We start from the raw sequence: 44,111 nt of genomic DNA on the forward strand, positions 1-44,111 counted from the left end.
CCTTCACCCCCCGGTGCCAGGCACGAAAGACCAGCCGTTTGCGACGGTTTTCGAGATCGATATCGGCGGTTGGCAGATTTTCAGACATGGGGATCTCATCAAGAAAAGAAGGGGCCAAGGGCGAAGCGTCAGGGTCAAAGACGCGGCGGACTATAAAAGCGCGAAGGCCGCCGGTCCAGCGCCAAGGAGGCAATATGCTCTTGCGGCTTGCCAAGACGGGCATGGCGTTTCAGGATAGCCGCCAATTGCGGTACAGGCCGTTTGATCATTTGATGGGATAGGACACGCCATGACCACCCAAACGCCAACACTTGAAAAAAATGCCCGGCTGCTTTTACGGCCTCTGGATGACTGCGACATAGACGCTTTGGTGGCGGCCCGCACCGGGGTTGAGGCCAATCGCTATACCGGCTGGGAGAACCCCGATACCGAAGGGTGGGCGCGGGATGTGGTTTTGGAAATGAAAACGAAAAAACCCGGCGAACAAGGGCCGTCAGGCGGCTGGTATCAATATGCCATCGTCGATCGCCCCACAGGAAAAACGGCGGGAGACATAGGCGTGGGCTTTGGTGTTCCCGGCCCCCATCAAGCGGAAATCGGCTATCGGCTTTTGGATGAATTCCAAGGCCGTGGAATGGCGGGCGAAGCGGTGGGGATCATGGTGGATCATTTGTTCGGCGATCATGGCCTGCACCGCCTTGTGGCCACCATTGCCGCTCCCAACCGGGCATCGAGCCGACTTGTGGAAGCTTTGGGCTTTCGCCGCGAAGGCATCTTCAGAAAAAGTTTTCTATGCTATGGCGAATGGCTCGACGATCATTATTATGCGCTTCTTGAAGAAGAATGGCGTAATCGGCCGGGTCGTCGCTAAGCCACTATAGTCTTTGGATCGACCGCTCATGCGCCCCACCATCCTGTTTCCCTTGTTTGCCGATGTCACAACGCTGCCGGGCGTTGGCCCGCGCAATAAAGCTTTGTTCGAGCGCCTGACCGGCGGGCGGGTGGTGGATTTGTTGTGGCATTTGCCCACCGGCCTTGTGGACCGCCGCGCCCGGCCAAAAGTGGCGCAAGTGAAAGAAGGCGAGGTGGTCACATTATCGCTGGTGGTGGATCATCATCAGCCGCCCACACGGCACCGCGGGCCATATCGGGTCATCATGCGCGATGACAGCGGCTTTTTAACGCTGGTATTCTTTCATGCCCGCGCCGATTGGCTTGTCCGCACCTTGCCCGAAGGCAGCACCCGGTTGATTTCGGGGCGGGTGGAACTGTTTCAGGATCGCCCGCAGATCACCCATCCCGATTATATCGTCAAACCCGAAGAAGAAGACAGCCTCCCTGCTTTGGAGCCGCTTTATCCGCTCACGCAAGGATTGGGGCAAAAGCCGGTGCGTCGGGCGGTGGAAGGGGCGCTTTCTTTGGCACCGGATCTGCCGGAATGGTCGGACCCGGATCTGGTGGCACGGGAAGGTTTCTCTAACTGGAAACACGCTCTTGATGCCGTCCATGCGCCGCAATCACAAGCAGACCTTGAAGCAGTTACCGCCGCCCGCCGGCGCTTGGCCTATGATGAATTGCTGGCCAATCAATTGGCATTGGCGCTGGTGCGGCATCGGGCCCGTAAAAGCCGGGGGCGGTCTTTGCGGCCTTCGGGCAGATTGAAACGCGCTATTCTTGATGCCTTGCCATGGCAGCTGACCAATGATCAGGTCCATGTCATGGCAGAGATCGAAGCGGATATGGCCGATCCCTCTGCCATGTTGCGCTTGGTGCAAGGCGATGTGGGATCGGGCAAAACCATCCTTGCCTTGCTGGCGATGGCGGGGGCGGTAGAGGCAGGCGGGCAGGCGGCCTTTTTGGCTCCCACGGAAATTCTCGCCCGCCAGCATTTCGACACATTGAAATCCATGGCCGAGAAGGCGGGCCTGCGGATGGAGATTCTGACAGGGCGCATCAAGGGCCGGGCGCGCGCCGATATTCTGAGCCGCTTGGCAGGTGGCGAAATTGATATTTTGGTGGGCACCCATGCGCTGCTGACGGGGGATGTAGATTTTGCCGATCTGGCCTTTGTCGTGGTGGATGAACAGCACCGGTTCGGAGTGTTTCAAAGGCTGGCTTTGGCGGAAAAATCAAAGCGTGGGGCCGATGTTCTGGTGATGACGGCCACCCCCATTCCGCGCACCCTGACCATGACTATTTATGGCGATATGGATGTAAGCCGGATCATGGAAAAGCCGCCCGGCAGAAAGCCGATCGATACGCGGGTGGTGTCTTTGGACCGGTTGCCAGAGGTGGTCGAGGGCATTGTCCGCGCGGTGGGGTCCGGTGCGCAGATATACTGGGTGTGCCCTTTGGTGGAACTGACGGAAAAAAGCGATCTGGCCGCCGCTGAAGATCGCTTTGCCCATTTACAACAGCTTTTGGGGGCAAAAGTCGGGCTGGTGCATGGCCGCATGAAAAGCGCCGAAAAAGATGCCGTGATGGCGGCGTTCAAGGCGGGGGATTTGTCCGTTCTGGTGGCCACAACGGTGATCGAGGTGGGGGTGGATGTGCCCAATGCCACCATCATGGTGATCGAACATGCCGAGCGCTTCGGCCTTGCCCAATTGCATCAATTGCGGGGCCGGGTGGGGCGCGGGGCGGGATCGTCCACATGTATGCTGTTGCGCGCGGCAGATGCGGGGGACGTGGCGCGGTCACGGCTTAATATCATGCGCGAAACCGAAGATGGCTTTCTTATTGCGGAAGAAGATTTGCGGCTGCGCGGGGCGGGGGAAATGCTGGGGACCCGACAATCGGGGATGCCGGAATTCCGGCTGGCGGATCTGGAAGCTCATAGCGATCTGATGGAATTCGCCCGCGATGAAGCGCGTCTTGTGATTGCCCGCGATCCTGATCTGAAAGGCCCCCGCGCCGATGCTTTGCGGGTCTTGCTTTATTTATTCGAACGCGATGCGGCGGTGAAATATCTCAAAAGCGGCTGACGCTTTCCCGAAGGCACCTCAGCCGCTTTTCCTCGCTGCTATTCGTTTTCCTTATTCGATGCGCAGCACCTGATATCCTTTTTTCGCAAGCATTTTGGGCAGGGCATCTTTCCCCACCAGATGGCCAATTCCCACGGCGACAAGGGGCGTCCCTTGCTGGTTTTTCATGACGGCGTCGATCTGGTTGGCCCAATCCCTATTCCGCTGTACCACCATGGCCTGATATACTGCTTCATCGGACCACACACCGTTTTCGCCGTGAAGGTAGTCCGCCAAGGTTTCCATATCGCCTTTGGACCAAAGGTCGATGATCCTGTCATTTTGGAACTCGGTTTTGCGGATTTCTTCCACGCTGCGCATCAGCATGCCGATTTGAAGCGGCTCGGACAGATCCGCCAGAACATGTAATTGATCGCTAGCCTGTTCCAGAAATATCAGGGGTGTGTCAGCTTTTCCCGCCGCTTCCACGAGTGTTTCTGCCACGCCTTGTCGAGACATGTAACCGCGCTTCATTGCTGCCATGGAGCCAAGCTGGATGGAGGCCAGCCAGGGTTTCAATGGGTTCATGGCGGGCAAGGGAATAGAAAGCTCTGTGGCCAAGTCATAAACAGCCGCCGCCTGCTCTTCGCTCAACAGGTCAGTCAGGGTACGGCCATCCCTCAGCACGCCCAATTGGGGGATCAATTTTTGGAGGTCGCTACGGGCTTCTGGCCTTGGATCGCTTTCCAGAATCAGGCTGTCAGCAGTGCTTAGCGCATCATCAAAGGTGGCAGAGCGCCAGCTTAGATCTGGCGGCAAAAGCTGAACCGTACCTACCAGATAAAGCATTGTGTCGGCGTTTTTTACCGTCCAGATCGGGGGTGTTCCAGTACTTTGAGCCTCCTCGGCCTGGGCAGGCGCTGGATTGATAAAACCATAAACCAGAACAATGGCGCTCAAGATAAAAAGAGACATGAGGGCAAGAACAGCTGAGCCGTGCGGTGTAGACATAGTTCGGGCGTTGGGTGCCTTAAGCATGAGATTTATCCTTCTATGTCAAAGAGATCAGGCGCTTTGCAGCCGCGCTTTGCGCCATAGATGATAGGAATTGAGATAGACCACCAGCTTCAATCCAATGACCGTTCCTAAATGGACAAAGATCACCGTTTTTGGATCCATGAAGGCCAGTAAAACAAGGGCCAGAAAGGACATGACCACCAGCCCACGGCCCAAAATCCGGTGAGATTTCACCCAGACCTGCTCGCTTTTCATGGTCCATGGCGAGCGAAAGCCGATGCGGCTTTGCCATGTCACCGTGGTCATATAATTTCCCATGAACAAAAAGAACAGCACATCAAGGATGGCAAGGCCCATCATCATGCCATTTTTATCAATCAGATCAAATTGCTGAAGTCCTGAATAGGTTTGCAGCAATAAGGCGAGCAGCGGCCCGAACAATAAGCCCATCACCATAGGCATACGGGATTTGCTGACCCCGCGGGACAAGCCATCACCTTGTGGCCAACCAAGTTTCGACAGGCTGACAAGCAGCAGATAAAGGCCCCCGAACACCGGGAAAATATAAGGCCCGAAAGCAGGGGGAAGGCCCAACTTGGCGGCGCTTTTGGCTGCAATGCTGTCACCTGTGCCGGTGCTTAGCCACAGCCCTAGAATTAAGGCAACAACAACGATGGTCGCAGCAAGGCCTATGATGCGTTTCATATCTCATTCTCCGTTTCTTCGGGGGCAGGGGGCTGCTCTTGCACTGAAGGCATATGTTGGGTTCCGAACAAACCCATCAGCATGCCAATGGCTTCTTCAGCCACAGTGGCGTTCAGGCGATAATGGATCGTCACGCCGTCGCGCTCCGCCGTGATCAACCCAGCCTCTTTCAGGGCGGCGAAATGGGTCGACATGGTGGGTTTAGAGACATCGAATTTTTCGGCCAATGCACCCGCTGTCATGGAACCATTGCGCAGATAAGCAATGATAGCTCTGCGGATTGGGTGCGATAGGGCTTTGAGGACGTGGTTTATTTTCATATCTATCTAATTAGATAATCAGCTAATTAGAGTCAAGGCTAAATTAAAAAATGAAATATTATGGATTTTGAGTGCGAACTAATCACACATAAAAATCGTAGATATGGTGTGGAAACAGGATAAGGACTTTAAAATGACCTATACCGAGATGGTGCGCCGCTTTGGGATGCTTGCCGTTTTGACGGTGCTGGGTGGGCTGAGTGTAGCCGCATGCAACACTATCGAGGGTGCGGGGGAGGATATTGAATCCGTTGGTGAGGAAATCGAGGACGACGCAAGTTAAGTCATTTTACCCAAGAGTTTATTTTAAAGCTCTTGGGTCACCCTATCAGAAAGGAACCAAGATATGTTCGGCTGGGCTATTTTCTTTCTTCTTATTGCGTTGGTGGCCGCATTTTTCGGTTTTGGCGGCATCGCCGATCTTTCCGCAGACTTTGCGGTGATTATTTTGATCGTCGCGCTTGTGCTGGCGGTTGTGACAGGTGTTCTTGGCTGGCGTGGACGCGGACGCATGTAGCCTCGCCACTCCCATAAGGTGCGAGGCAGCCTGAAGCGTTTAACGCAGCGCGTATTCAAGAAGATGGGGAGTTGGCGACCCCGGCAGGACTCGAACCTGCAACAACCTGCTTAGAAGGCAGGTGCTCTATCCAATTGAGCTACGGGGCCTGTGGGGCGTGACCAAAGCGCGGCTTATTTGAAATTATCCGCATAGGGCTTGATGATACGCATTCTGCTGTGCTCGGGCAGAATTTCGGCAGCAATACCATATTTTTTGGCATAGGCCAGTGCCTCTTCCTTGGTGGGGAAGCGCAGCTTGATCTGCTTTTTGGTATCTTTGGTGCCTGTCCAACCCATCAGGGGGTCAATGACCTGTGGTGTCGTGGAGACGAATTCCAAAACCCATTTGTGGGTGTTGCGTTTGCCTGATGTCATGGCTGATTTTGAAGGGCGATAAATTCGGGCATGTTGCATAGTCATTCGTCTCCGCCAAAATCCGATCCACTGTCACGCACAGAGATGCGGTGTTCCTGCCGGTTCTATAACCGCCTAGGGCCCCTTCATGCAATCCCCCACAGATATGGGGCGGCACAAATAAAGCAGAAAGGCGAGGGGCCATGCACAGTCTCTATCCATTGTCCGGACGATGAGATGCACGGTGAGAGAGGCTTTTTGCAGGTTTATTTGTGTAGATAAAGTCAGTCTTGCGGCAATTGGTAATTGATCATCCAGTTGATGCCGAATTGGTCGGTCCACATGCCGAAATAAGCGCCCCAGAAGGTTTCATCGAGCGGCATTTTCACCTCACCACCCTTAGACAGCTTTGCAAATAGCGTGTCGCAATGGTCTTTGCTTTTGCCGGTGATGGAAATGGCGAAATCATTGCCTTTAACGAGAGCCGGACCACAGCCGGGAACATGGTCGCTGGCCATCAGGGTGCTGTCGCCAATGGCCAAAGACACATGCATCACCCGATTTTTATAGCTGTCCGGGACATTCATATCGGCGGGTGCCTCTTCAAAGGTGGCAAATTCGGAAAAGTCCCCCCGAAAACGGATTTGTAAAAGTCGAAGGCTGCTTTCGCATTGCCATCGAAGGTGAGATAGATGTTGAGCATGCCTGCCCTCCCAAGCTGTTGATAAGATAGAATATTCATTGAATGTTCGAATAATAATCTATGCGGCTTTGTCTGTCAGATTTTATGGCGGCAAATATATTATACAGAAAAAAATAGCGAAATAAGTGGTAATGCGATAAATTTATTGGGTTTTTCGATGATTGTCACAGGCAATGGGAGAGGGTCATGAGCGCGGGAAAACGTGGCTTGAAGCGGGTGGAGGATACAAAAAAAGAACTGGAGCGCATCAAGAAAAAAATCGAGATCGCTCAGGAGTTGAATCCCGATATCGATCTGGGGCAGGTGGATGATCGAATCGCGCGGCTTGATGATTTGATTGCCGAAGGAGCAAAAGAAGAGGCACGGCGCGAGGCGATCAATCTGGAGAAGGAAGCGCGTCGGCTTCGGGATGGTAAGAAAAAGCCCGGCGGTAATCATCCCGGCAATGATTGCGACGAGCCCGATGATAAGGACGATGACGACGACGATGATGATGGTGGCGGAAATGGCAATGGCGGAAATGGCAATGGGGGCGGCGGATCTTCAAAATGGTGCTGCTGTTGTTCCTCTGCGCCCGCCGCACCGGCCAGCGGATCAGGAGTGCCGGATGCCACCTGCGTTTATCTGCAAACCCGTACCACTGTTGCCGCATGGAACAGGGGCGGGCAGCGCTGGGAAGTGTTTGATGCCAAATCGGAAATCATCAAGGTAACCTTCATCACCGGCGGTATTCTGGCCATCGGCAAGGATAAGGGGGCACTTTTTGATTGCAAGCTGGGTACGTGGCTCAAAGCTTTCGATCCTGTCGAAAATCTCGTGGATGGCGATGGGCAGTAGTTGGTTGCATCTGTTTGGAGTGCGCGCATTGTCGCAATGGGCGGAGGGTGTTGACCAAAGCCTGCGCGGGCGTTACAGCCAAGGCTTCACCATTGGATATAGTGAGAATCAGATAAGGAACCGCCATGACGGATGCGGGCGATGGCGCCTATGTTTATGATGAAGCAACGGGGGAATGGCTTAGCCCTGAAGAGGCTGCTGAAAAAGCCGCCAAGGCCCGTGAAGTGCGCGATGCCGTGGGCAATGTGCTGGCCGATGGCGATAGCGTCACCCTGATCAAGGATCTGAAGGTAAAAGGCGCTGGCCAAACCTTAAAGCGCGGAACGGTGATCAAATCCATCCGCCTGACCGATGACAATCAGGAAATCGATTGCCGCCATGAAGGCATCAAGGGCCTCGTTCTGCGCGCCGAGTTTGTGCAAAAGCGATAAGCACAAAATTCGGCGATAGTGAAAGAAAAAACGGCAGGAAGCGCGATGCTCCCTGCCGTTTTTCGTTTTCTCCGTTTTATGCTGCGCTGAAATCAACCCTTGGTTTCAAGGTAAATTTCAGAGCCTTTCTTTTTGAATTCGGCCGACATTTCCTGCATTCCGGCCTGGGCATCTTTGATGCTTTCGCCGCTATCATTTTGCAGCTTGGCGAAATCGCGGATTTCTTGCGAAATGGCCATGGAACAGAATTTCGGCCCGCACATCGAACAGAAATGCGCTGTTTTATGCGCTTCTTTGGGCAGGGTCTGATCGTGGAATTCTCGCGCCCGTTCGGGATCAAGGCTGAGATTGAACTGATCTTCCCATCTGAATTCAAAGCGTGCCCGGCTTAGGGCATCGTCGCGGGCTTTGGCCGTGGGATGGCCTTTTGCCAGATCGGCAGCATGGGCGGCGATCTTATAGGTGATCACGCCTTCTTTCACATCATTGCGGTTTGGCAAGCCCAGATGCTCTTTCGGGGTCACATAACACAGCATGGCGGTGCCGAACCAACCGATCATCGCCGCCCCGATACCGGAGGTGATATGATCATAGCCCGGTGCAATATCTGTCGTGAGCGGCCCAAGCGTATAGAAAGGTGCGCCGTGGCAAGCCTCCAATTGCTTGTCCATATTTTCTTTGATTTTGTGCATCGGCACATGGCCGGGGCCTTCCACCATCACCTGACAGCCGTGTTTCCATGCCACTTCCGTCAGCTCGCCCAGTGTTTTCAGTTCGGCGAATTGGGCAGCATCATTTGCATCGGCAATGGAGCCGGGGCGCAGACCATCTCCCAATGAGAAAGAGACATCATAAGCCGCCATGATCTCGCAAATCTCTTCGAAATGCTCGTAAAGGAAGCTTTCCTTATGATGGGCCAGGCACCATTTGGCCATGATCGAGCCACCGCGCGATACAATACCGGTGACACGCTTTGCCGTGAGCGGAATATAGGGCAGCCGCACGCCCGCATGGATGGTAAAATAATCGACGCCCTGTTCGGCTTGTTCGATCAGGGTGTCGCGGAAGATTTCCCATGTCAGGTCCTCTGCCACGCCGCCGACTTTTTCCAAAGCCTGATAGATGGGCACCGTTCCCACCGGCACCGGCGAATTGCGGATAATCCATTCGCGGGTATTGTGGATATTGCGGCCCGTGGACAGATCCATGATGGTATCGGCACCCCAGCGGATGGCCCATACCATTTTGTCCACTTCCTCGGCGATAGAGGACGACACGGCGGAATTGCCGATATTGGCGTTGATTTTCACCAGAAAATTGCGGCCGATGATCATCGGCTCGGCTTCTGGATGGTTGATATTGGCGGGAATGATGGCACGGCCTGCCGCCACTTCCGAACGCACAAATTCCGGCGTGATAAAATCGGGAATATGGGCACCGAAGCCTTCGCCATTATCACGGTCGCCCGCTGGCATGGTTTCGGAACGGCCCAGATTTTCACGGATGGCGATATATTCCATTTCTTCCGTGATGATGCCCGCGCGGGCATATTCAAGCTGGGTCGGGCGCTTGCCGGAAAGCGCGCGCAAGGGGCTGTGTTTTTTAGGAAATTCCCGCGCCAGATGGCGTTCGGATACATTGCCATTGTCTTCGGGTTTTACTTCGCGTCCGGGATAATCTTCCACATCTTTGCGGGCGCGAATCCATGGCTCGCGGATGCGCGGTACGCCCGCTTCAATGTCGATGGATTGGTCGGGGTCGGTAAATGGGCCAGAGGTGTCATACACCATGACCGGCGGTTCTTTGGCGGTGGGGTGCAACGTGATTTCACGCATAGGCACGCGCACACCGTTTAGGGTGCCGTCCACATACACACGGCGCGAGGCTGGCAAAGGGCCAGTGGTTACCGTAATCGGGGCTTGGCTATCGGGCATCGCTCAGTCTCCAGGTCACAAGGCGCAGCATCGCTGCTTGGTTCGACGAGGGGACCAGGCGCTCAGGGAAGCATATGCGGGCAGTATTGGCCAAAACCTATGCTTGAAGCATATTGTTTCGGCCCCGTAACCGTCCGTTCCCTTCGCAGGTTTGAACCTGGTCAGGTTCGAAGGGTCGCCGTGCGGCCGCAAAATTTGCGGCTATCGGCCTCTCAGCTTCTAACGTGAAGCTCCCCCAGGAACGTGGGACGGAGTGTGGCCATTTGGCGCAGGTTTTTCAAGGGAAAGCGGCACACCGATGCGAATATTTCAAGAAATCGGCGGGAAGATCCGGTGGAAGTGGTGTTGAAGGGCGTTATCTACATCTTCCATGCTGGCTTTTACCCCCAGCGCGTGCAGGGATGTAACCCCGTGTTCCGTGATGCCGCAGGGCACGATACCGGAAAAATGCGTGAGATCAGGCGACACATTCAGCGAGATTCCGTGAAAGCTGACCCAGCGTCGCACGCGCACCCCGATGGCGGCGATTTTTTCTTCCCGCCCGTCGGGGCGGGTAACCCACACGCCAACACGGCCTTCGCGCACATCGCCCTGAACGCCAAATTCCGCCAGACTGTCAATGATCCAGTGTTCCAGATCTTTTATATAGCGCCGCAGATCGGCCCCGCGTTGTTTCAGGTCCAGCATCACATAGGCAATGCGTTGCCCCGGTCCGTGATAGGTATATTGTCCACCGCGCCCCGCTTGATAAACAGGGAAGCGTTTGGGGGCCAAAAGATCGCTCTCCCGTGCGCTGGTGCCTGCCGTATAAAGCGGTGGATGCTCTAGCAGCCACACCTGTTCCGGGGCGCTGCCCGCCCGAATGGCGGCCACGCGGTCTTCCATGGCGGCCAAGGCATCCGGATAGGGCACAAGGCCTGTATCGGTGCGCCACTCGATTTTGGTGGAAGCCATCGATTGGGGGCTTTTCACTTTGGTCTGTTCCATGGCATTTCGATACGCCTGAATGGGGGCGGGATGCAAGCCTTGGCGGCGCTCTTAACGGAATAGAAACCATGACCTGCAAATGTGGGGAAAACAAATGGAGCCAAGCACAAAGATGAGTGCCGTCAAACGCGTACAAGTGGATATATCGGTGGTTTTGGGTCGGGCGGAAATGCCGATCCGGCAATTGCTGAAAATGGGCCGCGGGGCGGTGATTGATCTGGATGCCAAGCATGAAGATGAATGCTGGATCTATGCCAATGGCGAGCTTGTGGCGCGGGGCGAGATCATGATGGTGGGTGAAAAAATCGGCGTCTCCATCACCCGTATGACCTCTGAAGCAGAGCTTTAATTGCCAGCGATCAGGCGCTTATATCACGCCTTTTTAAACGGGCTGTGCTCCCCCAGATAAGCGACGGTTTCCTCCACATCCATGCGTTCCGTTTCAAGATAACGCGCCACGGCCTGGCGGAATCCGGGGTCGGATATCCAATGGGCCGACCATGTTTTGACGGGGGTATAGCCCCGTGCCAGCTTATGCGGGCCTTGGGCGCCGGCTTCCACAAATTGCAAGCCATGGGCGATGGCATAGTCGATGGCCTGATAATAACAGGTTTCAAAATGCAAAAAGGGGTGATCTTCCAGACAGCCCCAATAACGGCCATAAAGCCGCTCCGGCCCTAGAAAATTCAGCGCACCGGCAATGATATTGCCCGCCTTATGGCAAAAAAACAGCACAATCTGTTCAGGCATCTTTTGGCCAATGGCAGAGAAAAACGCCCGATCAAGATAGGGCGTGCCCCATTTGCGGCTGCCGGTATCCATATAAAAGCGGTAAAAGACATCCCAATGGCTTTCGGTGATATCTTTGCCCTCTACCATCTGGATGCGGATGCCGCCCGCCAGCGCTTCGCGGCGTTCTTTGCGGATCTGCTTGCGCTTTCTTGAGGACAGATCCTTCAAAAAGTCTTCAAAGCTGTCATAGCCATTATTGGTCCAGTGGAACTGCTGGTCCGTGCGCAGCAAATAGCCCTGCGCTTCTGCCTTTTGTGCCTGTTCCTGCGGCAGAAAGGTCAGATGGGCGCTGGAAAACCCTTGTTGATCGGTAAGGGCGGCCAAGCCATCCAATAAATGTGCCTGAATGTTTTCAACCGGCTGTCCGGCTGCCACAAGCAATTTGGGCGCGGTGACTGGGGTGAAGGGAATGGAGACTTGATATTTAGGATAATAGTGCCCGCCAGCCCGTTGCCATGCATCGGCCCAAGCATGGTCAAACACATATTCGCCATATGAATGTCCCTTTATATAACAGGGCATGGCCCCCAAAAGCGTTGCGCCGCTTTCGTCATAAAGGCCCAGATGGCGGGGCAGCCAACCGGTTTCGGCGCGGACACATCCCGTCTCTTCGAGGGACGCTAAAAAAGCATGACGCAAAAAGGGATGACCATCCGTCATGCCATCCCAAAGGGCCGCATCAAAGTCCGTGATACGGCTATGCAGTTTAAGAGATGTGCCCGACATGCTCATCGCTTGATGGTCAGTCGATTTCTACCAAGGCGTCAATTTCCACAGGCACATTCAAGGGGAGAGCATTCACCCCCACAGCCGAGCGGGAATGGCGGCCTTTATCGCCAAACACTTCAACCATCAGATTCGAGGCACCATTGACGATTTGTGGCTGTTGATCGAAGCCGTCGGTGCAATTGACGAATCCGCCCAGCTTCACAATGCGTTTGACGCGCTCAAGATCGCCCCCGCAGGCGGCTTTCAGTTGGGCGATGATATTGATGGCGCACAGCCGTGCGGCCTGTTCGGCTTCTTCAACATCCAGATCGACGCCCACTTTTCCTTTTTTTGGTCCGTCGTTTGTCATGGGCAATTGGCCGGAAATGCTGACCAGATTGCCGCTCACCACGAAAGGCACATAATTGGCAACTGCCTTTGCGGGGGTAGGCAGGTCAATGCCCAGTTCCAAAAGCCGTTTTTCTATCGTCATCACAGCACTCCCTTTTAATCCGGAAAGAAGGTTCAGAGCAGTGATTAACAGGCAAAAGGCTGGTGAGCCAGAGTCTTCCTGTTTATGTGATAACGGCTTCAGGCTCGGCGGAGCAAATGCTTCAAACAGCTTGGCACAGGCTTTTGTTTGCCAGTTGTTTACGCATGCGCTTGTTTTGATACATGGCCCGGTCTGCTTGGAAAATCAGATCACGCAGGGTGCTTTTATGGTCAAAGACATGAAGACCAAGGCTGGCACCAACTGTCAGGCTGTGCCCGTTATAGGGGATGGATTGCTGTTCGATGGCATGTTGCAGCCTTTGTAAGGCGCGGGTGCCGCCCAATGGCTTGCATGGGCTTAAGAGAATCGCAAATTCATCGCCCCCGAGCCGCGCCGCGCAATCAATGGAGCGCACGCTGCTGGCCAGCAAATTGGCGATGGTTTTCAACACCAGATCACCGGCTTCATGGCCGTGCTGATCGTTTATTTCCTTGAAACCATCCAGATCAAACAGCGCAATGATGCCGTGTTGATCGAAGCGCTTGGCATGGCCAAGGGCCTGCTCCAGCGCGATTTCAAAGGCGCGGCGATTGGCCAGCTTTGTCAGTTCATCAGTGTGGGACAGGGCTTCCAGATAGGCGATGCGTTCTTCCTGTTCGGCCAGTTTTTGTTCGGTGGCCGCCGCATAGGTCAGGAATTCGGCAATCAAATCCACATTCTGGCTTTTCGCTTTCCTGTCAACTTTCGGCTGCGCTTTGCCCAATACCCGCTTTTGAAACAGGTTGGAGGCAAGGGGAGATGAGGCAATCTGACCCGCCAGATGATCTGTGATCGGGGCCGGGTTTTTGTCGATTTGTACATTTGCCATAAGTGCGTGGCTCATAATCGAATATCCTCAATCGGCAGTCTGTCCATCTTGTTTGGTTTACAAAGCAGCTTTCATGCCAATTCAATATTTCTGCACTTTCCATGGCCAAAATATTGAAAGACTGCCAAAAATTAACCGTGCTTTGGAAAGTTTTGCCGGGCGCAAGGCCAAGCTTGCCGAGGCAACCTGTGGGCTAGGGCTTTAAACGGAGCGGCCTTTTTTGACCATTTGGGTGCCAAAGCGCGCATTGATCTGGTCCATGGTTCGTTCGGCTTTGGCGTGGCGATCTTTTTCCGGCTGCAAAAAATCGGGGGTATCCCCCATTTGGGCCGGGGTAAAATTGGTGCCCGTTATGCCCAATAGGCGATAGGGGATCTGGTCTCGACATTCCGGCTTTAACAGGGCCTGACCCATTTCAAACAAGCGGTCGGCCAATTGACTGGGGCTGAACAGTGCACGCGACCGGGTGATTTGCCGGTGCTGCGCGGTTTTCAGTTTCAAGGTGACGGTGCCTGCGGCCAGATCCTTTTTCTTCAAGGCTTTGGACAAGCGTTCACATTGCTTCCAAAGGTGGATTTCCAATGTTTCATAGTCGGCTATATCATGCTCGAAAGTGGTTTCCGCAGAGACGCTTTTCGGGGCGGTTCCGGTAACGATCTGGCGGTCATCTATGCCCCGTGCCAGCCGCCAAAGCTTTCCGCCAAAGCTGCTATAGCGCCGCAACAAATCGGCTTCTTCCATCTGTTGTAATTGGCCGATATGGGTGATGCCATCATTGTGCAGCCGGTCGCACATGGCTTTGCCCACTCCCCAAATCAACGACACCTTCTGGCGGGCCAGAAAGTCCAGCGTTTCGGCCTTTCCAATGATGGAAAAGCCGCGCGGTTTTTTAAGATCGGAGGCGATTTTAGCGAGAAATTTATTGTGGCTAAGGCCTACGGATAAGGAAATCCCTATGGTTTTTTCAACATCGCTGGCAAGGCGCGCCAGTTGTTCGGCAGGGCTCAGGCCGTGCAGGGCTTCGGTTCCGGTCAGGTCCAGAAAGGCTTCATCCAGTGATAAAGGCTCCACCAAAGGGGTCAGCGCATCCATCAAATTACGCACGGCGCGGCTGGCAATGCGGTAGCGCTCCATATCCGGTTTCAAGATCACCGCATGGGGGCAGAGTTTACGTGCCTGAACCATCGGCATGGCGGAATGAACGCCATAGGTACGCGCAATATAGCAGGCGGTGGAAACCACACCGCGATCGCTGTTACCGCCAATGATCAGCGGTTTGTCTGCAAGGCTTGGATTGTCGCGTTTTTCCACAGCCGCATAAAACGCATCACAATCCACATGGGCAATCCCAAGACTGTCGATTTCTGGATGGTGGATATGCCGGGGGCTGCCGCAATCGGGGCACCGCCTTGCCGCGATAAACCGGTGATGGCAATCGCGGCATAGAGCCTTGTTTATGACTCCACCCATAGCCATGCCGCACCCCGCACCCCGGAGCTATCGCCGTGAACATTGGGTTTCAATTGGGTTTCCACATGATCGGAAAATACCCAATCCCCCCAATATTTCGGGACATTATCATATAACCGTTCGATATTGGAAAGCCCACCACCCAAGACAATCACCTGCGGGTCCACCAGATTGATCACCGAGGCCAAAGCCTTTGCCATGCGCTGTTCATAGCGCACCATCGTCTGTTCTTTCTGGGGAGTGTCGGCGGCAGCGATTTCCGGCGCTGTCAGCGTTTCGCCAAACACCCTTTTATAATCATGCACCAATCCGGCACCGCACAAAAACGCTTCGATGGTGCCTTCGCCGCCATCATAATGGGAAAAGCCCGCGCGCTCGCTGTCATCGGGGGCGGGCAGGGGATTGTGGCCCCATTCTCCGGCGATGGAATTGACCCCTTCCAGAACATGGCGATTGACCACAAGGCCGCCTCCGCAACCGGTTCCGACAATCACGCCAAAGACCACATCCGCATCCTTGCCCGCGCCATCAATGGCTTCGGAAAGCGCAAAGCAATTGCCGTCATTGGCCAGCTTGATGGGACGGCCCAGCATGGCTTCTATATCGGCTTTGAACGGGCGGTCATTGAGCGCTGTTGCATAGGCGTTTTTCATCAATCCCGTACGGCGTGAAACGGTTCCGGGCGTTCCGATGCCTACAGTGCCGGGGCGTTCCAGTTTTTGCTGCACTTCCCCTACCAGATCGGCAATGGTGCGCACCGTCTGGTCATAATCCCGCGACGGGGCAGGCTTGCGCATACGCAGCAGCTCTGTGCCATCAGGGGAAAGTGCGGCGATTTCGATTTTGGTTCCGCCAAGGTCGATACCAATATGCATGGTCATAGAATTTTACTGTCCGCTAAAAGTGAGATGGGTTTCGATATAATCAACACAGGCATCCCAACGGTCAATGCGGTGATGGCTGTCGAGTGCGGGGTCGATTATGCGGGCCAAACGCATATCGGCAACGAAATGGATGCGATGGGCGTGATTGGCGTATTTCGCCACCGAGCTGTGGTGGCCGGGCATATCATCAAGAAACAACACCGGGGCTTTGTGATCGTGGATCAGCTTGGCAACCATGGGGCCTTTTTCACCGACATTGGACAAGACGGGAAGGTCGATCCCGGCGGCTTTCATAGCCAGTTGCCGGCGATGGCGCAAATGATGGGGAATGTTGGTCAAAACCACCATAGAACAGGATTCCCGCAGGCGCCGGACCGCTGATGTTGCTCCCATTGTGGGCTTGGCACGATCCACCACATGGTCAAGAAAATCATCGACCAATATGCGAACCTCTTCTTTGGAAAGAGGGCTTTTGTCGTCAATGCGGCGGATATTGCCTTCAAGGGCAAAACTTTTCAGCTCCAGATAAAGCCCGCGGCCACGCAGCCAGATTTCAAGCGGTTTGGCAAATTCCAAAAGCACCTCGTCCGCATCGCAGATAATCAAAGGCTTATGGGGATCGTGCGCAAGGCGTTCGATCGGGCTTGGTTTGTTTGGGTTTTGCGAGGCGTGTGTGGTCATTTGATCGCTTTTGGGGCCGGAGTCATAAAAGACAGGTTTGCAACAGGCAGAAATGGGGCTCAAGCCTAATCCATCGATGGTGGCGATTAAAGCGCGATGCGTGCGTTTTTTTACTCACCGCCCATTAAAATATGGCGGGCATGGACCGCGGATTCCGGTGGCAGATTTTGCCCCTGTGCGAAGGCCAAAAGGTCTGGCTCGTGCCCCATCAGGAAATCAAGAACCGCACCCAAAAACCGTGGGTCCGCTATGCGGTCGCGCACATCACCGCCTTCAAGTCCGGTCAGATCCAGAAAGCGGAGACGCAAAGAGTCTTCGGACAAGATAAATGTTAAAGCATTCAAGGCGATAACAGACGCCTCCTCCTTATTGGCAGGTCGGGCGGTCTTGTAATGTTTCGGAATGGAAATTATGGGATAAACCTTTCTTTAGGATTGCACCACTAGTATAGAATATTGTCGTCCGGGGTCGGAATTATAATAGAATAATATGGGGGCGACGATATTTATGGTGCATATCATTGTAGCTTGATGGGATATTGATCGGAACGTAATGTCGAAAAAAATTCTCGTGGTCGAGGATAATGAGCTGAATATGAAGCTCTTTTGCGACCTGTTGGAAGCTCACAATTATGAGACGATCCAGACCCGCGATGGTATGGCGGCGCTTGAGCTTGCGAGGGAGCATGCGCCGGATCTGATTTTGATGGATATCCAGCTTCCTGAAGTATCCGGATTGGAAGTGACCAAGTGGATCAAGGAAGATGAAGATCTGCGCGGAATTCCTGTGGTCGCTGTAACGGCTTTTGCAATGAAGGGTGACGAGGAAAAGATCCGTGAAGGCGGATGCGAAGCCTATATTGCAAAACCCATTTCCGTTGAACAGTTTTTAGAGACGATCAAGCAGTTTACGGGTGGAAGTGAATGACAGCACGTGTGCTGGTTGTGGATGATGTTCTTCCGAATGTGAAACTTCTGGAAGCCAAGCTCACCAGTGAATATTTTGATGTCCTAAGTGCCACCTCCGGGCTTGAAGCTCTGGAGATCGTTCAGCGTGAGCAGCCGGATATCGTTTTGCTTGATGTGATGATGCCCGGCATGAACGGGTTCGAGGTGTGCCGGAAAATCAAGGAAGACCCTGTTACCAACCATATTCCGGTGATCATGGTCACAGCCCTGGATCAGATGAGCGATAAAATCGCCGGTTTGGAGGCGGGGGCCGAAGATTTTTTAACCAAGCCCATTGATGACATTTCCCTATTTGCCCGCGTGAAGTCGCTTGTCCGTTTGAAAGTGATGATGGATGAGCTGAAAAACCGTGAAAATACAGGGGCGATGCTGGGATGGAACAAATCCGAGGATGTGCCTGAGACATTTGTGCCGTCCAACACCTCGATCCTGTTGGTGGACGACAATGAAAAAGTCGCCAAGCGGGTGGGGCAGATGCTCTCTGAAATCGCCACTATCACCCATTCGACCGGCGGTGAAAATGTGGCGGAACGGGCGCGGGAGAAAAATTACGATCTGGTTATCGTGTCTTTATCCATGCGGGAAACCGACGGCTTGTGGATTTGCTCGAAATTGCGGTCCTTTGAAGAAACCCGCCATGTTCCCATTCTGGTGGTGGTGGATGATTGCGAGCGCGGTTCAAAGCAGCTTGTCCGGGCGCTTGAAATGGGCGTGAACGATTATCTGATCCCGCCTGTAGAGCGGTTGGAACTGACCGCCCGTGCCCGCACACAGGTGCGTCGAAAGCGCTATTCTGACCGTTTGTGGGAAAATTTCCATTTGTCCATGCAGCTTGCCACCACCGATGCGGTGACCGGGCTTTATAACCGCCATTATATGAACAGCCATCTGGAAACGCTGCTGCGCCATGCCCGGCAGGCATCAAAGCCGCTGTCTTTGGCGATGCTGGATATCGACCATTTCAAGCCCGTGAACGATACCTATGGCCATGCGGCGGGGGATGAAATCCTGCATGAATTTGCAAAAAGGATCGCGCGGAATGTGCGCGGCGTCGATTTGGCGGCGCGTTATGGCGGGGAAGAATTTGTGGTGGTGATGCCCGATACGGTGGAGTCGGACGCGGAGATGATTGCAGAGCGGTTGCGTCAAACAATCAGCAACACGCCCTTCACCCTTGCTGACGGGACGAACATCAATATCACCGTGAGTCTGGGGCTTGCCTGCATTACCGATGGTATTCTCACCACGGCAGATTTGCTGGAACGGGCCGATTCCGCCCTGTACCAAGCCAAGCATGACGGGCGCAACCGCGTGGTGATTGCCAACGCGGCCTGAGCGCTTTTGGCGCTTTTTTCCAGATATAAAAAAAGCCGGAACCCATTTAGGCTCCGGCTTTTTTTGCAGGATAAAGAAGACCTTATTTGATTTTGGCTTCTTTGAAATCCACATGCTTGCGGACGACTGGATCGTATTTCCGCAGAGTCAATTTTTCCGTCATTGTGCGTGGATTTTTCTTGGTCACATAAAAATAACCGGTTCCCGCACTGCTCAGAAGTTTGATTTTAATGCCATTTGGCTTGGCCATCGGGCGAACTCCAACGTCTTGTCAAAGGTGACGCCGGAGGGCCAAATCCCACCGGCAGAATCGAAGGCGCAAACATAGAGCCAGACAGCGAATTGTCAAGCACTGTGACGCATATCCTTGACGATGTTTCGTTAGAGTTTTTTTGACCCTTTGCTTCTATTCTCGGCTTTGGTTTCGTGACCGGCTTTGTACAGGAGTTAGATGACCTTATGACTTTGGACCTTCCCAGCCTTGAAGAGGCGGCGCAAGAAGCGCTGGATGCCATCGAGGATCGCTGCACACAAATGACATCCCTTATAAAGGATGTGCAGCACAAACGGCTTGAAGAGGCAACGGTACGTGCGGTGCTGCGCCAGCATGCCCATTCCATCAAGGGATTGGCGGCCAGCATTGGTGTGAACATGATCAAGGTTCTTGCCCACCGTTTTGAAGATTATCTGGAAAGTGCCAATCATCTGGAAGGTCGGGTTCTGGATGAATGTCAGGTGTTCATTGACCGGATCAGTGAGGCTTTGGAAGGCAATCTCAATGCCACGCCGCAGCAGATTGCGGCGTTCTGTCGCCGTTTGCCTGCGAAAGGATCGTTCGAGGTCGAGGATGTGGAAGTCCGTGATGTCGAACTGATGCTGGTGATGACCGAAGGGGCGGCGACACATTTTGTAACCAGAGAGCTGGCGGAATGTGGCTATCGGATCGTCAATGTGCGCTCCACGGTGGATGCGCTGGCATTGGCGGCGCAAATGCGGCCCGATCTGGTGATCGTCTCCAATTATATGCCAGAGCTTACGGGGATTGATTTTGCCTGTGCGCTTAGCGTTATGCCATCGACAAAAGGGATTCCCGTGGCGCTTTTGACCAGTGAAAAGCGCGGCCATCCCAAGCTGGATGGCTTGCCCGATACGGTTCCCATCGTGTCAAAATCCGCCCGTTTTGCCGATGATGTGGCGGATGTCTTTTCAAGCCTTGGTATTCTTTGATCGAGTACCGGAAGCCATGAAATATGTGCCTGCTCGAAGAGTTATCTTGGGGCGGGCACTTTGCTGTCTGGCAAGCCTCTCATCGGGGCGCCTTTTGTTTACAGGCCTTCTTCCTGCATCTCACCCTTTCCAAGATCATCACAAGCGTGCATTTAATGGGGCCTGACTCTGGATGCGTCACATGGGGGGGCGAAATCCGGGATGGATCAGGGCTGGTGTGACAGCAATGAGGCCCATGGATGAAAGGATGTCCGATGGAGCAAGAGGCTGAAAAGGAAGACGCTGTAGAGCCGCTGCAGAATCTGGAGGCCTGGTTGCGCAGCTGGTATTATGGGGAAACAGAGGCCGCCCAGCGCTTTCGCTTCACGCTATTGGGCTTTGATATCCTGACCATCGGTTTTTTTCTGGCCACCTCCATGATGCAGCCACAGCCCTGGATGCGCTTGATTGGCTATGGTGTCGCCGTTGTTTTGAGCCTTGATTATATTGCCCGGCTGATTATTGCCAATCGTGCATGGCGAGCGGCTTTGCGCATTGTATCCATGGCCGATCTGATTGTGATCGTGTCTTTGGTCGCGCCGATCATTATCGAGAATTTGGCTTTCATGCGGGTTCTCAGAATGTTGCGATTGCTGCGTTCTTATCATTTGCTGAAAGAACTGCGAAAGGAAGCCTTGTGGTTTCGCCGCAATGAAGATCTGATCGAATCGGCCATCAACTTGTTTGTCTTTTTGTTTGTGACCGCCGCCGTTGTTTATGTGGTGGAGGTGGGCCGCAATGAGGGAATCCGCACCTATATCGATGCGCTTTATTTTACCGTGGCAACGCTGACCACCACAGGATTTGGCGATATCACTCTGGAGGGGGCGTGGGGGCGGTTTTTATCCGTGTTGATCATGGTGTTTGGCGTGGCGTTGTTTTTGCGCTTGGTGCAAACCATTTTCCGGCCCGGCAAGGTCAATTATCCCTGCCCGAATTGCGGGCTGAGCAAGCATGATCCCGATGCGGTGCATTGCAAGCATTGCGGGGAGGTGCTGAAGATCCCGACCTTGGGTTATGTGGATTGAAGGGGGCGGGGCTGCCGCCCTCTTCACATTATTCCGGTTATTTTAAAGAATCGGCGCATGATCGGGGCAAGAGGCCGATAGGCGCAGGCCATAAAGATCAGGGCCGCTTTCTGTGCGCAAACGCCGCCAGCTATGTGCGGAAACAATCACACATTGCCGATCGCGCAATGACTGCATCATCCGATCCATTTCCGCCGCTGCTGCTCCGCGTGTGGGGGCGGGCTGTTCGATGGTGATGCGGGTTTCCCCCATTTCGATTCCGTTGCTGCTCTCTTTGTAGGCCATATGGCGCTCATAGCCGTTTTCATCCACCGAAATGGAACAGGCCGATAGGGCAAACGCAGAAAGGATAAGGGCAAGAACAGGGGCAGCTTTTGTCACGGTCGTCTCCATTTGGCATATTCTGAATATATGAAATAGCAATATATACTTATTCGATATGTATCAAGATGATATTTTTGCCGACGATCATTTGATGCCGGCCTTTGCTCCAAAGGCGCTAAGGGCGCAAAAATCAGCCCGCTGGATCATCTGTCCGGCGGGCTGATGGGGATAGTCGTGCTTGATAGAACAGGATTTTAAGGGGGGCTGGGGCCGTTTCCCTTTGATCGAAGGGTCAGGCTTTGGCGGTGATGCCTTTTTCTTCCAGCAATTCGCTCAATTCGCCATTTTCGAACATCTCACGGATGATGTCACAGCCGCCGACAAATTCACCCTTCACATAAAGCTGGGGAATGGTCGGCCAATCGGAAAATTCCTTGATCCCCTGACGCAATTCCTGATCGGAGAGCACGTCATAGGATTTGAACGGAACCCCTATATGCGACAGAATCTGGACCACGACAGAGGAAAATCCGCATTGCGGGAAAACCGGTGTGCCTTTCATGAACAGCACAACATCGTCGGCTTTCACATCATTGGCAATGCGGTCATGGGTGGTTTCGGTCATTATCGGACTCCATTCATAGGGTGGCATTGCACCGGATATGTGAAGCTGGACCGTTTTTGTCCAGTCTTGATTTTTCGATTGTCTTGCTCGTTATTCTTTCGGGGCCGATGTTTGTAACGCCAAAGCATGAAGAACACCGCCCATACGGCCTTGCAAGGCGTTATAGACCATCTGGTGCTGTTTGACGCGCGGCAATCCTCTAAAGCCTTCATAAACCACATGGGCTGCATAATGATCGCCATCGCCGCGCAAATCCTGAATGTCAACGCTGGCGCCGGGCAGGGCGTCTTTGATCATTGTTTCGATCTCGTTTGCGCTCATGGCCATGGGGAGATTTCCTCTTATTATAAAAACAGTCCACTCCCTCTATCTAATGAGAGTGGCACTATGTCTCAAGCGCTTTAGGGATATGGCCCGATGCGTGCGGTCTTTTAAAGGTCGGCACGGGCCATGAATTGGGGCATCCAGCCTTCATGGGCCTTACGCAAATCATCAAGAGGCACATCCAGAACATCCGCAATGTGAATGGACGATCCGCCCGTTTCCCCCAAATCCACCGCATCAATCCCGGCTTTTTCGGCCAAGGCCAGAATTTCTGCGAGGTTGTCCTTTGAGACGGCCAGCAAATACCGCGCCTGATCCTCGCCAAACAGGGCGGCATGGGCGGGCAAGGAAAGCGGGGCGAGATCGATGCGTGCTCCCATATTTCCGGCCAGCGCCATTTCGCAAAGGGAGGCGGCCAAACCGCCGCTGGACAGATCATGCACCGCATCCAGAAGGCCGGCTTCGATCTGGGATCGCACGAAATCGCCATTTTTACGTTCGGCAACCAGATCCACCGGCGGCGGCGTGCCATCTTCGCGGCCCAGACAGTCCATCATATATAGCGAACTGCCCAGATGGCCTTTTGTCTCGCCAATCAGGATCAGGCGGTCGCCTGTGCGGCGAAAGGCCAATCCTGCCATGCGCTGGGCGTTTTTCAACAGCCCCACACCACCGATGGCGGGCGTTGGCAAGATACCGGTGCCGTTGGTTTCATTATATAAAGACACATTGCCCGATACCACGGGATAGTCCAAAGCGTGGCAGGCTTCGGCCATGCCCTCGATGGCGCCAACGAACTGCCCCATGATCTGCGGCCGTTCGGGATTGCCGAAATTCAGACAATCGGTGATGGCAAGGGGGGTGGCGCCCACAGCGGTTAGATTGCGCCAGGTTTCTGCTACGGCCTGCTTGCCCCCTTCTTTCGGGTCGGCGGCCACATAGCGGGGGGTGCAGTCGGTGGAAATAGCCAGTGCCTTTTGGGTGCCATGCACCCGCACCACAGCGGCATCGCCGCCGGGCCGCTGGATGGTATCGGCCATGACCATATGGTCATATTGTTCCCATATCCACCGGCGCGACGATAGATTGGGCCCGCCCATCAATTGCAGCAAAGCCGCGCCATAATCATCGGGTCGGGCCACTTGATCGGGGCTAAGGGGGGCACGCCGGCTGGGCTGGACATGTGGGCGGTCATAAATGGGCGCATCATCGGTCAGGCTGGGCACGGGGATATCGGCAACGAGGTCCCCTTCGAATGTCAGGCTGAGATTGCCGCTGTCGGTGATCTGGCCGATCACCGCAAAATCCAGTTCCCATTTGCGGAAGATGGCCTGCGCCTCGGCCTCATGCCCCGGCTTTAGAACCATCAACATGCGTTCCTGGCTTTCCGACAGCATCATTTCATAGGGCTGCATGCCGTCTTCACGGCAGGGGACCTTCGACAGGTCCAGCGCAAAGCCCACGCCGCCTTTCGAGGCCATTTCCACAGAAGACGAGGTAAGCCCTGCGGCCCCCATATCCTGAATGGCGATGATGGCATCGGTGCTCATCAATTCAAGGCAGGCTTCGATCAGCCGTTTTTCCGTGAACGGATCGCCCACCTGCACCGTGGGGCGTTTTTCTTCCGTATCTTCGCTGAATTCCGTTGAGGCCATGGTGGCGCCGTGAATACCGTCGCGCCCGGTTCTGGACCCCACATAGACCACCGAATTTCCGATGCCTGCCGCCGCAGAATAGAAGATTTTGTCAATTTCGGCGACACCCACCGTCATGGCATTGACCAGAATATTGCCATTATAGCTGGGGTGGAAATCGGTTTCACCGCCCACAGTGGGCACACCCACGCAATTACCATAGCCGCCAATACCCGCCACCACGCCCGATAATAAATGCCGGGTTTTAAGATGTTCGGGCGCACCAAAGCGCAGGGCATTCATATTGGCCACCGGGCGCGCGCCCATGGTGAACACATCGCGCAATATGCCGCCAACACCGGTGGCAGCCCCCTGATAAGGTTCGATGAAGCTGGGGTGATTGTGACTTTCCATTTTGAAAATGGCGGCCTGCCCATCGCCGATATCCACGACGCCGGCATTTTCTCCCGGTCCGCAGATCACCCAAGGGGCTTTGGTCGGCAGTTTTTTGAGATGCAGGCGGGACGATTTATAGGAACAATGCTCGGACCACATCACCGAATAGATGCCCAGTTCCAAAAGATTTGGGGCGCGTCCCAATACCCGCTCGATACGGGCATATTCTTCTTCGTTCAGGCCGTGCTCCTGGATGATGGCAGGGGTGATAACATCAGACATAAGCGCGAGGGTCCATAAATCAAAAGGCAGATCAAAGAGTGGCGAGCATCGACAAGGCGCTTTCAAACAGCGGACGGCCATCGGTGCCGCCATGCGCGGATTCTATCATCCGTTCGGGATGGGGCATCATCCCCAGAATGGTGCGGCTTTCGTTCAACACACCGGCGATATTGCCCACCGATCCGTTGATATTGGCCTGGGGGGTCACCTCACCGGATTTGGTGCAATAGCGCCATGCAATGCGGTCTTCATCGTCCAGCCGCTTTTGTTGGTCGGGATCGACGAAATAATTGCCATCATGATGGGCGACCGGCATATGCACCACCGAGCCGGTGCGATATCCGCCGGTAAAAACGCTTTGGCTGGTTTCCACGCGCAAAGGCACGTCGCGGCAGATAAAATGAAGCCCGGCATTGCGCATCAGCGCCCCGGGCAAAAGACCAATTTCCGTAAGGATCTGGAAGCCATTGCATATCCCCAGAATCGGCACGCCGCGTTTGCCGGCGCGGATGATTTCCGGGATAATGCCCGACCGTGCGGCAATGGCCCCGCACCGCAAATAATCGCCATAAGAAAACCCGCCGGGCAATGCGATGAAATCCACGTCTCCCAACGTAGTTTCACTATGCCAAACAGCAATGGGAGCGCGTCCCGTGACCGATTTGATGGCCACAGCCATATCACGATCACAATTGGAGCCGGGAAAGGTGATCAGGGCGGCTTTCATGGCAAGGCTCCTTCGGGAATTAGTCCAGATCGATGGAAAAGCGTTCGATCACTGTGTTGGCGAGCAATTTCCGGCACATATCTTCAACATCGGCGCGGGCTTTTTCCCGGTCCGTTTCTTGAAGGTCCAGCTCGATATATTTGCCTTGGCGCACATCATCGACACCGGAAAACCCCAAACTGTCCAGCGCATGATGAATGGCTTTGCCCTGCGGGTCCAAAACCCCTGATTTGAGCGTGATATGAACGCGCGCCTTCATCTGGTTCATCCTTTTCGTTTTTTACGGTTTTCGCCTTCTGCAATGTCGCGGATATCGGCGCTGGGCAAGACGCCCATGCGTCGGGCCACTTCCTGATAAGCCTCGATCTCGCCGCCCAAATCCCGGCGAAAGCGGTCTTTATCCAGCTTTTCGTTGGTTTTCATATCCCAAAGGCGGCAGCCATCGGGGCTGATTTCATCGGCAAGAATGATCTGGACATGCTCTTCGGTGTAGAAGCGTCCGAATTCCAGCTTGAAATCCACCAGCTTGATGCCGATTCCGGTGAACAATCCGCTCAGGAAATCATTGATGCGCAAGGCCATATGGATGATTTCATCCATTTCGAAATCCTGCGCCCAGCCAAAGGCGGTGATATGTTCTTCGCCCACCATCGGATCGCCCAGCGCATCATCTTTATAATAATATTCGACAATGGCACGGGGGAGGGGCGTGCCTTCTTCCAGCCCAAGCCGTTTGCAGATGGACCCGGCGGCGATATTGCGGATCACCACTTCAACGGGAATGATTTCCACGGCGCGCACAAGCTGTTCACGCATGGAGAGGCTGCGCACAAAATGTGTGGGAATACCGATGGTGGCCAGTTGGGTGAACACATATTCTGAAATACGGTTGTTCAGAACCCCTTTGCCCTGCAAGGTGGCCCGCTTTTGTGCATTGAATGCGGTTGCGTCGTCTTTGAAATACTGGATCAGGGTTCCCGGATCGGGGCCTTCATACAGAATTTTGGCCTTGCCTTCATAGATTTTGTTGCGACGCGACATAACGGCTCCTGTCCGGCCCGCCCATGACGGCATGAACGAGTGCGCATCCCATCCGGATTAAAGAGGGGACGCGGCCCTTATTGAGAATCGCGCGGACAATAGCCCATGCCCTGCCCGCGTACAATTGCGCATTTGCATTTGTTTATTGGGCAGGGGTGGGGCTGACCAGCAAGCGCACAATTTCATCAATGCCATTGGCGGCATCTGTTTGCGGATGGCGTACCAAAAGCGGCACTTGATGGCGAATGGCATCGCGTACTTTGGTATCAAAGCGCACAATGGCCGCCAGCGGCGGATTGGTTTTCAAAAAAGTTTGGCACACCTTGCGGATGGCTTCATAGGTGCGTTCTCCTTCGCGCTTGTTGGTGGCTTGATTGACCACCACGCGGATATCCGCTTCCGGCGCGCGCTGCACTGTCAGTTTGATAAAGGCATAGGCATCGGTGAGAGAGGTGGGGTCGGGGCTCATGACCGTCAGGATCAGGCCCTTATGGCGCGACAGGATGGTGACAGACGGATCGATGCCAGCTGCCAGATCAAGGATGACGTGATCATAATCGGCGGCAATGGCGATCAAGCCGGCCCGCAAGGATAACAGCGTTTCGCGAGTAAGATTGCCCAAGGCGCCGGAGCCGGATTTGCCCGCCAAAACATGATAACAGCCGCGACCAAAATCTTCTTCGCCATAAACGGTGATCGCCTCGGCAATGCTACGGGTGCCATTGATCACATCGCCAATATCGCGCTCGGGCGTCAGCCCAAGCTGGATATCCACATTGGCCAATCCCAGATCGCCATCGAACAACAGCACACGGCGGCCAGAGCGGGCAAGAACATGCGCAAGGGTGGTGGACAGCCAGGTCTTTCCAACCCCGCCCTTACCCGATGCAACGGTGATCAGTTTTCGTTCCAGATGGTCTTTGGATATGGGCGTCATCTCAACTCATCCGCTCTTTTGCGCGTTTACGGGAAAGGGCCGTGGGCAGGGTGGCAAACAATCGCGCCAGCATCAAAGGTGCCGGCGTTTCCAAGGGTTCGGCCACAAAGGGGCTACGGCTAAGACCGGCCAGCGCCAAACGACCGCCGCGGGCAATGGTCAACAGGCTGGCATAGCGCCGCGCCCCGTCAAGGCGGGTGGCAATGAAGCGCCGTGCCCCCATTTGGGCAAAAATTTCACCGATATCGGCGCTTTCCGCAGGATCAAGGCCCGCAGGCAACACCAGAACCGGCTCCGCATCGGCGGCTTTCAACAAGCGCACCAGACGTTCCAGCTCATCCATGGAATAAGGATTGACGCCGCAGCTGTCGATCAAGGTCAATTCGGCGGGGCGATCCCGCTCGATCGTGGTTACAAGATCTTCGGCGGTTTGCGCCGTGCCGATATCCAGATCCATCAATTTGGCATAATGATCCAGTTGGTGCACGCCGCCGGATTTCACCATATCGGTGGTGATCAGTTTCACGGAATGGCCATGGACCCGCGCTTCCGCCGCCAATTTCGCTGCCGATACGGTTTTTCCGGCCCCCGGTGGCCCCACCAGCATGATGGGGCGCGGCAGAGAAAGCCCCAAGGGCGAAAAGCCGATCAGGCTGTCAAAAGCATGGGCCAGCGCATCGGCCAAAGAGGCGGCATCGAAGCTTTTTGCGGCATCCATCACCCGTTCCGCCAAATCATAAGGCAGGCCATGATGGCCGATGATGGCCTTCAGATCCGCTATATCGAATTCCGGGGTGATAAAAGACGGGCCGCGCTGATTGTCTTCCGTGGCGGGTGCGGGCCGGGTTTGCGGCGTCGTGACTTCGCGTGGCGGTGATTGATCGCCATCCACCGCGGCTGTCACGCGCACGCCGCCGCCTGTGGAGCTTTGCTCGACAGAGATGATGATGGCGTCCGGTCCCATGGCCTCGCGGACCTCGGCCATGACCTCTTTCATCGATTTGGCGCTGAATGATTTAAGACGCATGAACGTCCCTGTTCCTTATTTCTTCAATGCGTTTATGCGGCTTTATACCTGCCCCAAAGTGCGGATCTTCGCCTTTGGATGAATTTCACTTTGCGATAAAACGGTGGTGGCCGGGCGAACCCGTTCAATGATGGATCGTACATAAGGGCGAATGCCCGGACTTGTCAGCAAAACGGGTGTTTCTCCCCGCTGCGCCATTTTGTCATAAGCCTCTCTCAGATCGTTCATAAACTCTTGCAGTGCCGAAGGGGCCATGGCCAATTGACGTTCTTCCCCTTGGCCCACCAAGGATTCAGCATAGGCTTGCTCCCATTTCGGCGAGAGGGTCAAGAGTGGAATGAAGCCATTGTCTCCGGTATGGGAAGAAGACAATTGCCGGGCAAGGCGAGAGCGCACATGTTCGGTGATGAGGACGATATTTTGCGTGCCACCCGCCGTTTCGGCAATGCCTTCCAGAATGGTCGGCAGATCGCGGATAGACACCCGTTCGCTGAGCAAGGCTTGAAGAACCCGCTGGATAGTGGACACACTGACCATATTGGGCACCAGATCATTGACCAGCTTTTGCTGGGCGCTGGGCAGATCATCCAAAAGCTTTTGCGTTTCTGCATAGGATAGCAGATCAGGCATATTGTCTTTGATAACTTCGGTCAGATGGGTGGTCACCACGGTGGCCGCATCCACCACCGTATGGCCACGGAAGGACGCCTCTTCGCGCATGCTTTCTTCAACCCAGGTGGCGGGCAGTCCAAAGGCCGGTTCGGTTGTGCGTTCGCCGGGCATGTTTACAGGCTCGCCGCGCGGGTCCATCACCAGCAAAAAGCCGGGGCGTACTTCGCCGCGTGCCGCTTCGGTTTCCTTGATACGCAGGGAATAGCTGTTGGTGGGAAGCTGCATATTGTCCAGAATACGCACCGATGGCATCACAAAACCCATTTCACTAGCCATCTGGCGACGCAGGGCCTTGATCTGGTCTGTCAGCCGATATCCGCTGTTTTCATTAATTAATTGCAGCAATCCATAGCCCAGTTCCAGCCGCACCATATCAATGGCCAGTGCCGATGAAATGGGCTCTTCTTTTGGCTTTTCGGCTTTGCTTTCTTGCGCCTGCGTCAAATCCGTCTGTTCTTTTGCCACACGGGTTTTGCGGTCGATGGCAAAGGTGACATAGCCCAGACCGCCGCCCAAAAGGGCAAAGGGCAAAAAGGGAAGGCCGGGCATCAAGCCCAGCAAAACCAGCAAGGCTGCGGAAATGCCCAAAGCCTTGGGATAGGCGGTAAGCTGCTCTGTCAGGGCCTTGTCGGTAGAGCCTTCGGCCTTGGCCTTGGTCACCAGCATACCGGCGGCCACAGAAACGATCAGGGCGGGGATCTGGCTCACAAGACCATCGCCCACCGTTAGCACTGTATAGCGGTTGACGGCATCGGTGAACGACATGTCGTTGATGGCAATGCCCACCACCATGCCGCCAATCACATTGATGAAGGTAATCAGCAAGCCGGCGATGGCATCGCCGCGCACAAATTTCGCCGCCCCGTCCATGGAGCCGAAAAAGCCGCTTTCGTCTTCCAGTTCCTTGCGCCGGGCCTTGGCATCGGTTTCATTGATCAGGCCCGCCGACAGGTCAGCATCGATGGCCATTTGCTTGCCGGGCATGGCATCAAGGGAAAAACGCGCCGCCACTTCGGCGATGCGCCCCGAGCCTTTGGTAATCACCACGAAATTGACGATCACCAGAATGGCGAAAACGATCACGCCAATGACCACCGTGCCGCCCATCAAAAATTCGCCAAATGCCTGGATCACATGGCCCGCGGCATCGGTGCCTTCATGGCCTTTGGCCAATATCAACCGCGTCGAGGCCAGATTGAGCGACAGCCGCAACATGGTCGCGATCAGCAAAATGGTCGGGAAGGAGGAAAGCTGAAGCGGTTTTTCAATGAACAGGCTGGTCATCAAAACCATCACGGAAAAGGTGATGGAGGTGGCCAATGCAAAATCCAGCAGCCAAGACGGCATGGGCAGGATCAGCATCAAAATGATGCCCATAACCCCTACGGCCATGGCTACATCGGTGCCCCGCGCCGCCCCAAACAGAGAGCGCAAGCTGGCGGAGGCGCTGGCGGCTCCCTTGTCCGGTGATTTTGTGACGGCGTCACTCATGGATGGTGATCCCGATTTTTAAAACAGATTGGGGCGGTCAAAACGCGGCCCGCGCGCCTTCACCGGGCGCCGGTACCGGTACACCATCGGACTGATATTGATTGAGCTTGTTGCGCAAGGTGCGGATGGAAATGCCCAGAATATTGGCGGCATGGGTGCGGTTGCCCAGGCAATGCTTCAAGGTATCAATAATCAGATCCCGTTCCACATCGGCCACTGTGCGGCCCACCAAAGGCGCACCGCCCGTTGCGATCATCTCGCCGTCATTTTGCTGTGGCTGTTCTGCCGCCGCGGTCATCTGCGGACGGGTGCCATCGGGCAGGGAGATTGCTTCGGGGCCGATTTCATCGCCGCTGGCCAATAACACCGCGCGATGCAGGGTGTTTTCCAATTCGCGCACATTGCCTTTCCAGCTATAGGCGCGCAGCAAGGTCCGTGCGCCATCGGATAGCGGGCGGAACGGAATGGCATTCACATCGGAATATTTGCGGGCAAAATAATCTGCCAGTGCTTCAATATCTGCGGGCCGTTCGCGCAAGGGCGGCACCCGAAGATTGACCACATTGAGCCGGAACAGCAAATCTTCGCGGAAGGTACCTTTTTTCACTTCCTCGGCCAAATCGCGGTTCGATGTGGCGATGATGCGGATATTCACTTTGACCGGACGGGCGCCACCGACCCGGTCGATTTCCCGTTCCTGAATGGCGCGTAACAGCTTGGCTTGCAGGCGGATGTCCATTTCCGACACTTCGTCCAGCAAAAGCGTTCCGCCATCGGCTTCTTCAAATTTACCGATGCGCCGGGCAACCGCTCCGGTGAAGGCCCCTTTTTCATGGCCGAACAGTTCCGATTCCAAAAGATTTTCCGGAATGGCGGCGCAATTGACCGAAACGAAGGTTTGTTTGGCACGATTGGATTTGCGGTGCACAAGGCGGGCAAACACTTCTTTACCGGTGCCGGATTCTCCGGTGATCAGGATGCTGGCTTCTGACGGGGCGACCTGTTCGGCCAGTTGCACCACTTGCCGTGTCACCGCATCGCGCACGATGAAGGTATCGTTTTCATCGGCCACGGCTTCCAAAACGGCCGCGATCAATTCCGCATCGGGGGGCAAGGGGATATATTCCTTGGCGCCATCGCGGATGGCCTGGGCTGCCGCGCGGGCCTCGGTGCCGATACCGCAAGCGACGATGGGGATGGAGAAATGCTCGCTTTTAAGCTGCGCGGCAATGGCCTTGATATCCAAAGCAACATCCACCATCAACAGATCCGCCCCACGGCTTCGCAGGGTTTCAAGGGCGGTTTGTGCATCGGTTGCATGGGTGACGCGGGCTCCATTTTTCACGGCAATGGCCGAGGCATTCCCCAATTGGCCATCCAGTTTTCCCACGATCAGCAAGCGCATAGTCTGTCTCCTGTCCCTTGCCGCCAAAACCGGGCGGTCGGACGATTGGTCGTTATTTGAAGTACATGATTTTGTTCGAGGGCGGCAAAACGGTGTTGATCAGCATTTCCAGCCGACGCGGATTTTCCTTGCGGCTGATAGAGGTGGCCCCCATGGCATAAACGGTATTGAGCAACGTCTCGTCCGATGCGATGCGCTCTGCTTTGGCGGCCAAGGGGATGAACACCAGATGGGCCATGATCGCCCCGTAAAGGGTGGTGAGCAACGCCACGGCCATGGCCGGCCCAATGGAGCTGGGATCATCCAGCGAGCCAAGCATCTGCACAAGGCCGATCAAGGTGCCGATCAGGCCCATGGCCGGGGCCACTTCGCCCGCGCGGCGCAACACTTCGATGGAGCGCAGATAGCGATTGGCCACCGAATGGCTTTCCCGTTGCAAAATCGCTTCGGCTTCTTCCGCCGTGGAGCCATCAAGGATCAACTGGCAGGCATTGGCGAGAAAGGGTGTGTCGTCCATGGAGGGCAGAATTTTTTTCAGCACGATCATGCCATCTTTGCGTGCCCGTTCCGCCAGCTTCAAAACTGTCAGGGCCGCCAATGTCGGATCGCGCTGCGGTTCTGTGATCAGCCGCCATAGCGTACGCGGCATATCGGCCAGTTCGCGACTGGAAAAGCTGATGGCCGTAACCGCCATGGTGCCCAATAAAACGATCAGGATTCCCGCCCCGTTGATAAAGGCCGCAGGGGCCCCGCCCAGTGCTATAGCAGCACCAAGCAGACCAAAAGCGGACAGCAGCGCGATCAGGGCGGACATGGGCGTTACGTCCTTTCTGTCTTGATGATTTCGGTCATGGTGACGCCCAGATGGTCTTCCACCAAAACCACTTCGCCGCGGGCCACCAAGCGGTTGTTCACATAAATATCGATGGCTTCACCGATTTTCCGGTCCAGTTCCAGAACGGCACCGGGGGCCAGTTTCAAAAGCTGGCTCACTTCCAGATTGGCGCGGCCCAAAACGGCCTGAACGCGCACCGGCACATCGAACACCGGTTCCAGATCATGGGCGCTCCGTTGTTCCTGATCGTCATCGACACTGCCGCGCGGATTGTCCGATTGCAGATCATCAAGGGGAACCCCCTGAGCCGTTGTGCCATTTTCGTCTTCTAAACCGGCCATGTGCTGTCCTCTGTACGGCTTGTCATTGTTTGAAATTACGGGGCCGATGGATCGGGGGCGTCAGGATTTTCATAGGGCGAGAGAAATTTCTGTACCGCTTCGCCAATCTGTTTCTCAAGGGACTTCATATCCCGTTCCGCGCCGCCATCGGGCCATTCCACGCGACAGTCCTGCACCCCTAAATCCGGATCGGCCAACAAGATCACCTGACCGGCAAAGCCTCCTGTAAGCTTCAATGCGTCAAGGCGGCTCTGGATGGGGTCCAGCAGGCTTTCATGCACCCGCACCACAATGCGCGGTTCGCGGCGGCATCCATCCATACAGTCCGCCACCAGCGCTTCAATTTCCGAAAGCGGATGGGTGCGCATCAAAGACGGGGCCAATGTCATGGCAATGGCGTGGGCCAGTTTGGCTGCCTGCGCTTCCAGCGATTGTTCAATCTGGCGGGTTTGCTTGGCCATTTCGGCACAAGACGCCAAAATGCGGTCAAGAGTTTGCGCGATCCTGGCTTCCAGTTCGCCAAGCGCTTGTGTGCGCCCTGCGGCCATGCCTTCCCGGCGGCCTTCTTCACGCGCCTCGCCGATCTGGCGGCGCAAGGCATCCAGTTCTTCTTGAACGGCATCGGCCCGGCTGTCGCCAAAGCTGGTGTCAAAATTGTATTTTACCGGTGCCACATTAGCCTCATTCCCGATTTCACACGGTCTCTTTCATCCTTATGGAAGAAGGATGATATGTTGTTTTAATAGATGAGTTCGTCTTCGCCCTTGCTGTCGGTCAGCATGATTTCGCCTTCTTCCGCCAGATCCTTGGCCTTGTTGACCATGGTCATTTGCGCTTCATCCACATCGCGCAGACGCACAGGTCCCATGGCTTCCATATCTTCGCGCAAGATTTTTGCAGCGCGTTCCGACATGTTGGAAAAGAACAGATCGCGCAGGGTGTCGGATGCCCCTTTCAGCGCCAAAGCCAGCTTGCCCTTGTCCACATTGCGCAGCAGGGTTTGCACCCCGCCGGGATCGAGCTTTGCCAGATCTTCAAAGGTGAACATCAAGGCGCGGATGCGTTCGGCACTTTCCCGGTTACGATCTTCCAAAGCCGTCAGAAAGCGGGTTTCGGAATTGCGGTCGAGGAAATTGAAAATCTCCGCAATGGTTTCATGGCTGTCGCGGCGGCTGGTGCGCGCCAGATTGTTCATGAATTCGATACGCAGGGTTTGTTCCACTTTGTCGATGATGTCTTTTTGCACCGCTTCCATGCGCAGCATCCGCATCACCACTTCCATGGAGAAATCTTCGGGCAGAACCGACAGAACCCGCGCCGCATGTTCAGGTTTGATCTTGTTCAGAACCACCGCAACCGTTTGGGGATATTCGTTCTTCAGATAGGACGCGAGAACCATCTCGTTCACATTGCCCAGCTTGTCCCACATGGTGCGACCGGCAGGACCGCGAATTTCCTCCATGATGGTGCTGACCCGGTCACCGGGAAGGATCTTGGCCAGCAGCCGTTCGGTGGTATCGAAAGACCCGTTGAGAGAGCCGACGCCTGTGACTTCACCGGAAAAGCCGCTGAATAAAGTTTCCACGGTTTGGGCGCTCACCTGTCCAAGATTGGACATGGCAACGGACAATTCGCGCACTTCTTCTTCGCTCAACATTTCCCAGATCGGCTTGCCATAGTCATCCCCGATGGCAAGCATGAACGCCGCAGCTTTTTCCGGGCCGGACATTTTGGAAAGTTCTTTATCGTCAGACATGATGATGCGCGGTCCTTGAAAATTTATTGTTTCGCATAAAGCCAGCTACGAATGATCGCGGCGGCTTCTTCAGGGTGGGAGCGCACGATTTCCCCAACCTTCTTGATGCTGGAATCCTTCAAGCGGTTATCCACACCGGCCACATCGATCTCAGTGTTGGCAGGCGGGGGCAAGGTCCCTTGAGAACGAGCCAGATTAAGCTGCTCAATGGCTTGGGGGTCGCCCTGGGCTGCGGCATTTTCCAGTTCAGAGGTGATCCGGTAGCTTTGCGGCCCTGCCAAGGCCATATGTGCTTGCGCGCCTTCAAGTTGTGCTTGATTGGCCGTTGATGCATCGGGAATGGCCTGGATCAGCCGGTTCACCAAGGGGCGCACCACCAGCAGAAGAACCAGCAAAGACACAATGCCCAAGAGCAGCATTTCCAACAGATTATAAAGATCGTCTTTGTTCAGGCCCAATAGCGAGAAGGGCTCGGCTGCATCGGTGCCTTGCACCTCTTCCTGGACAAAAGGCAGATTGACCACTTCCACCACATCGCCGCGATTGGCATCATATCCGATGGCCGAGCGCACAAGAGTGGCCAATTGCTCGATTTGGGCCGCAGAGCGTTCCTGATAGACGCGGGTGCCATCGTCGTTTTCGGCATAGGTCCCATCCACCACCACAGCCACGGTCAGGCGCTTGATATCGCCACTTTCCTTGACCCGTGTGCGCACCGTGCGGGAAATCTCGAAATTGACCGTTTCATCCACTTTATCGGAGCGGTTGAGGGATGTTGCTTCTGCATTGTCCGCATCTCCGGCATCGGGAAGATTGTTGCCCACGCTGACATTGGCCGGGTCGCGGTCCTGATCCAGATTGCTTTCTTCGATGGTGCGGGTGGATCGGGCCACCTGGCTATCGGGATCATAGGATTCTTCATTGGTGGTTTCAGAGCTTAATTCCAGCTCAACGGCCACTTGTGTTCGGACCCGACCCACGCCAACGGTTTCTTCTAAAAGCGATTCAACGCGGGTGCGCAGTTGCTCTTCCATGCGGCGGCGCTTGTCATCAAGGCTGGAGGCCATGCCGGGCATGGCCATGCCTTCACCACTGCGGGCGAGCAGGGTGCCGTTTTGATCGACAATGGAGATATTGGAGGGGCTTAAGCCGGGCACCGCCGCCGCCACAAGTGATTGAACCGCCGCTACCTGATTTTGCCCTAAAGTGTTGCGGGTGCGTAAAACGATGGAGGCCGTGGGCTCGCGTTTTTCGCGAGAGAAAAGGGCGCGTTCCGGCATAACGATATGCACCCGCGCAGAATCGACAGAGCGGATTTCACGGATGGTGCGGGAAAGCTCTCCTTCGATGGCGCGTACCAGATTGATATTTTGTACAAAACTGGTGGTGCCCAATCCATCGGAGCGGTCGAAAATTTCATAGCCCATGATGTCGCCGCCCAGGCCTTGCCCTGCCAGCGATACGCGCAGTTCATTCACCTGGTTTGCGGGGGCCATTATGGTGCGGCCACCATCGGCCACGCGATATGGAATATTCTGGGCTTTCAACTGTTCGACAATCTGGCCGCTTTCCGACATGTCGAGATTGCTGAACAGCAATGTCATGTCCGGTTCGGACAGCCGCAAGGATATGAACAGGAAAAATCCGATGAGGGCGGCCCCGACAGCGCCCATTCCAATCAGGCGTGTGGCACCAAAACTGGCCAGCAATTGTATCAAGCGATTCACAGGCACCCCACCAAATTGACATATCGGTGCCGCTGCGACACCGTTTAACGTAGCGACGATAGGGGGATGACGGTAAAGAGCAGGTTAATAATAGGCATTTTTTGCCCAGTTAGGGCCGAAATTTTAAAGGCCCTAAACAAGAAAATAAGTGAATCGAGGCGCCTTTGCAAAAGGGCAGGCGGCGGTGCCTGCCCCGAAAAATGGCGGAAAGACGGGTGGTTAAGGTTGTGGAGACGAAATGGTTATGCCGCTCTTGATCTAATTTGTCAGAGGCTCTTCACGATATTGTTGGGCGCGGGTTACGCGCAGGCCGGGCAGGCCATTGCGGTCAATGGCCCGTTGCCATGAAAGAAATTCTTCCACGGATAAGGAATAGCGCCGGCAGGCATCTTCAAGGGTAATAAGCCCCCCTCTGACAGCCGCCACAACTTCCGCTTTCCGGCGGATTACCCAGCGTTTGGTGTTTTTTGGGGGAAGGTCGTCGAGCGTTAAAGGCTCGCCTGTCGGTCCGATTACTTGCCTCACATCTTCATTCCTTGGTCTGCGCCCTGGATTGCGCACATTGCCGATTGGGAAAAACGAGATTAGCGCAAGGCCGTTTAAAAAAGCGCTAAAGGGGAAAGTTAATGACGCGACAATATGGGTTAACGGCAGGTCGATAATCGTTCCAATTTATATGAAAAAGGGCGGGGAAACGATCTCCCCGCCCTTCAAAATAGAAGACTTGCCGTAAAATCTGCTAGATCCGGACCAGTTCTTCCAGAACTTCATCCGCCGCGGAAATAATCCGGGTCGATGCCGAAAAGGATCGTTGTGTGACGATCAAATCAGCAAATTCTTCGGCCAGATCCACCGTAGAGGCTTCTAAAGTAGAGGGCGCAATGGTGCCGGCGCCACCGGTTCCGGGTAAGACCACCGAGAAATTCCCCGAATTGTCGGAAACCCCGAAAGCATTGCCTTGAAGCCGGGTCAGCCCATCGGGATTGGGGAATGTCGCCACCGGAAGCTGGAACACATCGCGGGACAGGCCATTATCAAACAGGGCCGTGACCACGCCATCTTCCGAAATATTGGTGCCGATCACATTGCCAAACACCGCACCATTCACATTGGACGAAATAAGGGTCGATGTGCTGTCGAACTGGGTGATGCCATCATTGTCGCCTGCACGGCCAAAGTTGAAGGTGACCGTTTCGGTGGAAGCCCCACCCGCGAAATTAAGATTGGCTGTTGGGGAAATTTGTTGCCCGTTGGCCGGGTTGATCAGCACAGCGTTCGGGAATTCCTGATTGAAGCTGGTCAAAGACCCATCGGAATTGAAATTGATCTCGCCCGACATGACCAGGCCTGGCGGTGTTTCTGCCACATTGATTGCCGTGGGGTCTTGCGCAAAAATTTCAAAACGGAAGGTATTGGTGCCGGTTTTGACCGCTGCCAAAGTAAGGCCCTGACTGCTCCCTTGAGAGTCGAACACGGTAATGGTTTGTGCAAAATCCGGGGGAATGGTGCCGTCCGCCAGATCGCCCTGGGCCACCACGCCGCCCACACCGGAGCCGCCGGTCGTGGTCGCTGTCAGTGACGATTGAAGATTGGCGCGCAAGCTGACATTCGAGGTGGCTTCCGCCGTCCCTGTAAGGCCACTGACATTAATCGGTTCAAGGGTGCTCAGATCACCGATATTGGTGGGAATATTGCCCTGTGAATCAATGGGAAAGCCGAGAAGAAAATTTCCCGCCGTATTTTTGAGAAAGCCAGCGGAATCCGGTGTAAAGTTCCCGGCGCGGGTAAATTGAATTTCTCCATCCGGCGAATTGGCAGAAGGCGCTGCGCGGACGACGAAAAAGCCCGCGCCATCAACCCCCAAATCGGTTTGCGATGCGGTGGAACGCAACAAGCCTTGCTCGCTGATCAATGTTTGTGCCCGTGCAGCCACGCCGCCCGGTGAAAAGCGCGTTGTGGATTGGGTTTCGGTCACAAGGGTGGTGAAGCGGCTGCGGGTTTCTTTATAGCCCACTGTGTTCACATTGACGATATTATCGGAAATGATGCCGATGCCTTCAGTGAAAGCGGTCAAGCCTGATACGCCGGAAGACAATGCTGCAAAAGCCATGGTGCTCTCCTCTTTTATAAGGGGTAACGGGCTTGCCGTCCCTTATCTGTATTCGGCCCTAATGACCGGTTGAACCTTTTGAAAACAAAGGCTTCTGCCATGTTGGGCAACGATCTATGTGGCCCATTGGAAACGCGATTTTGCGTTCCTTGTAACTGAAACAGACTGTCTATGCTGCGACAGCGGCAATCTGGTGTAACGGGATTCGTTGCCCGCCAATGGTTAAAAGCGGTGTCAGGCCCGAGGTTTCCACCTCGTCTACGCGTGCCCTGACAAAGCTGTTGGTCTGGATGGCTTTGTTGTCCGCGTCTCTTGCGTCCACCCGAACAGAATATTGGCCCGCCGGGACGGGTGTTTCCCCATCAAAGGAGCTGAGATCAATGCGGTGGATACCGAAATTGGTTTCACCATCCTGCTCGAAGACCACATCGCCATCGGCATTGAGAATCTGGACCGTAACCTTGTCGGCGGTGACAGGAAGGTCATATTCAAACCCTAAAGGCGTGCTGCCATCATTGGTGATGGTATCGCCCGCGATGGTGACGGTTTTGCCCAGATAATTCACCGCCGCTGCGTTTTGGTTGAAAGCGGTAAGGGTAGAGAGATCCTGCAGATTTTCATTGGCCTGAATTTGCTGTTCCACACCGGCGAATGACACAAGCTGGCGGGTAAATTCATTGCTGTCCGTGGGTTCCAGCGGGTCCTGATTTTGCAATTGGGTGGTGAGCAGGGTGAGAAACGTGTCGAAATCCTGCGCAATACCATTGCTAACGGTTTCTGTCTGACCCGACAATCCGGCTGTGATGCTTGCTATATCCATGATCTGAATGTCCTAAAGCGTTTCAGACAACAATGTTCAGGCCATCATTGATGGCCAGGTTCATTTGAGTGTGTGGGTCGAAATCCGGGTCGTTATGGGCGAGGCCGAGATCGGTATTTTCAGGGGTTTGGCCCTGTTCTTGCCCGTGCCCGTGTTCGCCTGTGTCAAAGCCCGCAAAAGCGGCACCGGGATCTTTGCCACCCTGTTGATTGAACGAGAAATTCAGGCTGTTATTGTCGGTTTTCAGCCCTGCATCATTCAACAGGCGTTCCAGGGCGCGGCTATCCCGTTGCAGCATGTCATAAGCATCGCGGTTGTCGGCGGAAATGATCGCCTTCACGCCGCCATCCTTCATCAGATCCAGCTTTACTTCGATCTTGCCCAATTCTGGCGGGTCCATCCGGATGGTGAAACGGGTTTTGCCGTCCGATGCGGCTTTTGCGATGCCCATTGCCACTTGTGTCGCCGGGCTTTCGCTGTGTGTGCGGGCCAGGTGGCTGGCATTGTCTGTGCTGGCGCTACTGCCTTGCAAAGCCATGGTCCCGTCCGTTGGAACCCGCCCGCTTGCTTGGGCAGCCAAGGCTTCCAGACTGGACAAGGGGTTGATGGGCGCGTCGGCTGTGGTCACGGGATTGGCGGTGAGTGACGGGGACGTGTTTGCTGCGCGCGCGTCCGCTTGGGTAAGGAGCGTATCACCGCCTGCATCTTTGATGGCTTGCGAGAAGGCCGCAGGGTCATTGGCGGTTTGTCCCTGCGCGTGAGCCTGCGCTTGCCCCTGTGGAGGTGTCATGATTGCGGTTTGTGCGCTGCCTAAAGTTTGGCTGGCCTGATTTGCTTTTGAAGCACTGCGCGAAAAGACACCGACGCTGTTGATACTGGCATCCCCATCCAGCGCTTGCTTGACAGCCTTGTCGTCAACCCGCGCGCCACCTTCATTCAAGGCCGATGCGATAGCCGAAGGGGCGGAAGACGACATCAGGTCTTGTGTCAAAGACTGTGGATTCTGGGTGGTTTTGGCAAGGCTGTCCTTCACCGTCTCCGCTGTGGTGGCGGCGGCGGAAACGGGTGCCATTTCAGCCAGAATGGCGGGATCGGTGGTGGGGGCCGTGTTGACGGGAGCCTTTGTGGAAGGGGCCGCCATTTTCTGATCTATGGCAGTGGAGACCGATTGATCGGTCCCCGTGCCAAAGGCTTGATCGGCACCAACATTCAGGCTGGCCGCTTTTGTGGTTACGGATTGCGCTTGTGCGTCACCGGACTGGCCCGTGGCCTCATCGGCCGGGCCAGTGTTCGGGCCAGTATTAGGGCCAGTATTTGAGCCAGTATTTGAGCCAGCGTTCGGACCGGTCGCCGCAGCGGTTAGTATTGGCTGCTGCCCTGCCTGCCCAAGAGGGGCCGTGGCACCCGACGGTGCAGCGGTGTTCCTGCCTTGGGTGCGCAAACCGGCAGCGGCCATTATATCAGCTTTTTCAGCCAGATTGAGCGAGATATTCGGCGCGGCTGTGTTTTCGGCGGGAAGGCCGGTCTGGATGTTCCCGGCACTTGGGACCGTGCTGATATTTTGGACCAGAAGCGTGGGATCAGTTGCCACCACTGTATCCATATCGGGCGCATCGCCCTCTAAAGAAAGAGAAGCGCCAGACGATATGGTGGTCGTGGTTTGCCCAGAAGACAACAAGTCTGTGAGGCTCGCTGCTTGCGGATCAGGCGCATCATTGGTTTGGGCTGATGCGTCAAAATCAAGGCCGGGTTGAGGAGCAACCTCGGCTTCAGGTGCTGATGCAAGGACAGACGCGTTTTCCAAGGGCGTTATATTCGATGAAAGAACGGCGTCTTCGACCATATTGGTTATTTGTGTAGCCCCATTGGCAGGGGCTTGTCCGGCCAGAATGGTCTGCTGGCGCGCCAATAAAGAAGACTCTGTGGCCGGTGAAGCCTCCATGTTTGCGCTGCCAAAGGCCAGACTCAGTGCAGACGCAAAGCCTCCCGTCCCGCTTATGGAAAAGGGACCATTTGCAGAATCTCCTGCAAAGGGGGTGGGGCGGGTTTGTGCCAAACTGGGGTCAATAAAAGCCATTCTTTTGCGCTCTTCATTATGTCGCCACTACATATGTAAAGTGTTTCCACCCCATATGCGTTCTGTCGCCACCTCATATGCAAAGCGCGGGCCAGTTTTGGAAATCCGCTTAATTCATTGATTTTAAATATAAGTTTCTTCTCACCCTGCGCTGTATGTTTCCGCTTTCGCTGATGCACGGGTAAAGTCTGCCCATATGTTGGTCCCACCTTTGCCCACTGCCGTCGTCCATGCGGGGCGCTTTGTTTTTCCGCGTGTTGAGTTTCTCGGGATAATCCTTATATTGCCGCGGGTGAGCGCAATATTGGACAAATTGATCGCCGAGGCGGCCTCATGGACGCCTGGTAGCTGTAACAGCCTCGGTTTCGACCGAGCGCCGGGCGATACCCGTGTGGTGGTTGCCATGTCCGGTGGGGTGGACAGTTCTGTGACCGCGGCTCTATTGGCCCGGCAGGGCTATGAGGTGATCGGCATTACCTTGCAGCTTTATGATCACGGGCTGGCCGTTCAGAAAAAAGGGGCATGTTGCGCCGGGCAAGATATTCACGATGCCCGGACGGTTTCTGACTCTTTGGGCATCCCGCATTATGTTCTGGATTATGAAAGCCGCTTTTCCGAAGCGGTGATGGATGATTTTGCCGACAGCTATTTGCGCGGTGAAACGCCTATTCCCTGCATCCGCTGTAATGAACGGGTGAAATTTCGCGATTTGCTGCAAACAGCACGGGATTTGGGCGCCGATTGTCTGGCCACCGGCCATTATGTGCGTTCCATGCGGGATGGCGATCATTGGCAGATGTATAAAGCTGTCGATCAGCGCCGCGATCAAAGCTATTTCCTGTTTTCCACCACCCGCGAGCAACTGGATTTTTTGCGGTTCCCGCTGGGGGGACTTTTGAAGCCGGATGTGCGTGCTTTGGCGGAAGATTTTGGCCTGATCGTGGCCGACAAGCCCGACAGTCAGGACATTTGCTTTGTGCCTCAGGGCAATTATGCCAGCGTTATCGAGCGCTTGCGTCCCGGCGCGTGTGATCCCGGTGATATTGTTGATCTGAGTGGCCGTGTTTTGGGCCAGCATGACGGCATTGTGCATTATACCATTGGCCAGCGTCGGGGCATTGGTGTGGGCGGAACAGCGGACCCGCTTTATGTGATAAAGCTGGAACCGGAAGCCCGCCGGGTTGTTGTGGGGCCACGGTCTGCCTTGGAAACCGCCAGCTTTACCGTGCGTGAATTCAACTGGCTTGATGGCATGCTTGCCGCTGGCGAAGAACGGCCCGTCCAGGTGCGTATCCGCAATACCCAAGATCCCGTTGCCGCCTTGCTGCATCTTTCACCGGACCAAACAGCGCAGGTCAGCCTTTTGAAGCCGGAAACCGGCGTTTCACCGGGGCAGGCGGCTGTTTTTTATGAAGACGACAAGCTGTTGGGTGGCGGCTGGATTGATGGCACGAGAAGTGCCTATCAACGCCCGGCTGCTTAAAAACGCCCCAAGGCCCATTTTTCGGAAATTCTTTAAACAAAATTTACTCAAGAATGAGACGGTCCTTCTATGTGGATTTTCAGGGGGCGTCTTGATGCGTGTAAAGCAGGATCAGTCGGATAGATTGGCCTCATGGTCTGATACACACTCAGATATTTTTATTCCAAGATTGTTGCTTCGGCGCAGTCAATTTTCTCATCTTCTTGCCTTTGTGCCGATGATGGCGATCATGAGCATCATTGTGGCCTTTATGGTCACTTTTGTTCTGCGTGATCATGTCTCTGTATGGCTTCTTTCCCTCTGGATTTTGATGGTTGTGCTGCCTTCGCTCTATAGTTTGCGAAAAGCGCTTTCCATCCAGAAAAAACTCGACCTGAAAATGATGAAGGGCCGGTCTTTGCGGTCCTCTTTGGTCTTTACCCTATATATGGGGGCGATGTGGGGCTGCGTGGATCTTTTGTTCGTGGCGCCAGAAAACAGTTTCGGCCATACCTTCATGGCATTGGTGACAATGGGCCTGACCACCGGTGTTGTGGCCTCTCTCACCCCTTTGCCCATTCATTGCATCGGCTTTTCCATGCTGGCGCTGCCGCCGTCGATTGCCAGTCTTTTGGCGCAACCTTCCATGGAAAGCAAAGCGATCGGCTTTTTGCTCATCGCATTCGTACTGGCGCTGGGATATGTCGCCTTTCGCAATCATAGAACATTTCTAGGTTCAGGACTCATTAAAGCCACCAAATTACGATAGCAGCAATACAGATTGCAGAAAAAAATG

At 54.9% G+C, this 44,111-nt stretch carries 50 protein-coding genes, 1 tRNA gene and 1 riboswitch (1 of these 52 cut by a window edge); of the genes, 13 read left to right on the forward strand and 38 right to left on the reverse strand.

All coding sequences use genetic code 11. The features are described 5' to 3' along the window. Together IEX96_RS11330 and IEX96_RS14210 are read right to left on the reverse strand one after the other, a co-directional pair. Positions 1–88: the beginning of an FAD assembly factor SdhE gene (locus IEX96_RS11330; RefSeq protein ID WP_150005630.1), read on the reverse strand. The gene continues 206 nt to the left of window position 1, outside the view; only the first 88 of its 294 coding nucleotides appear in the window; it begins with the start codon at positions 86–88; its stop codon lies beyond the left edge, outside the window. A 46-nt stretch (positions 89–134) separates the two neighbouring features. Next, a complete protein-coding gene (locus IEX96_RS14210; protein ID WP_268238506.1) occupies positions 135–269 on the reverse strand; it encodes a hypothetical protein in 135 nt (44 codons plus the stop codon). Positions 270–289: 20 nt separating this feature from the next. Here IEX96_RS14210 and IEX96_RS11335 point away from each other — a divergent pair, with 20 nt between their 5' ends. Both IEX96_RS11335 and recG read left to right on the forward strand, forming a co-directional pair. Further along, positions 290–871 (forward strand): GNAT family N-acetyltransferase, encoded by a 582-nt coding sequence (locus IEX96_RS11335; protein ID WP_150005631.1) that lies wholly within the window; start codon positions 290–292, stop codon positions 869–871. 28 nt (positions 872–899) lie between these two features. Continuing rightward, a complete protein-coding gene (gene recG / locus IEX96_RS11340; protein ID WP_188873948.1) occupies positions 900–2,984 on the forward strand; it encodes an ATP-dependent DNA helicase RecG in 2,085 nt (694 codons plus the stop codon). A gap of 51 nt (positions 2,985–3,035) precedes the next feature. Here recG and IEX96_RS11345 read toward each other — a convergent pair whose 3' ends face one another. The 3 genes from IEX96_RS11345 to IEX96_RS11355 form a co-directional block, all read right to left on the reverse strand. Continuing rightward, on the reverse strand, positions 3,036–3,938 hold the full coding sequence (locus IEX96_RS11345) for a TraB/GumN family protein (protein WP_188873949.1): 903 nt from the start codon (positions 3,936–3,938) through the stop codon (positions 3,036–3,038). A 90-nt stretch (positions 3,939–4,028) separates the two neighbouring features. Beyond that, positions 4,029–4,685: an SdpI family protein gene (locus IEX96_RS11350; protein WP_188873950.1), complete on the reverse strand. Its 657-nt coding sequence runs from the start codon at positions 4,683–4,685 to the stop codon at positions 4,029–4,031. Continuing rightward, the gene (locus IEX96_RS11355; RefSeq protein ID WP_210432351.1) at positions 4,682–5,005 is read right to left on the reverse strand and encodes a metalloregulator ArsR/SmtB family transcription factor; all 324 of its coding nucleotides are present in this window, start codon (positions 5,003–5,005) and stop codon (positions 4,682–4,684) included. The genes IEX96_RS11350 and IEX96_RS11355 overlap by 4 nt, the downstream gene beginning before the upstream one ends. A gap of 133 nt (positions 5,006–5,138) precedes the next feature. On the opposite strand from IEX96_RS11355, the gene IEX96_RS11360 reads away from it, so the two are divergent. Beyond that, entirely contained in the window at positions 5,139–5,288 is a 150-nt protein-coding gene (locus tag IEX96_RS11360) for an entericidin A/B family lipoprotein (protein WP_229773698.1), read from the forward strand. A gap of 63 nt (positions 5,289–5,351) precedes the next feature. Further along, positions 5,352–5,522, forward strand: coding sequence for a DUF1328 domain-containing protein (locus IEX96_RS11365; RefSeq protein ID WP_188873951.1), 171 nt, complete (start codon positions 5,352–5,354; stop codon positions 5,520–5,522). Between the two features lie 72 nt (positions 5,523–5,594). Here IEX96_RS11365 and IEX96_RS11370 read toward each other — a convergent pair. The 3 genes from IEX96_RS11370 to IEX96_RS11380 form a co-directional block, all read right to left on the reverse strand. Further along, positions 5,595–5,671 (reverse strand) — tRNA-Arg (locus tag IEX96_RS11370). A gap of 24 nt (positions 5,672–5,695) precedes the next feature. Further along, positions 5,696–5,983 carry an ETC complex I subunit gene (locus IEX96_RS11375; RefSeq protein ID WP_229773699.1) on the reverse strand — a complete coding sequence of 96 codons (288 nt, stop codon included), beginning with the start codon at positions 5,981–5,983 and terminating at the stop codon, positions 5,696–5,698. A gap of 218 nt (positions 5,984–6,201) precedes the next feature. Beyond that, complete coding sequence (locus IEX96_RS11380) at positions 6,202–6,504, reverse strand: VOC family protein (protein WP_229773700.1); 303 nt, start codon at positions 6,502–6,504, stop codon at positions 6,202–6,204. 302 nt (positions 6,505–6,806) lie between these two features. On the opposite strand from IEX96_RS11380, the gene IEX96_RS11385 reads away from it, so the two are divergent. After that, a complete protein-coding gene (locus IEX96_RS11385) occupies positions 6,807–7,457 on the forward strand; it encodes a hypothetical protein (protein WP_150005635.1) in 651 nt (216 codons plus the stop codon). 125 nt (positions 7,458–7,582) lie between these two features. Next, positions 7,583–7,888, forward strand: a complete 306-nt coding sequence (locus tag IEX96_RS11390; protein ID WP_150005636.1) for an alkylphosphonate utilization protein — start codon at positions 7,583–7,585, stop codon at positions 7,886–7,888. A gap of 92 nt (positions 7,889–7,980) precedes the next feature. On the opposite strand, the gene thiC is transcribed toward IEX96_RS11390, so the two are convergent. Both thiC and lipB read right to left on the reverse strand, forming a co-directional pair. Continuing rightward, a complete protein-coding gene (gene thiC / locus IEX96_RS11395; protein WP_150005637.1) occupies positions 7,981–9,822 on the reverse strand; it encodes a phosphomethylpyrimidine synthase ThiC in 1,842 nt (613 codons plus the stop codon). 121 nt (positions 9,823–9,943) lie between these two features. After that, a riboswitch (TPP riboswitch) is annotated at positions 9,944–10,069 on the reverse strand. A gap of 62 nt (positions 10,070–10,131) precedes the next feature. Continuing rightward, the gene (gene lipB / locus IEX96_RS11400) at positions 10,132–10,809 is read right to left on the reverse strand and encodes a lipoyl(octanoyl) transferase LipB (protein WP_150005638.1); all 678 of its coding nucleotides are present in this window, start codon (positions 10,807–10,809) and stop codon (positions 10,132–10,134) included. Between the two features lie 112 nt (positions 10,810–10,921). On the opposite strand from lipB, the gene IEX96_RS11405 reads away from it, so the two are divergent. Continuing rightward, positions 10,922–11,158, forward strand: a complete 237-nt coding sequence (locus tag IEX96_RS11405) for a FliM/FliN family flagellar motor switch protein (protein WP_150000560.1) — start codon at positions 10,922–10,924, stop codon at positions 11,156–11,158. 23 nt (positions 11,159–11,181) lie between these two features. Here IEX96_RS11405 and IEX96_RS11410 read toward each other — a convergent pair whose 3' ends face one another. The 7 genes from IEX96_RS11410 to IEX96_RS11440 form a co-directional block, all read right to left on the reverse strand. Beyond that, complete coding sequence (locus tag IEX96_RS11410; RefSeq protein ID WP_229773701.1) at positions 11,182–12,327, reverse strand: GNAT family N-acetyltransferase; 1,146 nt, start codon at positions 12,325–12,327, stop codon at positions 11,182–11,184. A gap of 16 nt (positions 12,328–12,343) precedes the next feature. Beyond that, on the reverse strand, positions 12,344–12,802 hold the full coding sequence (locus IEX96_RS11415; RefSeq protein WP_188873952.1) for a RidA family protein: 459 nt from the start codon (positions 12,800–12,802) through the stop codon (positions 12,344–12,346). Between the two features lie 121 nt (positions 12,803–12,923). Next, positions 12,924–13,685, reverse strand: coding sequence for a GGDEF domain-containing protein (locus IEX96_RS11420; protein WP_150005640.1), 762 nt, complete (start codon positions 13,683–13,685; stop codon positions 12,924–12,926). Between the two features lie 186 nt (positions 13,686–13,871). Then, complete coding sequence (locus tag IEX96_RS11425) at positions 13,872–15,146, reverse strand: DNA polymerase IV (RefSeq protein WP_150005641.1); 1,275 nt, start codon at positions 15,144–15,146, stop codon at positions 13,872–13,874. Next, entirely contained in the window at positions 15,125–16,015 is an 891-nt protein-coding gene (locus IEX96_RS11430) for an ROK family protein (RefSeq protein ID WP_188873966.1), read from the reverse strand. Before IEX96_RS11430 ends, IEX96_RS11425 begins: the two co-directional genes overlap by 22 nt. Positions 16,016–16,027: 12 nt before the next feature. After that, on the reverse strand, positions 16,028–16,705 hold the full coding sequence (locus tag IEX96_RS11435; protein WP_188873953.1) for a hypothetical protein: 678 nt from the start codon (positions 16,703–16,705) through the stop codon (positions 16,028–16,030). 110 nt (positions 16,706–16,815) lie between these two features. Next, complete coding sequence (locus IEX96_RS11440) at positions 16,816–17,118, reverse strand: DUF3572 domain-containing protein (protein WP_150005644.1); 303 nt, start codon at positions 17,116–17,118, stop codon at positions 16,816–16,818. 139 nt (positions 17,119–17,257) lie between these two features. Between IEX96_RS11440 and IEX96_RS11445 the strand changes: the two genes are divergently transcribed. Together IEX96_RS11445 and IEX96_RS11450 are read left to right on the forward strand one after the other, a co-directional pair. Next, positions 17,258–17,632 (forward strand): response regulator, encoded by a 375-nt coding sequence (locus IEX96_RS11445; RefSeq protein WP_150005645.1) that lies wholly within the window; start codon positions 17,258–17,260, stop codon positions 17,630–17,632. Then, positions 17,629–19,008, forward strand: a complete 1,380-nt coding sequence (locus tag IEX96_RS11450; RefSeq protein WP_150005646.1) for a PleD family two-component system response regulator — start codon at positions 17,629–17,631, stop codon at positions 19,006–19,008. The genes IEX96_RS11445 and IEX96_RS11450 overlap by 4 nt, the downstream gene beginning before the upstream one ends. An 82-nt stretch (positions 19,009–19,090) precedes the next feature. Here the strand turns inward: IEX96_RS11450 and rpmG are convergent, their stop codons facing one another. Further along, entirely contained in the window at positions 19,091–19,258 is a 168-nt protein-coding gene (gene rpmG / locus IEX96_RS11455) for a 50S ribosomal protein L33 (RefSeq protein WP_150000552.1), read from the reverse strand. A 209-nt stretch (positions 19,259–19,467) separates the two neighbouring features. Between rpmG and IEX96_RS11460 the strand changes: the two genes are divergently transcribed. Next, positions 19,468–20,235 carry an Hpt domain-containing protein gene (locus tag IEX96_RS11460; protein ID WP_150005647.1) on the forward strand — a complete coding sequence of 256 codons (768 nt, stop codon included), beginning with the start codon at positions 19,468–19,470 and terminating at the stop codon, positions 20,233–20,235. Positions 20,236–20,474: 239 nt separating this feature from the next. After that, positions 20,475–21,302, forward strand: a complete 828-nt coding sequence (locus tag IEX96_RS11465) for an ion channel (RefSeq protein WP_229773703.1) — start codon at positions 20,475–20,477, stop codon at positions 21,300–21,302. A gap of 42 nt (positions 21,303–21,344) precedes the next feature. Here the strand turns inward: IEX96_RS11465 and IEX96_RS11470 are convergent, their stop codons facing one another. The 20 genes from IEX96_RS11470 to IEX96_RS11565 form a co-directional block, all read right to left on the reverse strand. After that, a complete protein-coding gene (locus IEX96_RS11470; RefSeq protein ID WP_150005648.1) occupies positions 21,345–21,683 on the reverse strand; it encodes a hypothetical protein in 339 nt (112 codons plus the stop codon). A 235-nt stretch (positions 21,684–21,918) separates the two neighbouring features. After that, entirely contained in the window at positions 21,919–22,251 is a 333-nt protein-coding gene (gene grxD, locus IEX96_RS11475; RefSeq protein WP_150005649.1) for a Grx4 family monothiol glutaredoxin, read from the reverse strand. Between the two features lie 90 nt (positions 22,252–22,341). Next, positions 22,342–22,578, reverse strand: a complete 237-nt coding sequence (locus IEX96_RS11480; protein ID WP_150000547.1) for a BolA family protein — start codon at positions 22,576–22,578, stop codon at positions 22,342–22,344. A gap of 104 nt (positions 22,579–22,682) precedes the next feature. Then, entirely contained in the window at positions 22,683–24,887 is a 2,205-nt protein-coding gene (gene purL, locus IEX96_RS11485; protein ID WP_188873955.1) for a phosphoribosylformylglycinamidine synthase subunit PurL, read from the reverse strand. 31 nt (positions 24,888–24,918) lie between these two features. Beyond that, positions 24,919–25,614: a phosphoribosylformylglycinamidine synthase subunit PurQ gene (gene purQ / locus IEX96_RS11490; protein ID WP_150005650.1), complete on the reverse strand. Its 696-nt coding sequence runs from the start codon at positions 25,612–25,614 to the stop codon at positions 24,919–24,921. A gap of 19 nt (positions 25,615–25,633) precedes the next feature. Next, the gene (purS, locus tag IEX96_RS11495) at positions 25,634–25,873 is read right to left on the reverse strand and encodes a phosphoribosylformylglycinamidine synthase subunit PurS (protein ID WP_150005651.1); all 240 of its coding nucleotides are present in this window, start codon (positions 25,871–25,873) and stop codon (positions 25,634–25,636) included. 5 nt (positions 25,874–25,878) lie between these two features. After that, positions 25,879–26,655, reverse strand: coding sequence for a phosphoribosylaminoimidazolesuccinocarboxamide synthase (purC, locus tag IEX96_RS11500; RefSeq protein ID WP_150000543.1), 777 nt, complete (start codon positions 26,653–26,655; stop codon positions 25,879–25,881). A 142-nt stretch (positions 26,656–26,797) separates the two neighbouring features. Then, a complete protein-coding gene (locus tag IEX96_RS11505) occupies positions 26,798–27,592 on the reverse strand; it encodes a nucleotide-binding protein (RefSeq protein ID WP_150005652.1) in 795 nt (264 codons plus the stop codon). 1 nt (position 27,593) lies between these two features. After that, complete coding sequence (locus tag IEX96_RS11510; protein WP_150005653.1) at positions 27,594–28,619, reverse strand: flagellar biosynthesis protein FlhF; 1,026 nt, start codon at positions 28,617–28,619, stop codon at positions 27,594–27,596. 42 nt (positions 28,620–28,661) lie between these two features. Continuing rightward, positions 28,662–30,782, reverse strand: coding sequence for a flagellar biosynthesis protein FlhA (gene flhA, locus IEX96_RS11515; protein WP_150005654.1), 2,121 nt, complete (start codon positions 30,780–30,782; stop codon positions 28,662–28,664). Between the two features lie 37 nt (positions 30,783–30,819). Further along, positions 30,820–32,187: a sigma-54-dependent transcriptional regulator FlbD gene (flbD, locus tag IEX96_RS11520; RefSeq protein ID WP_150000540.1), complete on the reverse strand. Its 1,368-nt coding sequence runs from the start codon at positions 32,185–32,187 to the stop codon at positions 30,820–30,822. A gap of 52 nt (positions 32,188–32,239) precedes the next feature. Beyond that, positions 32,240–33,001, reverse strand: a complete 762-nt coding sequence (locus IEX96_RS11525) for a motility protein A (RefSeq protein WP_150005655.1) — start codon at positions 32,999–33,001, stop codon at positions 32,240–32,242. A gap of 5 nt (positions 33,002–33,006) precedes the next feature. Beyond that, complete coding sequence (gene fliN, locus IEX96_RS11530) at positions 33,007–33,363, reverse strand: flagellar motor switch protein FliN (RefSeq protein WP_150000538.1); 357 nt, start codon at positions 33,361–33,363, stop codon at positions 33,007–33,009. A gap of 35 nt (positions 33,364–33,398) precedes the next feature. Then, positions 33,399–34,037 (reverse strand): FliH/SctL family protein, encoded by a 639-nt coding sequence (locus IEX96_RS11535; protein ID WP_188873956.1) that lies wholly within the window; start codon positions 34,035–34,037, stop codon positions 33,399–33,401. A gap of 65 nt (positions 34,038–34,102) precedes the next feature. Continuing rightward, entirely contained in the window at positions 34,103–35,119 is a 1,017-nt protein-coding gene (gene fliG, locus IEX96_RS11540; protein ID WP_150000536.1) for a flagellar motor switch protein FliG, read from the reverse strand. A 23-nt stretch (positions 35,120–35,142) separates the two neighbouring features. After that, positions 35,143–36,846 (reverse strand): flagellar basal-body MS-ring/collar protein FliF, encoded by a 1,704-nt coding sequence (gene fliF / locus IEX96_RS11545; protein ID WP_188873957.1) that lies wholly within the window; start codon positions 36,844–36,846, stop codon positions 35,143–35,145. A 258-nt stretch (positions 36,847–37,104) separates the two neighbouring features. Continuing rightward, positions 37,105–37,371 (reverse strand): CtrA inhibitor SciP, encoded by a 267-nt coding sequence (gene sciP / locus IEX96_RS11550; protein WP_188873958.1) that lies wholly within the window; start codon positions 37,369–37,371, stop codon positions 37,105–37,107. Between the two features lie 214 nt (positions 37,372–37,585). Continuing rightward, a complete protein-coding gene (locus tag IEX96_RS11555; protein ID WP_150005659.1) occupies positions 37,586–38,956 on the reverse strand; it encodes a flagellar hook protein FlgE in 1,371 nt (456 codons plus the stop codon). 169 nt (positions 38,957–39,125) lie between these two features. After that, a complete protein-coding gene (locus IEX96_RS11560) occupies positions 39,126–39,776 on the reverse strand; it encodes a flagellar hook assembly protein FlgD (RefSeq protein ID WP_150005660.1) in 651 nt (216 codons plus the stop codon). Positions 39,777–39,798: 22 nt separating this feature from the next. After that, positions 39,799–41,853: a flagellar hook-length control protein FliK gene (locus IEX96_RS11565; RefSeq protein ID WP_150005661.1), complete on the reverse strand. Its 2,055-nt coding sequence runs from the start codon at positions 41,851–41,853 to the stop codon at positions 39,799–39,801. Positions 41,854–42,166: 313 nt separating this feature from the next. On the opposite strand from IEX96_RS11565, the gene mnmA reads away from it, so the two are divergent. Continuing rightward, positions 42,167–43,336 carry a tRNA 2-thiouridine(34) synthase MnmA gene (mnmA, locus tag IEX96_RS11570; protein WP_373293766.1) on the forward strand — a complete coding sequence of 390 codons (1,170 nt, stop codon included), beginning with the start codon at positions 42,167–42,169 and terminating at the stop codon, positions 43,334–43,336. Between the two features lie 229 nt (positions 43,337–43,565). Then, entirely contained in the window at positions 43,566–44,084 is a 519-nt protein-coding gene (locus IEX96_RS11575) for a hypothetical protein (protein WP_188873959.1), read from the forward strand. Positions 44,085–44,111: the final 27 nt, after the last annotated feature.

Source organism: Iodidimonas muriae (genome assembly GCF_014647255.1).
In the GTDB taxonomy this organism is placed as follows: domain Bacteria; phylum Pseudomonadota; class Alphaproteobacteria; order Sphingomonadales; family Rhodothalassiaceae; genus Iodidimonas; species Iodidimonas muriae.

Bases quoted from the DNA above. Each gene is read 5' to 3' on its own strand.
- IEX96_RS14210 (WP_268238506.1), bottom strand. From the start codon at position 269: ATGATCAAACGGCCTGTACCGCAATTGGCGGCTATCCTGAAACGCCAT.
- IEX96_RS11335 (WP_150005631.1), top strand. From the start codon at position 290: ATGACCACCCAAACGCCAACACTTGAAAAAAATGCCCGGCTGCTTTTA.
- recG (WP_188873948.1), top strand. From the start codon at position 900: ATGCGCCCCACCATCCTGTTTCCCTTGTTTGCCGATGTCACAACGCTG.
- IEX96_RS11345 (WP_188873949.1), bottom strand. From the start codon at position 3,938: ATGTCTCTTTTTATCTTGAGCGCCATTGTTCTGGTTTATGGTTTTATC.
- IEX96_RS11350 (WP_188873950.1), bottom strand. From the start codon at position 4,685: ATGAAACGCATCATAGGCCTTGCTGCGACCATCGTTGTTGTTGCCTTA.
- IEX96_RS11355 (WP_210432351.1), bottom strand. From the start codon at position 5,005: ATGAAAATAAACCACGTCCTCAAAGCCCTATCGCACCCAATCCGCAGA.
- IEX96_RS11360 (WP_229773698.1), top strand. From the start codon at position 5,139: ATGACCTATACCGAGATGGTGCGCCGCTTTGGGATGCTTGCCGTTTTG.
- IEX96_RS11365 (WP_188873951.1), top strand. From the start codon at position 5,352: ATGTTCGGCTGGGCTATTTTCTTTCTTCTTATTGCGTTGGTGGCCGCA.
- IEX96_RS11375 (WP_229773699.1), bottom strand. From the start codon at position 5,983: ATGACTATGCAACATGCCCGAATTTATCGCCCTTCAAAATCAGCCATG.
- IEX96_RS11380 (WP_229773700.1), bottom strand. From the start codon at position 6,504: ATGAATGTCCCGGACAGCTATAAAAATCGGGTGATGCATGTGTCTTTG.
- IEX96_RS11385 (WP_150005635.1), top strand. From the start codon at position 6,807: ATGAGCGCGGGAAAACGTGGCTTGAAGCGGGTGGAGGATACAAAAAAA.
- IEX96_RS11390 (WP_150005636.1), top strand. From the start codon at position 7,583: ATGACGGATGCGGGCGATGGCGCCTATGTTTATGATGAAGCAACGGGG.
- thiC (WP_150005637.1), bottom strand. From the start codon at position 9,822: ATGCCCGATAGCCAAGCCCCGATTACGGTAACCACTGGCCCTTTGCCA.
- lipB (WP_150005638.1), bottom strand. From the start codon at position 10,809: ATGGAACAGACCAAAGTGAAAAGCCCCCAATCGATGGCTTCCACCAAA.
- IEX96_RS11405 (WP_150000560.1), top strand. From the start codon at position 10,922: ATGAGTGCCGTCAAACGCGTACAAGTGGATATATCGGTGGTTTTGGGT.
- IEX96_RS11410 (WP_229773701.1), bottom strand. From the start codon at position 12,327: ATGTCGGGCACATCTCTTAAACTGCATAGCCGTATCACGGACTTTGAT.
- IEX96_RS11415 (WP_188873952.1), bottom strand. From the start codon at position 12,802: ATGACGATAGAAAAACGGCTTTTGGAACTGGGCATTGACCTGCCTACC.
- IEX96_RS11420 (WP_150005640.1), bottom strand. From the start codon at position 13,685: ATGAGCCACGCACTTATGGCAAATGTACAAATCGACAAAAACCCGGCC.
- IEX96_RS11425 (WP_150005641.1), bottom strand. From the start codon at position 15,146: ATGGCTATGGGTGGAGTCATAAACAAGGCTCTATGCCGCGATTGCCAT.
- IEX96_RS11430 (WP_188873966.1), bottom strand. From the start codon at position 16,015: ATGCATATTGGTATCGACCTTGGCGGAACCAAAATCGAAATCGCCGCA.
- IEX96_RS11435 (WP_188873953.1), bottom strand. From the start codon at position 16,705: ATGACCACACACGCCTCGCAAAACCCAAACAAACCAAGCCCGATCGAA.
- IEX96_RS11445 (WP_150005645.1), top strand. From the start codon at position 17,258: ATGTCGAAAAAAATTCTCGTGGTCGAGGATAATGAGCTGAATATGAAG.
- IEX96_RS11450 (WP_150005646.1), top strand. From the start codon at position 17,629: ATGACAGCACGTGTGCTGGTTGTGGATGATGTTCTTCCGAATGTGAAA.
- rpmG (WP_150000552.1), bottom strand. From the start codon at position 19,258: ATGGCCAAGCCAAATGGCATTAAAATCAAACTTCTGAGCAGTGCGGGA.
- IEX96_RS11460 (WP_150005647.1), top strand. From the start codon at position 19,468: ATGACTTTGGACCTTCCCAGCCTTGAAGAGGCGGCGCAAGAAGCGCTG.
- IEX96_RS11465 (WP_229773703.1), top strand. From the start codon at position 20,475: ATGAAAGGATGTCCGATGGAGCAAGAGGCTGAAAAGGAAGACGCTGTA.
- grxD (WP_150005649.1), bottom strand. From the start codon at position 22,251: ATGACCGAAACCACCCATGACCGCATTGCCAATGATGTGAAAGCCGAC.
- IEX96_RS11480 (WP_150000547.1), bottom strand. From the start codon at position 22,578: ATGGCCATGAGCGCAAACGAGATCGAAACAATGATCAAAGACGCCCTG.
- purL (WP_188873955.1), bottom strand. From the start codon at position 24,887: ATGTCTGATGTTATCACCCCTGCCATCATCCAGGAGCACGGCCTGAAC.
- purQ (WP_150005650.1), bottom strand. From the start codon at position 25,614: ATGAAAGCCGCCCTGATCACCTTTCCCGGCTCCAATTGTGATCGTGAT.
- purS (WP_150005651.1), bottom strand. From the start codon at position 25,873: ATGAAGGCGCGCGTTCATATCACGCTCAAATCAGGGGTTTTGGACCCG.
- purC (WP_150000543.1), bottom strand. From the start codon at position 26,655: ATGTCGCGTCGCAACAAAATCTATGAAGGCAAGGCCAAAATTCTGTAT.
- IEX96_RS11505 (WP_150005652.1), bottom strand. From the start codon at position 27,592: ATGACGCCCATATCCAAAGACCATCTGGAACGAAAACTGATCACCGTT.
- IEX96_RS11510 (WP_150005653.1), bottom strand. From the start codon at position 28,619: ATGCGTCTTAAATCATTCAGCGCCAAATCGATGAAAGAGGTCATGGCC.
- flhA (WP_150005654.1), bottom strand. From the start codon at position 30,782: ATGAGTGACGCCGTCACAAAATCACCGGACAAGGGAGCCGCCAGCGCC.
- flbD (WP_150000540.1), bottom strand. From the start codon at position 32,187: ATGCGCTTGCTGATCGTGGGAAAACTGGATGGCCAATTGGGGAATGCC.
- IEX96_RS11525 (WP_150005655.1), bottom strand. From the start codon at position 33,001: ATGTCCGCCCTGATCGCGCTGCTGTCCGCTTTTGGTCTGCTTGGTGCT.
- fliN (WP_150000538.1), bottom strand. From the start codon at position 33,363: ATGGCCGGTTTAGAAGACGAAAATGGCACAACGGCTCAGGGGGTTCCC.
- fliG (WP_150000536.1), bottom strand. From the start codon at position 35,119: ATGTCTGACGATAAAGAACTTTCCAAAATGTCCGGCCCGGAAAAAGCT.
- IEX96_RS11555 (WP_150005659.1), bottom strand. From the start codon at position 38,956: ATGGCTTTTGCAGCATTGTCTTCCGGCGTATCAGGCTTGACCGCTTTC.
- IEX96_RS11560 (WP_150005660.1), bottom strand. From the start codon at position 39,776: ATGGATATAGCAAGCATCACAGCCGGATTGTCGGGTCAGACAGAAACC.
- IEX96_RS11565 (WP_150005661.1), bottom strand. From the start codon at position 41,853: ATGGCTTTTATTGACCCCAGTTTGGCACAAACCCGCCCCACCCCCTTT.
- IEX96_RS11575 (WP_188873959.1), top strand. From the start codon at position 43,566: ATGAGCATCATTGTGGCCTTTATGGTCACTTTTGTTCTGCGTGATCAT.